57 protein-coding genes and 2 tRNA genes (1 of these 59 running past the window's edge) are annotated in these 54488 nt (G+C 67.7%); 25 read left to right on the top strand and 34 right to left on the bottom strand.

All coding sequences use genetic code 11. The features are described from left to right. From IV088_RS22845 to IV088_RS22800, 10 genes are all read left to right on the top strand, one after another. A protein-coding gene (locus tag IV088_RS22845; protein ID WP_291106539.1) for a tetratricopeptide repeat protein crosses the window boundary here: on the top strand, positions 1-401 show its 3' portion. The gene continues 364 nt to the left of window position 1, outside the view; 401 of the gene's 765 nt are visible here — the last part of the coding sequence; its start codon lies beyond the left edge, outside the window; it ends in the stop codon at positions 399-401. A gap of 9 nt (positions 402-410) precedes the next feature. Continuing rightward, positions 411-1079: a signal peptidase I gene (gene lepB, locus IV088_RS22840; protein WP_291106537.1), complete on the top strand. Its 669-nt coding sequence runs from the start codon at positions 411-413 to the stop codon at positions 1077-1079. A 49-nt stretch (positions 1080-1128) separates the two neighbouring features. Then, positions 1129-1758: a LysE family translocator gene (locus IV088_RS22835; protein ID WP_291106535.1), complete on the top strand. Its 630-nt coding sequence runs from the start codon at positions 1129-1131 to the stop codon at positions 1756-1758. Next, positions 1758-2225, top strand: coding sequence for an isoprenylcysteine carboxylmethyltransferase family protein (locus tag IV088_RS22830; RefSeq protein ID WP_291106533.1), 468 nt, complete (start codon positions 1758-1760; stop codon positions 2223-2225). Before IV088_RS22835 ends, IV088_RS22830 begins: the two co-directional genes overlap by 1 nt. A 20-nt stretch (positions 2226-2245) precedes the next feature. Beyond that, positions 2246-2947, top strand: a complete 702-nt coding sequence (locus IV088_RS22825; RefSeq protein ID WP_291106531.1) for a haloacid dehalogenase type II — start codon at positions 2246-2248, stop codon at positions 2945-2947. A 401-nt stretch (positions 2948-3348) separates the two neighbouring features. Further along, positions 3349-4017 (top strand): metalloregulator ArsR/SmtB family transcription factor, encoded by a 669-nt coding sequence (locus IV088_RS22820; RefSeq protein ID WP_291106529.1) that lies wholly within the window; start codon positions 3349-3351, stop codon positions 4015-4017. A gap of 19 nt (positions 4018-4036) precedes the next feature. Then, the gene (locus IV088_RS22815) at positions 4037-4387 is read left to right on the top strand and encodes a DsrE/DsrF/TusD sulfur relay family protein (RefSeq protein WP_291106527.1); all 351 of its coding nucleotides are present in this window, start codon (positions 4037-4039) and stop codon (positions 4385-4387) included. Between the two features lie 18 nt (positions 4388-4405). Beyond that, positions 4406-5587, top strand: coding sequence for an MFS transporter (locus tag IV088_RS22810; RefSeq protein WP_291106525.1), 1182 nt, complete (start codon positions 4406-4408; stop codon positions 5585-5587). Beyond that, positions 5584-6456: a sterol desaturase family protein gene (locus tag IV088_RS22805; RefSeq protein WP_291106523.1), complete on the top strand. Its 873-nt coding sequence runs from the start codon at positions 5584-5586 to the stop codon at positions 6454-6456. Before IV088_RS22810 ends, IV088_RS22805 begins: the two co-directional genes overlap by 4 nt. Positions 6457-6559: 103 nt before the next feature. Continuing rightward, entirely contained in the window at positions 6560-7024 is a 465-nt protein-coding gene (locus IV088_RS22800; RefSeq protein ID WP_291106521.1) for a rhodanese-like domain-containing protein, read from the top strand. A gap of 13 nt (positions 7025-7037) precedes the next feature. On the opposite strand, the gene IV088_RS22795 is transcribed toward IV088_RS22800, so the two are convergent. Then, positions 7038-7355, bottom strand: a complete 318-nt coding sequence (locus IV088_RS22795) for a hypothetical protein (RefSeq protein WP_291106519.1) — start codon at positions 7353-7355, stop codon at positions 7038-7040. 451 nt (positions 7356-7806) lie between these two features. On the opposite strand from IV088_RS22795, the gene IV088_RS22790 reads away from it, so the two are divergent. Then, positions 7807-8187 (top strand): hypothetical protein, encoded by a 381-nt coding sequence (locus IV088_RS22790; protein WP_291106517.1) that lies wholly within the window; start codon positions 7807-7809, stop codon positions 8185-8187. A gap of 25 nt (positions 8188-8212) precedes the next feature. Here the strand turns inward: IV088_RS22790 and IV088_RS22785 are convergent, their stop codons facing one another. From IV088_RS22785 to IV088_RS22760, 6 genes are all read right to left on the bottom strand, one after another. Further along, on the bottom strand, positions 8213-8605 hold the full coding sequence (locus IV088_RS22785) for a VOC family protein (RefSeq protein WP_291106515.1): 393 nt from the start codon (positions 8603-8605) through the stop codon (positions 8213-8215). A gap of 73 nt (positions 8606-8678) precedes the next feature. After that, the gene (locus tag IV088_RS22780) at positions 8679-9326 is read right to left on the bottom strand and encodes a DUF4272 domain-containing protein (protein WP_291106513.1); all 648 of its coding nucleotides are present in this window, start codon (positions 9324-9326) and stop codon (positions 8679-8681) included. Between the two features lie 51 nt (positions 9327-9377). Then, positions 9378-10535: an FAD-dependent oxidoreductase gene (locus IV088_RS22775; protein WP_291106512.1), complete on the bottom strand. Its 1158-nt coding sequence runs from the start codon at positions 10533-10535 to the stop codon at positions 9378-9380. A gap of 26 nt (positions 10536-10561) precedes the next feature. After that, a complete protein-coding gene (locus tag IV088_RS22770) occupies positions 10562-11317 on the bottom strand; it encodes a DUF3047 domain-containing protein (RefSeq protein WP_291106510.1) in 756 nt (251 codons plus the stop codon). Between the two features lie 3 nt (positions 11318-11320). Next, the gene (locus IV088_RS22765) at positions 11321-12145 is read right to left on the bottom strand and encodes a DUF547 domain-containing protein (protein WP_291106508.1); all 825 of its coding nucleotides are present in this window, start codon (positions 12143-12145) and stop codon (positions 11321-11323) included. A 38-nt stretch (positions 12146-12183) separates the two neighbouring features. Next, the gene (locus IV088_RS22760; protein ID WP_291106507.1) at positions 12184-14352 is read right to left on the bottom strand and encodes an FAD-dependent oxidoreductase; all 2169 of its coding nucleotides are present in this window, start codon (positions 14350-14352) and stop codon (positions 12184-12186) included. 64 nt (positions 14353-14416) lie between these two features. Between IV088_RS22760 and IV088_RS22755 the strand changes: the two genes are divergently transcribed. Both IV088_RS22755 and IV088_RS22750 read left to right on the top strand, forming a co-directional pair. After that, positions 14417-15196: a YiiX/YebB-like N1pC/P60 family cysteine hydrolase gene (locus tag IV088_RS22755; protein WP_291106505.1), complete on the top strand. Its 780-nt coding sequence runs from the start codon at positions 14417-14419 to the stop codon at positions 15194-15196. 44 nt (positions 15197-15240) lie between these two features. After that, on the top strand, positions 15241-17937 hold the full coding sequence (locus tag IV088_RS22750) for an HAD-IC family P-type ATPase (RefSeq protein WP_291106503.1): 2697 nt from the start codon (positions 15241-15243) through the stop codon (positions 17935-17937). An 18-nt stretch (positions 17938-17955) separates the two neighbouring features. Here IV088_RS22750 and cadR read toward each other — a convergent pair whose 3' ends face one another. Then, on the bottom strand, positions 17956-18381 hold the full coding sequence (gene cadR, locus IV088_RS22745) for a Cd(II)/Pb(II)-responsive transcriptional regulator (RefSeq protein ID WP_291106501.1): 426 nt from the start codon (positions 18379-18381) through the stop codon (positions 17956-17958). An 84-nt stretch (positions 18382-18465) separates the two neighbouring features. Between cadR and IV088_RS22740 the strand changes: the two genes are divergently transcribed. Then, complete coding sequence (locus IV088_RS22740; protein WP_291106499.1) at positions 18466-19122, top strand: cation transporter; 657 nt, start codon at positions 18466-18468, stop codon at positions 19120-19122. Positions 19123-19145: 23 nt separating this feature from the next. On the opposite strand, the gene IV088_RS22735 is transcribed toward IV088_RS22740, so the two are convergent. From IV088_RS22735 to ftsY, 16 genes are all read right to left on the bottom strand, one after another. Further along, positions 19146-19598, bottom strand: a complete 453-nt coding sequence (locus IV088_RS22735; protein ID WP_291106496.1) for a TerB family tellurite resistance protein — start codon at positions 19596-19598, stop codon at positions 19146-19148. 34 nt (positions 19599-19632) lie between these two features. Further along, positions 19633-21474 carry an ATP-binding protein gene (locus IV088_RS22730; protein ID WP_291106494.1) on the bottom strand — a complete coding sequence of 614 codons (1842 nt, stop codon included), beginning with the start codon at positions 21472-21474 and terminating at the stop codon, positions 19633-19635. A 12-nt stretch (positions 21475-21486) separates the two neighbouring features. Beyond that, positions 21487-22197, bottom strand: coding sequence for a PspA/IM30 family protein (locus tag IV088_RS22725; protein WP_291106492.1), 711 nt, complete (start codon positions 22195-22197; stop codon positions 21487-21489). A gap of 41 nt (positions 22198-22238) precedes the next feature. Further along, a complete protein-coding gene (locus IV088_RS22720) occupies positions 22239-23096 on the bottom strand; it encodes a hypothetical protein (RefSeq protein ID WP_291106490.1) in 858 nt (285 codons plus the stop codon). A 40-nt stretch (positions 23097-23136) separates the two neighbouring features. Continuing rightward, positions 23137-24708: an extracellular solute-binding protein gene (locus IV088_RS22715; RefSeq protein ID WP_291106488.1), complete on the bottom strand. Its 1572-nt coding sequence runs from the start codon at positions 24706-24708 to the stop codon at positions 23137-23139. A gap of 31 nt (positions 24709-24739) precedes the next feature. Continuing rightward, the gene (locus IV088_RS22710; RefSeq protein WP_291106486.1) at positions 24740-25225 is read right to left on the bottom strand and encodes a hypothetical protein; all 486 of its coding nucleotides are present in this window, start codon (positions 25223-25225) and stop codon (positions 24740-24742) included. Between the two features lie 4 nt (positions 25226-25229). Beyond that, a complete protein-coding gene (locus tag IV088_RS22705) occupies positions 25230-25898 on the bottom strand; it encodes a methyl-accepting chemotaxis protein (protein ID WP_291106484.1) in 669 nt (222 codons plus the stop codon). 171 nt (positions 25899-26069) lie between these two features. Beyond that, entirely contained in the window at positions 26070-26675 is a 606-nt protein-coding gene (locus IV088_RS22700; protein WP_291106482.1) for a CDP-alcohol phosphatidyltransferase family protein, read from the bottom strand. Then, positions 26665-27315 (bottom strand): ATP-binding cassette domain-containing protein, encoded by a 651-nt coding sequence (locus IV088_RS22695; protein WP_291106480.1) that lies wholly within the window; start codon positions 27313-27315, stop codon positions 26665-26667. Before IV088_RS22695 ends, IV088_RS22700 begins: the two co-directional genes overlap by 11 nt. Further along, complete coding sequence (locus tag IV088_RS22690) at positions 27312-28940, bottom strand: ABC transporter permease (RefSeq protein ID WP_291106479.1); 1629 nt, start codon at positions 28938-28940, stop codon at positions 27312-27314. Before IV088_RS22690 ends, IV088_RS22695 begins: the two co-directional genes overlap by 4 nt. 13 nt (positions 28941-28953) lie before the next feature. Beyond that, positions 28954-30183 carry an ABC transporter substrate-binding protein gene (locus tag IV088_RS22685; protein WP_291106477.1) on the bottom strand — a complete coding sequence of 410 codons (1230 nt, stop codon included), beginning with the start codon at positions 30181-30183 and terminating at the stop codon, positions 28954-28956. 35 nt (positions 30184-30218) lie between these two features. Beyond that, on the bottom strand, positions 30219-30716 hold the full coding sequence (locus IV088_RS22680) for a DoxX family protein (protein WP_291106475.1): 498 nt from the start codon (positions 30714-30716) through the stop codon (positions 30219-30221). Continuing rightward, positions 30713-31582 (bottom strand): DNA-binding domain-containing protein, encoded by an 870-nt coding sequence (locus IV088_RS22675; protein ID WP_291106473.1) that lies wholly within the window; start codon positions 31580-31582, stop codon positions 30713-30715. Before IV088_RS22675 ends, IV088_RS22680 begins: the two co-directional genes overlap by 4 nt. After that, complete coding sequence (locus IV088_RS22670) at positions 31579-32466, bottom strand: DUF692 domain-containing protein (RefSeq protein WP_291106471.1); 888 nt, start codon at positions 32464-32466, stop codon at positions 31579-31581. Before IV088_RS22670 ends, IV088_RS22675 begins: the two co-directional genes overlap by 4 nt. A gap of 37 nt (positions 32467-32503) precedes the next feature. Continuing rightward, entirely contained in the window at positions 32504-32785 is a 282-nt protein-coding gene (locus IV088_RS22665) for a DUF2282 domain-containing protein (protein ID WP_291106469.1), read from the bottom strand. A gap of 390 nt (positions 32786-33175) precedes the next feature. Beyond that, the gene (gene ftsY, locus IV088_RS22660) at positions 33176-34198 is read right to left on the bottom strand and encodes a signal recognition particle-docking protein FtsY (RefSeq protein WP_291106467.1); all 1023 of its coding nucleotides are present in this window, start codon (positions 34196-34198) and stop codon (positions 33176-33178) included. 98 nt (positions 34199-34296) lie between these two features. On the opposite strand from ftsY, the gene IV088_RS22655 reads away from it, so the two are divergent. The 5 genes from IV088_RS22655 (at position 34297) to IV088_RS22635 (ending at position 38647) form a co-directional block, all read left to right on the top strand. Continuing rightward, a complete protein-coding gene (locus IV088_RS22655; protein WP_291106566.1) occupies positions 34297-35664 on the top strand; it encodes a pitrilysin family protein in 1368 nt (455 codons plus the stop codon). A gap of 8 nt (positions 35665-35672) precedes the next feature. Then, positions 35673-37019: a pitrilysin family protein gene (locus IV088_RS22650; protein WP_291106465.1), complete on the top strand. Its 1347-nt coding sequence runs from the start codon at positions 35673-35675 to the stop codon at positions 37017-37019. 155 nt (positions 37020-37174) lie between these two features. Then, the gene (rsmD, locus tag IV088_RS22645; protein ID WP_291106463.1) at positions 37175-37777 is read left to right on the top strand and encodes a 16S rRNA (guanine(966)-N(2))-methyltransferase RsmD; all 603 of its coding nucleotides are present in this window, start codon (positions 37175-37177) and stop codon (positions 37775-37777) included. Between the two features lie 23 nt (positions 37778-37800). Further along, positions 37801-38319: a pantetheine-phosphate adenylyltransferase gene (coaD, locus tag IV088_RS22640; RefSeq protein WP_291106461.1), complete on the top strand. Its 519-nt coding sequence runs from the start codon at positions 37801-37803 to the stop codon at positions 38317-38319. A 10-nt stretch (positions 38320-38329) separates the two neighbouring features. Beyond that, positions 38330-38647, top strand: a complete 318-nt coding sequence (locus IV088_RS22635; RefSeq protein WP_291106459.1) for a YfhL family 4Fe-4S dicluster ferredoxin — start codon at positions 38330-38332, stop codon at positions 38645-38647. Here IV088_RS22635 and pth read toward each other — a convergent pair. From pth to IV088_RS22600, 7 genes are all read right to left on the bottom strand, one after another. Next, positions 38578-39267 carry an aminoacyl-tRNA hydrolase gene (gene pth / locus IV088_RS22630; RefSeq protein ID WP_291106457.1) on the bottom strand — a complete coding sequence of 230 codons (690 nt, stop codon included), beginning with the start codon at positions 39265-39267 and terminating at the stop codon, positions 38578-38580. The genes IV088_RS22635 and pth overlap by 70 nt on opposite strands. A 78-nt stretch (positions 39268-39345) precedes the next feature. Further along, entirely contained in the window at positions 39346-39972 is a 627-nt protein-coding gene (locus tag IV088_RS22625; protein ID WP_291106455.1) for a 50S ribosomal protein L25/general stress protein Ctc, read from the bottom strand. A gap of 103 nt (positions 39973-40075) precedes the next feature. Then, the gene (locus IV088_RS22620) at positions 40076-41050 is read right to left on the bottom strand and encodes a ribose-phosphate pyrophosphokinase (protein ID WP_077332296.1); all 975 of its coding nucleotides are present in this window, start codon (positions 41048-41050) and stop codon (positions 40076-40078) included. Between the two features lie 78 nt (positions 41051-41128). Continuing rightward, positions 41129-41205 (bottom strand) — tRNA-Gln (locus IV088_RS22615). A 93-nt stretch (positions 41206-41298) separates the two neighbouring features. Next, positions 41299-42177: a 4-(cytidine 5'-diphospho)-2-C-methyl-D-erythritol kinase gene (ispE, locus tag IV088_RS22610; RefSeq protein WP_291106564.1), complete on the bottom strand. Its 879-nt coding sequence runs from the start codon at positions 42175-42177 to the stop codon at positions 41299-41301. A gap of 17 nt (positions 42178-42194) precedes the next feature. Beyond that, positions 42195-42707 carry a lipoprotein insertase outer membrane protein LolB gene (locus IV088_RS22605; RefSeq protein WP_291106452.1) on the bottom strand — a complete coding sequence of 171 codons (513 nt, stop codon included), beginning with the start codon at positions 42705-42707 and terminating at the stop codon, positions 42195-42197. Next, positions 42704-44500, bottom strand: coding sequence for a tetratricopeptide repeat protein (locus IV088_RS22600; RefSeq protein WP_291106450.1), 1797 nt, complete (start codon positions 44498-44500; stop codon positions 42704-42706). Before IV088_RS22600 ends, IV088_RS22605 begins: the two co-directional genes overlap by 4 nt. A 91-nt stretch (positions 44501-44591) precedes the next feature. Here IV088_RS22600 and mutM point away from each other — a divergent pair, with 91 nt between their 5' ends. Genes mutM through mutY form a run of 3 tightly spaced genes read left to right on the top strand, consistent with a single transcriptional unit; the run spans position 44592 to position 48468 of the window. Next, complete coding sequence (mutM, locus tag IV088_RS22595; RefSeq protein ID WP_291106448.1) at positions 44592-45407, top strand: bifunctional DNA-formamidopyrimidine glycosylase/DNA-(apurinic or apyrimidinic site) lyase; 816 nt, start codon at positions 44592-44594, stop codon at positions 45405-45407. A gap of 50 nt (positions 45408-45457) precedes the next feature. Next, on the top strand, positions 45458-47401 hold the full coding sequence (locus IV088_RS22590) for a dynamin family protein (protein WP_291106446.1): 1944 nt from the start codon (positions 45458-45460) through the stop codon (positions 47399-47401). Further along, complete coding sequence (mutY, locus tag IV088_RS22585) at positions 47398-48468, top strand: A/G-specific adenine glycosylase (protein WP_291106444.1); 1071 nt, start codon at positions 47398-47400, stop codon at positions 48466-48468. The genes IV088_RS22590 and mutY overlap by 4 nt, the downstream gene beginning before the upstream one ends. Positions 48469-48471: 3 nt before the next feature. Here mutY and rapZ read toward each other — a convergent pair whose 3' ends face one another. Genes rapZ through IV088_RS22570 form a run of 3 tightly spaced genes read right to left on the bottom strand, consistent with a single transcriptional unit; the run spans position 48472 to position 51987 of the window. After that, entirely contained in the window at positions 48472-49413 is a 942-nt protein-coding gene (gene rapZ / locus IV088_RS22580; RefSeq protein WP_291106442.1) for an RNase adapter RapZ, read from the bottom strand. Then, complete coding sequence (gene recN / locus IV088_RS22575; protein ID WP_291106441.1) at positions 49410-51053, bottom strand: DNA repair protein RecN; 1644 nt, start codon at positions 51051-51053, stop codon at positions 49410-49412. The genes rapZ and recN overlap by 4 nt, the downstream gene beginning before the upstream one ends. A gap of 49 nt (positions 51054-51102) precedes the next feature. Further along, complete coding sequence (locus IV088_RS22570; protein WP_236966323.1) at positions 51103-51987, bottom strand: NAD kinase; 885 nt, start codon at positions 51985-51987, stop codon at positions 51103-51105. Positions 51988-52114: 127 nt separating this feature from the next. On the opposite strand from IV088_RS22570, the gene hrcA reads away from it, so the two are divergent. From hrcA to radC, 3 genes are all read left to right on the top strand, one after another. Continuing rightward, the gene (hrcA, locus tag IV088_RS22565) at positions 52115-53137 is read left to right on the top strand and encodes a heat-inducible transcriptional repressor HrcA (protein WP_291106439.1); all 1023 of its coding nucleotides are present in this window, start codon (positions 52115-52117) and stop codon (positions 53135-53137) included. A gap of 35 nt (positions 53138-53172) precedes the next feature. Then, positions 53173-53249: transfer RNA gene (locus tag IV088_RS22560), tRNA-Ile, on the top strand. A gap of 535 nt (positions 53250-53784) precedes the next feature. Next, positions 53785-54321: a DNA repair protein RadC gene (gene radC / locus IV088_RS22555; protein WP_291106437.1), complete on the top strand. Its 537-nt coding sequence runs from the start codon at positions 53785-53787 to the stop codon at positions 54319-54321. Positions 54322-54488: the final 167 nt, after the last annotated feature.

Here is a 54488-nt window from a genome sequence, read left to right as displayed (position 1 = left end):
CGGACCCCGAGTTGCGTTTCGGCGCCGCGCGGGCCATGGTGGAGTGTCAGCGTTACAACGATGCCGTTCAGCATTTGGAACAACTTCAGCGTGATCGCCCGGAATACCGCACCGAGGCGGTCTGTCTGTTGCTGGCCCGCTCATACGCGGGCGCGGGTCAAGCCAACGCGGCGCGTGAGCAGTTTGAGGCTGCGGTGGAACGCTTTGGCAGCTTCGACTGCAAAGCCGAATACGCCATCTGGGCCCTGGCGATGGGTGATCAGGCCACGGCGTCTCGGCTGCGGGTTGAGCTGGACCGCACGATGGCTCGCTGGACGGCCGCGAATAGGGAGCTCAACGGGCCTGTGCTGCGCCGATTGAACGCGGCCCAGGAGCTGGCGAAACGAAGTGCAAACCTTTGAGGTGCCGCCATGAAGAAATGGCTGACAAGCAACCGCGGTTTTCTGGTGCTGATGCTGTGTTTCGGCGTCTTCCGAACCGCCATCGCCGACTGGAACCCCGTGCCTTCGGGCTCGATGCGGCCGACCATTCTCGAGGGTGATGTGGTGCTGGTGAACCGCCTGGCCTACGACCTCAAGATTCCGCTGACCGGCATGGCCGTGGCGCGGCTGGGGGAGCCTCAGCGTGGCGACATCGTGACCTTCGATTCGCCGCAGGACGGCACCCGCCTGATCAAGCGGCTGGTGGCGTTGCCCGGCGATGTGGTGGCGTTGCACGACGGCGTGCTGTCCATCAACGGCTCGGAAGCGGCCTACGCCGATGTTCGCGAGGTGCAGGACTTCCTGGCGCCTGGCATGAACGTGCCGGCGACGCGCGCGACCGAGCGCACGGCGGACAGCGAGCGCACCGTGCAGTATCTGGACGGCATGGCCAACCACCGCAGCTTCGGGCCGGTGGCGGTGCCGGCGGACCACTATTTCATGATGGGCGACAACCGGGACAACAGTGGCGACTCGCGCTTCTTCGGCCCGGTGCCGCGTGCGCTGCTGATCGCCCGCGCTGAGCGCATCCTGGTGTCGGCCGACATCACGACGAACTGGCTGCCCCGCTGGGAACGTTTCGCGTCCCGATTGCAATGACATCCCCGCTCGCAGGCGATTTGCCTGTTGGGTTTCACCGGAGTTTTTCATGACCCTCTCCACCTGGCTCCTCTACGTCGCCGCCGTCTTTGTGCTCACCGTCACGCCCGGCCCGGCCGTGCTCATGTGCGTGTCCACCTCGGTGAACCTCGGGCCGCGCAAGGCGCTGGTCACGTCGCTGGGCAGCACCTCGGCGGTGGTCGGGCTCATGGCCTTGTCGGCGCTCGGTCTGGGGGCGCTGCTCGCGGCGTCCGAGCTGCTGTTCAGTGCGCTGAAATGGGCGGGTGCCGCCTACCTGGCTTACCTCGGCGTGCGTGCGCTGCTCGCGCCGGCGTCGGACATCCGCGTCTCGGGCGGTGCCGCTGCGGCGCGCACGCCCAGGCTGTTCGCGCAGGGCTTCCTGGTGGGCCTGAGCAACCCCAAGGCGCTGCTGTTTTTCGGCGCGCTGTTCCCGCAGTTTCTCGACCCGGCCGCACCGCAGCTGCCGCAGTTCCTGGTGCTGGGCGCGACCTTCGTGTTCTTCGAACTGGGCTGGCTCACGGTCTATGCGCTGACCGCTTCGCGCGCCCAGCGCTGGCTGCAGCAGCCGCACCGCGCGCGCCAGTTCAACCGGCTGACCGGCGTGGTGTTCCTGCTCGCGGCGGGCCTGCTGGCCACCAGCAAGCGGCAACCGGCCTGATGAACACCCGCTGGCTGGAACTCAAGGTGCCACCGCCGGTGGTGGGTCTGGTGGTCGGTGTGGCCATGTGGTTCCTGGCGCCGCTGGGGCCAGGGCTCGCTGTGCCGGACCCGGCGCGCCTCTGGCTGGCCCTGGCCGTCGCGGCTGTCGGTGCCGGCTTTGACCTGACGGGCCTGATCGCCTTCGTGCGCCGCCACACCACCGTGAACCCGCTCAGGCCGACCAACACATCGGCGCTGGTCACCAGCGGGGTCTACCGCATCACGCGCAACCCCATGTACCTGGGCATGGCCTGCTTGCTGACGGCCTGGGCGGTCTGGCTCGGCGCGCTGTGGCCCTGGCTGGGACCGGTGGCCTTTGTGCTCTACATCACCCGCTTCCAGATCCAGCCCGAGGAGCGCGTGCTCACCACGCTGTTCGGCGAGGCCTACACGGCCTACACCCGGCGCGTGCGCCGCTGGCTCTGAGAGCCGAAAGGCGACCGATCATGAACCCCATGCCCCGCGTGCTCGCCTTCGACATCTTCGGCACCGTGGTCGACTGGCACGGCAGCATCGTGCGCGAGGTGCAGGCGCTGGCCCCGGCGGTCGACGCCAACGCCTTCGCACTCGCCTGGCGCGCGGGCTACCAGCCGGCCATGCAACGCGTGCGCTCGGGCGAGCTGGGCTGGACGCGCATCGACGAGCTGCACCGCCTGATCCTCGACGACCTGCTGCCGCGCTTCGGCCTTGCCCACCTGGACGAAACCCGGCGCCAGCACCTGAACCGCGTCTGGCACCGGCTGGCCGCCTGGCCCGACGCGGTGGCCGGGCTCACGCGGCTGAAGGCGCGTTTCACGCTCTGCACGCTCTCCAACGGCAACATCGGCCTGCTGACGAACATGGCCAAATCCGCCGGCCTGCCTTGGGACTGCATCCTCTCGGCCGAGGTGTTTCGCGCCTACAAGCCCGACCCGCGCACCTATCTCGGCGTGGCACAGACCTTCGACCTGGCACCGGCCGAGGTGATGATGGTCGCGGCCCACCAGGACGACCTCGCCGCGGCGCGTGGCTGCGGCCTGCAGACCGCGTACATCCAGCGCCCGCTGGAGTTCGGCGCGGCGAACCCGAAAGACGTGTCGCCCGACCCGGCCAACACGCTGCACGCCCGCGACCTGCTGCACCTCGCCGACCTGCTGGGCTGCCCCTGAGCCTGCTCCTGGCGGGCTGACGGGGAGGGTGGGTCTGAACACGGGTCAAGGCGCCGCTGGCGGGCCCGCGCACCATGTGGATGTCCATCCACTGGAGACCGCCATGACCCTCAACCAAAACCCCGCCCCGCCGCACCGGCGGCCCGGTTCCTGTTCGCGTGGGCCACGCGCGGCACGGCGTGCGCGCTGCCTTGCCCGGCGTGGCCGGTGCGGTGCTGTCGGACGTCGTGCTCATGGGTGTTCGCCGCCATCGACGCCGACGTGATGCTGGCTTACGCGCTGGTCGGCGCAAAGACCATGCACCTGCTGCGCCGGAGCGGCTGACGCCGTTCGTCGCCCAGCCCGGGGTTGGGGGATCACCTGCTTGCATCATCATTCTAAAATTCGTTAGAATGAATCGCATGAAGCACCGTGAACTCAAAGACCTCTTGTACGAACAGGTCGCCCGCATCGGCAAGGCACTGTCCAGCCCCAAGCGCCTGGAGCTGCTGGAGATGCTCGCGCAGGGCGAAAAGTCGGTGGACGCGCTCGCGGCCGAGCTGTCGATCGACATCAAGCTCGCCAGTGCCCACCTGAAGGCGCTGCGCGACGCGCGCCTGGTGACCAGCCGGCGCGAAGGCAAGTTCATTCATTACCGCCTCACCGGCGCCGATGTGGCGGGCCTGGGTGTGAAGCTGCGCGAGGTGGCCGAAGAACACCTGCTGGAACTGCGGCTGGCGCTCGACCAGATGGTGGCCAACCCCAACCAGCTCGCGCCGGTGGACCGCCGGGCGCTGATGGAACAGGCCCGCCGCGGTGAGGTGCTGGTGATCGACGTGCGCCCGTCCGACGAATACGCCGTCGCGCACCTGCCGTTCGCCCGCTCCATGCCGCTGGCCGAGGTGGAGAAGCACCTGGCCTCGCTGCCGCGCGACAAGGACATCGTCGCCTACTGCCGCGGGCCGTTCTGCCTGCTGTCCGACGAAGCCGTGGCCTTGCTGCAGGCACGCGGCTACCGCGCCCGCAAGGTGTCCGACGGCGTGAGCGAGTGGCAGGCCGCCGGTCTGCCGCTGGAGCGGCAGGCCGATTGATCCCCGACCCGGAGATCCCATGACATCGGTGCTCTTCATCCTCAACGACGCGCCCTACGGCAGCGAGCGCGCCTACAACGGCCTGCGACTGGCCGGCGCCATGACCGCCAAGGCGGAAGCGCAGGTGCGCGTGTTCCTCATGGCCGACGCCGTGGGCTGCGCCAAGGCGGGCCAGAAGGTGCCCGAGGGTTACTACAACGTGCAGCTGATGCTGGGCAAGGTGTTGCGCAAGGGCGAAGTGGCCCTGTGCGGCACCTGCATGGACGCGCGCGGCCTGGGCGAAGCGGAGCTGGTGGAGGGCGCGCAGCGCTCGACCCTCGCGCAGCTCGCCGACTGGACCGCCGAGGCCGACCAGGTGCTGGTCTTCTGAATCCCACGAAAGCCCACCATGTTTCCAGGCCGTCGCAACGTGCTCCTGCTGGCCGGCAGCCAGGCCCTGATGCTCTCGGCCATCGTGCTGTCGATGAGCCTGGCCGCCATCCTGGGCGCCCTGCTGGCGCCCGACAAAAGCCTGGCCACGCTGCCGGTGGCGGCGATGGTGGTCGGCACGGCCATCGCGTCGTTGCCCGCGGCCATGTTCATGCGCCGCTGGGGCCGCCGCACGGGCTTCCTGATCGGCGCCAGCCTGGGGGTGGCGGGCAGTGCGCTGGCCGGCTACGCCCTCTGGCAGCAGTCGTTTGCGCTGTTCGTTCTGGGGCACCTGCTGCTGGGCAGCTATCAGGGCTTCGCCAACTACTACCGCTTCGCCGCGACCGAGGCGGTGGACGCGGCGCACACCAGCCGCGCGATTTCCTGGGTGGTGGCCGGCGGGGTGGTGGCGGCGTTTGTGGGGCCGCAACTGGGGCAGTGGGGGCGCGACTGGTTCATCTCCGGGCCCTTCGTGGGCTCGTACCTGGCGCAGGCCGCGCTCAGTGTGGCGGCGCTGGGTCTGCTGTCGCAGGTCCGGCTCAAGCCGGCGGCGTCTGTGGCGGCGGGCACGGCCCGGTCCGTGAGGGAACTGTTGTCGCAGCCCTTGCTGCTCACATCGATCCTGGGCGCGGCGGTGGGCTATTCCGTGATGATCATGGTGATGACGGCCACGCCGCTGGCCATGCTGGGCTGCGGCCTGCCAGGGCAGAGCGTGACGCCGGTGATTCAGTGGCACGTGGTGGGCATGTTCGCGCCGTCGTTCTTCACCGGCAGCCTGGTCAAACGCTTCGGTGCCCCGCGCATCATGCAGACCGGTTTCATGCTGCTGCTGGCGCATGTGGCCGTGGCGCTCTCGGGGCTGGAGTTTCTGCACTTTGCCTCGGCGCTGATCCTGCTCGGCGTGGGCTGGAACTTCGTCTTCGTGGGCGGAACCGCCTTGCTGACGCAGACCTACCGCCCGGCCGAACAGCTGAAGGTGCAGGCCATCAACGAGTTCCTGGTGTTCGGGCTGGTGGCGGCGTCCAGCCTGTCCGCCGGCTGGTTGTACGACCGCTACGGCTGGTCCGCGCTGAATCTGGCCGTGGTGCCGTTTTTGCTGCTCGCCTTGCTCGCGTCCATCGGCACCGAGCTGAAATCCCTCCGCCTGCGGGAGGCCCTGTGAGCTTTGAACAGTTCGTGTTGGCCCATGAACCGCAGATCCGTGTGGGGTTCTTCGCCGGGGTGTTCGCGCTCGTCGCCCTGTGGGAGCTGGCCGCGCCACGGCGGGTCCTGACGTTGTCGCGCCGGCAACGCTGGACCGCCAACCTCGGCATCGTGCTGCTCAACACGGTGATCGTGCGGGTGGCCTTCCCCACGGCGGCCGTGGGCATGGCGGCGCTGGGTGTTGAACGGGGCTGGGGGCTGCTGAACAACTTCGATGTGCCGTTCTGGCTCGCCGTACCGCTGGCCGTCGTGGCGATGGATTTCGTCATCTGGCTGCAGCACGTGATGGTGCATGCCGTGCCCGCGCTGTGGCGGCTGCACCGGGTGCACCACGCCGATCTCGACTACGACCTGACCACCGGCACGCGCTTTCATCCGCTGGAGATCGTGCTGTCCATGGGCATCAAGTTCGCCACCATCGCGCTGCTGGGGGCGCCGGTGCTGGCGGTGGTGGTGTTCGAGGTGCTGCTCAGCGCCTGTGCCATGTTCAACCACGGCAACATCCGGCTGCCCGACGGCGTGGACCGGGTGCTGCGCTGGTTCCTCGTCACGCCCGACATGCACCGGGTGCACCACTCGGTGGAAGACGACGAGAGCAATTCCAACTTCGGTTTCAACCTCCCCTGGTGGGACCACCTGTTCGGCACCTACCGCGCCCAGCCGCGCGCCGGCCAGCTGGGCATGACCATCGGCATCCACGAGCACACCGACCCGCACGAGGTGGCGCGCCTGCCGGGCATGTTGCTGCTGCCCTTCAAAGGCGCGATCACCGGCTACGCGATCAACCGCCGCCCCCCCACCGAGCCGGGCGCCGAGGTGAAAGACTGACGACCCTCCGGCGGGGCAGGTGAAACAACCTGTCCAGAGCCGCCTCCCCTCCGGCACAATATCAGTAAATGCTGATTCACTACCATTTCAACCAGGAGACCCCATGACACTGAAACCGCTGGCGCTCGCCGCGCTCGCCGCCGCCACCCTGCTGCTGGCCCCTGCCGCCCACGCCGACCAACAGGCCGACGCGGTGGACTTCATGGAGGCGTACCTGGAGTTCGTCGACTACGGCGGCGGCGTGATCTTTGCCGAGCAGATCCCGGCCGACGAGTGGAAAAAGATGGTGGTGATCGACGCACGCGACGCCGCCCAGTTCGCCAAGGGCCACATCCCCGGCGCCATCAACATGGACTGGCGCCAGGTGCTGGCCAAGCGCAACACCATCCCCAAAGACAAACCCGTGCTGATCTACTGCAACACCGGCTCGCTCTCGGCCCAGGCCGGGTTCGCCCTGCGTGTGGCGGGCTGGGACAAGCTGCGCATCCTGCAGGGTGGCATGGAGGAGTGGAAGGCCAAGGGCGGGTTCGACGCGGCGGCGAAAGCCACGGCGACGGTGAAGCACTGAGCCTGGTGGCGGGTCAAGCGCCCGGCAACGCCGCCTTGATCTGGCGGATCGCCGACGCGTCACCCAGGAACACCTGCAGCACGTCTTTCTCGTCCTGCGTCAGGTCCGGGCTGTCCAGCAGCTTCGCCTTCTTCACGATCAGCTCCAGCGCCTCGGCCAGGTGCCCGATCTGCCGGCCGTAGCTGCCCACCTTTTCCAGCGCGGCCTGCTCCACGGCCGGGTTGGACGAGCTGCCCAGGTTCACATTGAACAGGTGGAACTGCCAGTTTGGCAGGATGGGCTGGGTCAGGCTGGTCGGCGCGAGCTGCAAGGGCATGGTGACGGTTTGCATGGTGGGCTCTGGGTGGTTGGCGGGATGCCGGGCGCGCATGCAGAAACGGTGCCACCTTGGCAGCGGCCGGGAAGCACAGCGCATGCCCGACGACACCGATCAGACGAACCTGCATGTCGCCCAGCACAAGCATGCAGAAGTGCACCGCGCTGGTGGTCAGCGCGCACATGGCAAAGAACACCAGGCCGAGCAGTGCCCGCGGCCAACGCCGGGGCGTGGGGGGGCCGGTAGGTCAGAGACGCAGGTCGAGGGATGGCCGGGTGTCATGGTGGCGTTTGGCGGCCGCATCCTGGGTGGCAGGTGGGCGTGACTGGACCCTGTGCAAGGGTCGCCTGCCAAGCGCCCTGCGGCGCCAGGGGCCTGAACGGCGCCCTGGGTTGACGAGGATCAATGACGCGGTGCCTGCCGCTCCTACAGTAGAGTGGGTCATGCCGACCCAGGAGACATCACCATGCGCACTTCCCGTACATCTCTGAAAGCCCTTGCCGCCTTGGCCCTCGTGGCCTGGATGTCGGTCGCCGGGGCCCAGCCCAAGACCACCGACGGCGTCATCACCGACGAAAAAGGCATGAGCCTCTACTGGTGGGACAACGACCTCACCATTCCGGGCAAAAGCGCGTGCACGGGGGTGTGCACCTTGAGCTGGCCGCCCATGCTGGTCAAGGACGGTGCCCAGGCGATGGGAGACTACTCGCTGATCGTTCGCGATGACGGCAAACAGCAGTGGGCCTACAAAGGCCGGCCGTTGTACCTGTGGGCCAACGACCAGAAGCCCGGGGATCGCTCGGGCGACGGGTTCCGCGGCGGGGTCTGGCACCTGGCCAAACCCTGAGGCCACGGCGCAGGGGCCGGTCGGCTCAGCCGCCGATCGGCGTGCACAGCTCCACGAGGATGCCGTCCGGGCAACGCAGGTAGGACACGACCTGCCCCCAGGGCTTCTGAGATGGCGCCGCCATCTCGCGCGCGCCGGCCGCCAAGGCCCTGGCGTGCGCCGCGGCCACATCGTCCGTGACCAGCGCGATCTCGAAACCCAGCGGCTGCGGGGAGCTGTCGGCGTGCACATGCCCGCCTTCGAAGTTCATGTCGCCCAGCTCGTGCGCGGCGAACGACAGCGTGGTCTCGCCCGTGTCGAGCTCGCCGTAGGTGCCGCTCTCGTGCAGGAACTTGCGTTGCAACCCAAAGGCCTGTTCGAAGAAGGCCAGGGAGGCGGCGACGTCGGGGACGTAGGTGATGGTGTAGCCGAGTTTCATGGTTTTGGGGCGTTTTCGAATGGGTTGTCGGCGTTGAACATGTGTGGCAAGACCTTGCTTTCCGCAGCTCGACCTAGGTGTCTGTTCCAACGTTGTCCCAGTTGTCTTCGCCGTCGTATCGAATCATCCAATTCACCGCGCGATGCCATTCTTGAACCACTCCACCATCAATTCCCTTTGGCGCGTCCGAGCCTGTTACTTGGGCATTGCGTACTGCCCAATGCAGTCGGTACAGGATGTCAGCCCTGTCAAGAACCTCACTCTTGTCGCGTAGGTGGATCGCGGCGCGAAGGCGGTCGGGTTTTTCGGCTCCCACAGGAAACAGATGGAGGATCGGCTTGACACTGGATTCTTCATTCGGGATTTCATTGCAAGCGAGCAAGCCCGCGCACCAGGCGAGAAAGTAAAACGTTTCCAGCTGCCAAGAAAAATGTATGCCGTCGCGTCTGCTGGGGTGGTCATTCAACAGGAAGTCGCGCTCGACGTTTGATAGCCATGGCTGCAAATTGTGCGTTGCGAAGTAGTTACTGGTTTTAGATTTCGAGCCTAGAAATGCTTTGTCTACCACCGCCCACAGTGCCAACAGGCGGCGCAAGACTTCTTCTGGTGAACGCAGGTCCACTTCGTGATCTGCTTCGATCATCGGAAGGTGGTCGTTGACGGGGACTGCTATCGCTCGGAGCTTCGCCTCTGACATTGCTTTGCGGTCGTGCGGACTCATGTAACCCCTCTCCTTAAATTAAACGACAACACGTCGGATGCCCGTAGCGGTTCACCCTACCGTCACCGTGTACTTCGCCACGAACGTCCGATCCATCCGGTCTTTCCACGCCCAGGCCCAGGCGCCTTCGGCGTGCAGCGGGCCCCAGCTGGCGATGGCGTGGCCCGCGCCGCAGGACAGGAGGCTGAGCGTGTTCTTGGGTGGGTGGTGGGGCTTGAGCGCGCTGCCTTCGTGGGCGGCCAGCAGGTTGGCCGCGAGGGTCGGGCCGGCGCGCAGCGCGTGGACGCCGCTCCTGGGGTGCGGCGCGTCGGCCCGGGTGGCCACGTCGCCGGCCGCGAACACGTTGGGGTGGCTGGTGCTCTGCTGGCGGTCGTTGACGAGCACGTGCCCGGCCTCGCACAGGGCCAGCCCGCTGCCTGGCAGCCAAGCAGGGGCGTGGGTGCCGATGGCGAGCAGGGGCAGGTCGCAGGCCAGCTCGGAACCGCCGCCCAGCCGCACCACGCCATGGTCCATGCCCACGCAGGTGTCGCGCAGCACGGTGATGCCCAGCGCTTTCAGGCGGCGCAGCACGCGCCGCTGAACCCCCCGGGGGTGATCTGCCGCAGGCTCGGTGCCGCCGGTGATGAGCGTGAAACGCGCCCCCGCGGCGCCGTGCAGGCGCAGGCACTGTTCGGCCGCGAACAGCAGTTCGAGACCGGCCGCCCCGGCGCCGACCACCGCGATGGAGAGCGGCCGGTTCACCGCCCGCTCCATCACCTGGGGCCAGAGCGTCGCGAAGACCTCGACGGGGTGCACCATCAGCGCGTGTGTCGAGGCGCCCGGCATGTCGGCCTCCAGCCGGGTGCGGTCGAAGACGGCGCCGGTGTCGACCGACAGCAGGTGGTAGGGCAGCTCGGACGGCACCGCCTGGCCCTTGCTGGTGGGGCTGACCACCACGGTCTGCCGGGCCGCGTCGAGCGCGGTGCAGCGACCTTGCACCCACCGGGCCCCGGCGGCCTTCACCAGCGGCTCCAGGGGAATCTGGCAGTCCTCGGCGCTGTAGCGGCCCGCGACCAGGCCCGGCACCATGCCGCTGAGGGTGTGGTGGGGGTAGGGGGTGAGGACGGTGACGTCGAGGTCGGCGGGGCGGTTCTGCGCCAGGCGGGTCAGCACCTGCAGATGGGCATGGCCGGTGCCGAGCAGGAGGAGCTTCTTGATTCCGTGGTGCATGGGCACCGATGTTACGGGTTGTGACTTCAGGGGCCGGCGGGGCCCCAACCCAGGTCGGCGACCCAGCCGCTGCTGCGGCTGGCGGTGTTGTCGCTGTCGGCGCCGATCAGCACGGTGCCGACCTTCGGAACACCCGTGAGCGGGGTCTGCGCGCCCTGCGGCAGTTCGTCGGCAAACAGGGTGATGAAGTCTCGCGCCACGTCGCGGTCTTCAGCGACCCATTGGCTCGCCGGCGTTTCGCTGCCGCGCAGGCTGAGGTAGCGCACACGGCGCGAGTAGGGGTTGTCGCCCTGCCGGCCGGCGGCGTGGCCGCTGTCCCAGACGTAGCAGAGCGTGGCCGCGGGCAGGGGCTCGCCGCTGACGCTGCGCGCCATCCGCAGCACGGTGCGCTCGACGAAAGGCACGCGCTCCAGCGGGTGGTCGAACATCACGCACACCTTGAGCGCGGCGTCGTCGCCGGCCTTGGTGGTCAGGTCGGGCGGTGTCTGGCCGCCCGTGAGCGGCTGGTCCAGCCGCCAGCGCCACCGCAGGCGGGCGGGTGGTGCGCCTTTCAGGTCGTGCACCAGGCTGCCGTAGGACGACGCGGTGACCACCTGGAGGGCGGGCTGGCCGTCCACCCGCCCGGCGCTGAACCGCGTGGCTGGCAGGTCGGCCTGTCTCTTCGGGAAACCGACGAAACGCCAGGCCGGGTTGAGCGCGCCGTCGGCCTGCAGCAGCGGCGGCAGCGTCTGCGCGCCCACGGCCAGCGGGATCAGCGCGCTCAGTGCCAGCAGGCGGCGCATGGTTCAGCGACCTGTGTCGTTCAGCGACCAGTCGTAGTCGAGGTGGCTCACGCCCAGCGACTTCGCTTTCAGGGCGGCCCGCTCGGCGGGCTGGTCGCTCAGCTGCTCGGCGTAGGTCGCGAACACGTCTTGCACCTGGTTGAAGCCGCCGTGGCCCTTCTCGAAGTCTTCCCTGAACCACTTGAAGATGCTGCTGACCTCGACCTGGTTGCCCTTGACGCTGTTGCGCGTGCGGTCGCCCATGAAGCGGCGCATGCCGTCGTCGAGCTGGGCCTCCAGCTTCGCGGCGGTGAAGGCCTCGTCGCGCAGCGCCGGGCAGCCGATGCTGGCGCAGTTGACCGCCGCGTGCACGCGCGGCTCGTTGTAGCGCGGGCGCAGCTGCTCGTGTTCGATCCAGTCGAGGTGGCGCGCTTCGCCGAGCAGCGTGAAAAATTTCTTCTTCCAGGCCGACTGGATCAGGTTGCCCAGGTCCTTGATGGATTGGAGGTCCGGGTACTTCGTCAGGATCAGCTCGACGGTGAAGGCGTTGTAGGCGTTGATCAGGAAGGCCATCTGCTGCGGCCGGCTCCAGCCGTCGAACGTGGCCCTGGGCACGGCGCTCAGGCTGTCGAGCACGGCCTTCAGCGCGGCACGGTCGGCGGCCAAGCCTTTGTAATTGGCGCGCGACTGTTTGCCGTCGGGCAGCCAGCGCACGTGTTTTTTCAGCAGGGCGTCCCAGGCGGCGTAGGTGTGGTCGAAGGCGCCTGGGGCCTGGTTCTGTGCGCGGGCCGCCAGCGGCGCGACAGCGACGGCCGCGAACAGGGTGAAGAGTTGGCGGCGGGTGGTCATGGTGTGTGGACCCGGTGCGCGAGGTCGAGGTTCCATCCTCAGCCGCGTTTCCAGTCGTGGAACTTCTTCAACCAGGCCAGCAGCCGCTCGGGCTGGTGCGCGCGTTTCCATTCGCCGGCCGCGTACTTGTTGGCCTCGGCCAGCGTGGGGTAGGTGTGGATGGTGCCCAGGATCTTGTTCAGGCCCAGGCCGTGTTTCATGGCCATCACGTACTCGGCCAGCAGGTCGCCCGCGTGCGTGCCGACGAGGGTCACGCCCAGGATCGTGTCCTTGCCCGGCACCGTGAGCACCTTCACGAAGCCACGGGCTTCGCTGTCGGCGATGGCCCGGTCGAGGTCGTCAATGCCGTACTTCGTCACCTCGTAGGCGATGTTCTTTTCCTTCGCTTCCTGCTCGTTCAGGCCCACGCGCGCCACCTCGGGGTCGATGAAGGTCGCCCAGGGGATCACGCTGTAATCGGCCTTGAATTTCTTGAAGTCACCGAACAGCGCGTTCACCGCCGCGTACCAGGCCTGGTGCGCGGCCACGTGGGTGAACTGGTAGGGCCCGGCCACGTCGCCCGCAGCGTAGATGTTGGGGTAGAGGGTCTGCAGGTACTGATTGGTCTCGACGGTCTTGTTGGTCGGGATGCCCAGGTCTTCCAGCCCGTAGCCGGTCAGGCGCGCCACGCGCCCGACGGCGCAGAGCAGCTGGTCGAACGCCATGCGCTTTTCTGCGCCCGCGTGTTCCACCACCAGGGTCTTCTCGCCGTCCACCACCTCGCAGCGCAGCGCCTTGTGGCCGGTCAGCACGGCCACGCCATCGGCTTCCAGCGAGGCCCGGGCGAGCGCGGAGACTTCTTCGTCCTCGCGGATCATGAGGCGCGGCGCCATCTCCACCTGCGTCACCTGCGAACCCAGCCGCGCAAAGCTCTGCGCCAGCTCGCAGCCGATGGGGCCACCGCCGAGCACCACGAGCCGCTTCGGCACCTCGTCGAGCTTTGCAAAAGCGTCCCACAGCGTGTCGCTGGTGACGCAGCCCACCGCGTCCAGGCCGGGCAGCGGCGGCACGAAAGGCCGCGCGCCGGTCGCGATCACGATGCTGCGCGCGGTGAGCGTCTGCGTGCCGCCGCCGTTCAGCGCCACCTCCACCGTCCAGGGGTTCACCAGCTTCGCGTGGCCCTGCAGCACCTCCACGCCCAGCCCGGTGTAGCGCTCCACGCTGTCGTGCGGCTCGATGGCTTTGATCACATCGTGGATGCGCTGCATCACCGCCTTGAAGCTGAATGTGGGCGTGGCGTCGTTCAGGCCGTAGTTCGTGCCGTGGCGCATCTGGTGCGCCAGCCTGGCGCTCTTGATCAGCGCCTTGCTCGGCACGCAGCCGTAGTTCAGGCAGTCGCCGCCCATCTTGTGGGCTTCGATCAGCGTCACCCTGGCCTTCACCGCGGCGGCGATGTAGGCCGAGACCAGGCCGCCCGCGCCCGCGCCGATCACGATCAGGTTGCGGTCGAACTTGGCCGGGCGAACGCTGGCCCACTTCGCATACACCTTGCGCTTCTGCACCGCCTCGACGATCTTGCGCGCGATCAGCGGGAACAGGCCCAGCAGCACGAAGCTGCCCAGCAGGCCGGGGCTCAGGATGCCCTGGAGCGAGTCGAGCTGGCCGAGCTGCGTGCCCGCGTTCACGTAGACCGCGGTGCCCGCCAGCATGCCGAGCTGGCTCACCCAGTAAAAGGTCCAGGCCTTCATCTTCGTCAGGCCCATCAGCAGGTTGATCACGAAGAAGGGCACCACCGGGATCAGGCGCAGCGTGAACAGGTAGAACGCGCCGTCTTTCTCGATGCCCTTGTCCATGTCGGCCAGGCGCTGGCCGAAGCGGCTTTGCACCGGTTCGCGCAGCAGGAAACGTGCGGTCAGAAAGGCCATCGTCGCGCCGATGCTGGAGGCGAACGACACGATCAACAATCCCCAGCCCAGGCCGAAGATGGCGCCGCCGGCCAGCGTGACGATGGTGGCGCCGGGCAGCGAGAGCGCGGTGACCGCGACGTAGACCAGGAAGAAGCCCAGCGCCAGCTGCAGCGGCTGCGTCTCGCGCAAGGTGGCGAAGGAGGCCTGGCTCTCTTTCAGGAACGCCAGGCTGAAGTAGCGATTCAGGCCGAAGGCGAAGAACGCCACAATGCCCAGCAGGACCACCAAAAGCAGCAAGATCTTCCGGATGCTCACGACCATTCCTTTTCTGCGTTGTTGTTGAGTCGCCGAAGCTGCGACATTCTTACACCGGGGCGACATCACCATGTTCAGACAAACCGTCGGGCGCGCGCTGGCGCGCTACCTGTCGCAGCCTGGCCACGCGGCGTCCATCGGATTCCCGACCGACCCGCACCTGCTGGCCGCGGCACTGCGCCCGGCCGATGTGATCCTGGTCGAGGGCACCTCGCGCGTGAGCACCGCGATCAAGTACCTCACCCAATCCACTTGGTCGCACGCGGCGCTCTACGTCGGGCCGATCGGTTCGCAGACCGTGGAGGGCGAGCGTTGCAGCGTGGTCGAAGCCGACATGCGCGACGGCGTGCGCGCGGTGCCACTCTCGGCCTTCATCGGGCGCCACTGCCGCATCTGCCGGCCCGCCAGCCTCACCGGGAGCGAAATCCTGGCCGTGTGCGCTTACGCGGTGCGGCGCATCGGTCACTGCTACGACCTGAAGAACATCGTCGATCTGGCGCGGTACCTGCTGCCCATCCCTCCCGTGCCCAGCGGCTGGCGCCGCCGCATGCTCGCGCTGGGCAGCGGCGACCCGACGCGCGCCATCTGCTCGACACTGATCGCCCAGGCCTTCGACGCGGTGAACTACCCCATCCTGCCCATCGTGGAAGACGCGGTGCTCAACGACCCGGACTGCGAAGACTGCGTGCGCCAGATCCTGCATGTGCGGCATCACAGCCTGTATGCGCCGCGGGACTTCGATGTGTCGCCCTATTTCCAGGTGGTCAAACCCACGCTGGAGGCCGGCTTCGACCACCACCGCCTGCTCTGGGCGCAGCGCCCCGCGGTCGCACATTCGCGCTCCGTTTGATCCAGGCGGTGGCCCGCGTCACGGCGCTCGGGTATGGTCGTTCCATGAACAGCGATCCGATCCCCTCCGACACCTGGCACGCCCTGGAGACGGCCGTCGCGCTGCGGCAGCTCTCGACCGCCGAGACCGGCCTGTCCGGCGCCGAGGCCCGCGAGCGCCTGTCCCGGCACGGCCCCAATCGCCTCGCTGCCGCACCGCGCCCCGGCTGGCTGCGCCGCTTCGCCAGGCAGTTCCACAACCTGCTGATCTACACCCTGCTGGTGGCCGCGGCCACCACCGTCTGGCTGGGCGACCACCTCGACGCGGCGGTGATCTTCGGCGTGGTGCTCATCAACGCGGTGATCGGCTTCATCCAGGAGGGCAAGGCCGAGCGTGCGCTCGAAGCCGTGCACGCCATGCTGGCCAGCCGCGCCATGGTGCTGCGCGACGGCGAGCGACACGAAATCGATGCCGCCGATCTGGTGCCCGGCGACGTGGTGCTGATCGAGTCCGGCACCCGCGTGCCGGCCGACCTGCGGCTGCTCACGACCAAGAACCTGCGCATCGACGAAGCCGCGCTCACCGGCGAGTCGGTCCCGGTGGACAAGGACCCCGCTCCGGTGGCCGCCGTCGCCCCGCTGGCCGAGCGGTGCGACATGGCCTACGCCGGCACGGTGGTGGCGGTGGGGCAGGGCACGGGCCTGGTGGTCGCCACCGCCGGGCACACCGAGATCGGTCGCATCGGGCGCCTGGTGTCCGGGGTGCAGTCCCTGGCCACGCCGCTCACGCGCCGGCTCGACCAGTTCGCGCGCCAGATCACCTTGTTCATCCTGCTGGTGAGCGTGGCCACCTTCCTGTGGGGCAGCCGCGTGGGTGGCCTGCCGGCGCTGGACATCTTTCTCGCCGTGGTCGGCCTGGCCGTGGCCGCCATCCCCGAAGGCCTGCCCGCCATCGTCACCATCACGCTGGCCATCGGCACCGCCGCCATGGCCCGCCAGCGCGCCATCGTGCGGCGCCTGCCGGCGGTGGAAACGCTGGGCTCGGTCGGCGTGATCTGCACCGACAAGACCGGCACGCTCACCAAGAATGAAATGACCGCCGTGCGTCTGCTGCTGCCCGGCCAGCGCGTGGACGTGAGTGGCGCCGGCTACGCGCCCGAGGGCGGTTTCCATGTGGACGGCCAGGCCATCGACGCTGAACGGGACGGCGGCGTGATGCGCCTCGCGCGCTGCGCCCTGCTGTGCAACGACGCGCAGCTGCACCACAGCGAAGCCGGCGGCTGGGCGCTGGCCGGTGACCCCACCGAGGGTGCGCTGCTCGCGCTCGCACGCAAGGCGGGGCTGGACCCCGCGCAGGAGGCTGCGCGCACGCCGCGCATCGACAGCATCCCGTTCGAGTCCGAGCACCGCTACATGGCCACGCTGCACCACGACCACGCGGGCCGCGCTTTCGCGCTGCTCAAGGGGGCGCCCGAGCGCGTGCTCGCGCTGTGTGTGCACGGTGCGGCAGAGCAGCCGCTGGAGCAGGCCGCGTGGCAGGCGCGCATGGACGAGGCCGCCGGGGAAGGGCAGCGGATGCTCGCGCTCGCCGAATGCGAGCTGCCCGCCGGCACGCGCGAGCTGGCCACCAGCGACATCACGCCGCGTTTCACCCTGCTCGGCCTGGTGGGTCTGATGGACCCGCCGCGCCCCGAGGCCGTGACCGCGGTGGCCGAATGCCAGGCGGCCGGTGTGAGGGTGGTCATGATCACCGGCGACCACGCCACCACCGCTGCCGCCATCGGCGCCAGCCTGGGCCTGCGCGACGGTCATCCGATCAGCGGCGCCGAAATCGACACGCTGGACGACGCGGCCCTGAGCGCGCGCCTGGCGCAGACCGACGTGATCGCCCGCGCCAGCCCCGAGCACAAGCTGCGCCTGGTGGCCAACCTGCAGGCCGGCGGGCAGCTCGTGGCCATGACCGGCGATGGCGTGAACGACGCCCCCGCGCTCAAGACCGCCGACATCGGCGTGGCCATGGGCCAGCGCGGCACCGACGCCGCGCGCGAAGCGGCCGACCTGGTGCTCACCGACGACAACTTCGCGACCATCGCGGGCGCGGTGCGCGAAGGCCGCACGGTGTTCGACAACATCAAGAAATCGCTGCTGTTCATCCTGCCCACCAACGGCGGCGAGGCGGGCCTGATCCTGATCGCCGTGTTCGCCGGCCTGGCCATGCCCGTCACGGCCGCGCAGATCCTCTGGGTCAACATGGTCACCAGCATCACGCTCGACATGGCGCTCGCCTTTGAGCCCGCGGAGGACGGCGTGATGCAGCGGCCGCCGCGGCCGGCGAGCGAGCCGCTGATCACGCGCCTGCTCTTCATGCGCGTGGTCTACGTGAGCCTGCTCATGATGGGCGCGGCCTTCTGGGTCTACCACTGGGAACTCGGCCGCGGCAGCGGGCTCGACGTGGCGCGCACCGCCGTGGTCAACATGCTGGTGATGAGCGAGGTGTTCTACCTCTTCAACGTGCGCCACTTCACCGCCAGCGCCTGGCGCTGGGAGACGCTGACCGGCAACCGCATCGCCGTCTGGGCCTGCGGGATCACGCTGGTGCTGCAGGCCCTGTTCACCTACGCGCCGCCGATGCAGGCGTTGTTTGGCACCGCGGCGCTGGACGCCGCGTCGTGGGCGTTGATCGTTGCGCTGGCGGCTGGCAAGTTCGTGCTGGTGGAGATCGAGAAGGCGGTGCTGCGGCGCTTCGGGGTCCGGCGGATGTGACGGCCTCCCCGGGGGCACTCAGCCCGGGTGGCAGGCGCAGGCCTCGCCGTGTGCCGCCGCCACCAGCTCGTGCAGGATGCCGCACTCGCCGCCTTCGTGTTCGCCCTTGCAGCGCGAGCGCAGCTGCACCAGCTGCCGCTCCAGCGCGCGCATGCTTTTCAGCCGCGCCCGCACACGGCTGAGCTGTTCGTCCACCAGCTGGTCCACGTCGAGGCAGTGCTGCGCCGGGTCGTCCACGAAGGCCAGCAGGCGCTTGATGTCCGACAGGGGCATGTCGAGCGCGCGGCAGTGGCGGATGAACGACAGCCGCTCCAGGTGCGGTCCTGCGTAGTCTCGGTAACCGTTGTCGGAGCGCGAGGGCGCGGGCAGCAGGCGCTCTTTTTCATAGAAGCGGATCGTCTCCACGTCCACGCCCGTGGCCTGGCTCAGTTCCTTGATGCGCATGGTGGATGCCTGTGTTCGGAAAAAAGGGTGTTGACACTGTAGCGGCTCCAGGGTTTCCAATCAATCCATTCGAAAGGAACGCCCATGTCTGCCCACTGCTGCGAACACGACACGCCGAAACCTGCGGCCCTCACCAACCTGCCGCGCTACCGCCGCATCCTCTGGATCGCGATGCTGGTCAACGCCGCCATGCTGGTGGTGGAGCTGGCCGCCGGCTACCGATCGGGCTCGGTCTCGCTGCTGGCCGATGCGATCGATTTCGGTGGCGACGCGCTGAACTACGGCGTGTCGCTCGCGGTGCTGTCGGCGGCGCTGGCCTGGCGCGCGCGCGCCGCCATGCTCAAGGCGTTCAGCATGGTGGCGTTTGGCCTGTTTGTGCTGGGCAGGGCGCTCTGGAGCCTGTGGAGTGGCCAGGTGCCCGAGGCCATGACCATGGGCCTGGTGGGCGCGCTTGCGCTGACCGCCAACCTGGCCGTGGCCTGGATGCTCTACGCCTTTCGCGAGGGCGACGCCAACATGCGCAGCGTGTGGCTCTGCACCCGCAACGACGCCATCGGCAACATCGCCGTGATGCTCGCGGCGCTGGGCGTGTTCGGCACCGGCACCGCCTGGCCCGACCTGCTGGTGGCCATGCTCATGGCGGCCCTGGCGGTGCGCGGTGGCTGGCAGGTCTGGCGCCAGGCGCGCGGTGAGCTGGGGGCCGACGACGGTCACGGCCATCAACCGGGTCATTCACACTGACCCGGCGGAACCGCGGTGGGGGATCAGCCGCCCGCGGTGAGTTCGCGCACCACCTTGGCGACCGACTCGGCGTCGGGCAGGTGCGAGAGGGCGCCGATGAGTTCGTCGCGCACCTGGCCCAGCAGCGCCTCAAAGCGCGTGGCGTCCACGTTGAGGGCGGTGGCGAACGACTGCACCAGCGCGCGCTCTTCGGCGCTCAGGTGGCCGTCGGCGTATCCGGTCATCAGGCACATCAGCACCACGGTGTCGGCCACCTCGGCAGGGCAGCCGGCCATCGCCTGGGCGTCAAAGGCGTGGTTGCCCGACAGCATGGCCGCCGTGGTCGGCATGTCGGCCAGGCGCGAGCTCTCGTAGAACTGGCCGATCAGCGCCGCTTCGGCGGGGTGGATGCCGTCCACCAGCGCCACGGACAACATGGCCTGGGTCAGCTGGATCACCTGGGTGGCGCTCAGGTTCTGGTCTTGGATCGGGTTCATGGAAGGTCTCCTTGTCGGTGTGGGGGTCAGCGGATCAACGGGTCAGGGCGCGCCGTTTGGCGGCGATCAGGTTGCTCTGGATGTCGGCGATGGCCATGTCGCGGTAGCGCTTGGGCAGCATCGAGCGGCGCGAGGTCTCGGACACCGCGAGCAGCTCCATGAACTCGATCATGTCGCGCTCCTGCGGCGGCATGAAGTCGGCCGCGGCCTGGTTCAGCGCCTCGGCGTTCAGCGGCGTGGTCTGGTTGCGCGCCAGCTCCACGGCCAGCAGCGCCAGCGCCTCGAGGTCGGCGTTGGAGTAGCCGGTCAACGTGTCGCACAGGGTCAACAGCTCTTCCATGCTCGCCACACAGGGCTCTTCGTAGCGCGAGAGCACGGCCTGCAGCACCTGCACGCGCTCGGCCGCCGTGTCGCAGTAGAAGAACGGGATCTTGCGGTCGAGCCGGCCGGGGCGCTTGATGTCGGAATCCAGCTTGTCGGGCCGGTTGGTCATCATCACGAACAGCACCTGGCCCCGGTTCTCGGTCTCGGCCATGAACTCTTTCAGCCGCGCGATCACGCGCGAGCTGGTGCCGCCGTCGCTGTCTTCGCCGCCGCCGTTGCCAAAGCTGCGGTCGCCTTCGTCGATGATCACGGCGATGGGGCCCATGGCCTTGACGGTTGCGAGCACGCGCTCCAGGTTGGCCTCGGTGGAGCCGACCCACTTGGAGCGGAAGTTCTTCAGCGCCACGGCCGAGAGGCCGGCCTCTTTCAGGAAGGCCTTGATGACAAAGGTCTTGCCCGAGCCCATGGGGCCGACCGCGAGCAGGCCCATCGGGGTCAGCGTGGTTTCACCGGCCTTGAGGTTCTGGGCGATGGCCATCAGCTCGTGCTTGATGTGCTCGTGCCCGCCCACCGACGAGAGACCGTGTTTGGGCTCGATGAACTCGATCAGGCCCGCGCACTCTTTTTCGATCATCTCGCGCTTGCGCGCGTGGATGACCTTGAGCACCTCCTGATCCGCATCGCCTTCGGGCAGGGTCTTGCCGGGTTCGATCAGGCGCGTGATTTCGGCGGGCGTCATGCCGGCGGTGATGGTGGCCAGCGTGTCGGCGCGGGCGGCGGCGTCGGGCGTGCCTTCGAGCAGCTGGCCGATCAGCGCGCGGCGCTCGGCCTCGCTCAGGCCATGGCCTTTCGAGCCCGCCAGGATGTTGGCGAGCTGCACGGTGCGCAGGCCGCTGGTGCGTTCCGAGAACAGCTCGACCTGGTGTTCGGTGAGCTTGGGCGCGAAAAAGCCAATGACCTTTTTGCGCAGCGGCAGGTCGGGCATGGGGATCTCGATCGCCGCGACCTTGGGGTTGGACAGCAGGCCCGGATTGATCGCGTTGAGCGACTCGGTGATCAGCACCACGATGTTGTCGCCCTGGGTCAGCGTCTGGTCCAGCGACCAGCGGTGGAACACCAGGTAGGTTTGGCGGTCGGTCTGCGCCATGAAGCTCGGGTCGCCGGCGGGCAGCAGCGCGTCGGCGTAGGGCACGATGACGGCGGTGGAGGGCTGTGCGCGCATGCGCTGCTCCAGCGCGTGCAGCGAGGCCAGCAGGTCGGGCTCGGTGCCTTCTTCATGCTGGCGCAACAGCGCGCGCTGCTTGTCTTCGCTGGTCCCCGACAGCACCCGGATGCCGCGCTCCAGGCTTACCTCGCAAACGTGCTGCTTGGTGTCCTTGAACAGTTCCTCGACCAGGAAGGCACCGAGGTTGTGCAGCCGGTCGCCGACCAGGTAGTTGTCGAAGACGTTGCGGTAGAGCACGAAGGTGGACGCTTCGCCCGCCAGGTACTTCTGCCGCAGGACCTCGGCCCAGCGCGGCAGCTCGTGGCGGGGGGATGCGGGTGCGTTCATGCGCGGGGCCGCTCAGAGCGTCTTGGTCGGGGCGGCCTGCGCGGCGGCGCGCGCCTGCTTCATGGCTTCGAGCTGGGCCTTGGCCGTGACGCTGCCGCTGCTCTGGCGCAGTTTGTTGAGGCGCACGTCGAGGTCGGAGTTCTGCAGCTCGGCGCCCAGGCTGGCCTGCGCCACCTGGCCCTTGATGTGGTCACGCACGGCGCCCAGCGCCTGCACCTCGGCGTCGACCGACAGGCCGTCGAGCTGGCCCTGGATCTTGATGCGCGCCTGCGCGCTGTGCATCTGCGCCAGCATGCGCTCTTTCTCGGCCTTGAGCTTGTCGATCTCGGACTTCACCTGGATCAGCGAGTCCTTGGCGTTGTCGGCGTCGGCGGTGGCCTGGGTCGCGTCGGCGCGCAGTTCGGTGAGGGCCGCGTCCAGCGTGTTCTTCTTCTGGATCAGCACCACGGCGAGGTCGTCCTGGTTGGTGGCCATCGCCGCTTCCAGGTCGTTGGTCACGGCAGCGAGTTCACGCTCGTGCGCTTCCAGGCGCGAGGTGATGTCCTGGCGGCGCGCGATGATGGCGCCGGTGGCCGCCTTGAGCTGGGTGTACTTCTGGATCATCGAAGCGATCGCGTTCTGGTAGGCGATCTCGGGGTGCTCTTTCTCGATGTCCGAGACCCAGAGGGAGATGAAGCCGGTCCAGAGGTTGGCGAGGCGGGCGAAGATTGCGTTGTTGGCCATGGGAAGCTCCTGGTTGAAAGCGGGGATGTTGAGGGGGTGGTTCAGGTGTTCTGGCGTTGCGCGGCCTGGCGGGCGGCCGCGTTCGGTGCGCTGGTGCGTGAAGACTTGTGGCCGAAGGTGGCGAGATCGGCGTCGTCGAACTCGGCGGCCACCTCTTCGGCGATGCGCAGGCGCGAGAGCGAGTCTTCGAGCTTGCTGCCCATGTCGGTGGCGTAGGGCGAGGTGATCACCAGCTGGTACACCTCTTCCATCTTGTCGGGCATGGCGACCAGCGTGGCTTCGAGCGCGCTGCGCCGCACCGCGAGGCGGCGCGAGCGGTTCAGCACCTCGGTGTATTCGGCGAGCGTGGCGCGCAGCTGCCGCGCCTCTTCGTCGCCCAGCGCGGGGTTGCGCAACTGGGCCTCGACGTTGGCGATGCGGCGGTTCACCTGGTCTTCGCTGGTGTGGTCCTTGCGGCGGCGCAGCGAGGCGTTGACCGCGCAGAGACCGAGGTAGTCCACGGTGAGCGTGTCGAGTTTTTCCACGTCCTGCCGCGTCAAGGTGGTCTGCCGGTCGCCCGCCGTCTGGTAGAGCGCCTGCACGCGCTCCCACATGTGCTGGTAGGTGCTTAGGGCGTCGGTTTCGCCGCGGTCGCGCAGCTCGGCGATGAGCAGCTGGCGCCGTTGGCTGAGGCTCTGGTGGTGGGCCTCGCGATCCACCCAGGCCTTGAAGGAGGGCAGGCTCGGCACCATCAGCGCCGCGAGGATTTCGGTGCCCACCGCCAGCGTACCGACCAGCGCCAGGCCCGCGAGGCCCATGGGGATGGATGCAAAGATCGCCACCACGCCGGCCGCGAGCAGGGCGGTGCGGTTGGCCGGGTGGCGCAGGAAGGCGCCCAGGTAGGACGGCTTGTCGCTCAAGGTCGTGTGGCCGGTGTCGTTCGCTGATTCACGGGCGTTCTCACTTGGCGAAGCGCGACCAGATGCGGTTGATCTCCTGCTCGTCCTGTTCGGACAACACCGGGATCGGCGACGAGCGGCTCAGCGCGGTGGTGCTGGGCACCACGGCCGGGTTGCTCTTCACGCTCGCGCTCATGAACTCGCCGGCCTTGAGGTTGGCGTTGGCATAACCCACGGTATTGGACACCTTGGCGATCACCTGGGGCCGCATCAGGTAGTCGATGAACTGGTGCGCGGCGCGCTTGTTCTTCGCGTTGGCCGGCACGGCCATGGCGTCGATGGCGAGCAGGCCACCGTCGGCCGGCACGCGGTACTCCACCGCGCCGCGCGACTTGCCCTGCGCCTGCACCGCGTCGCCCGAGAAGCCGATGGCAACGCAGAGCTTGCCGTTGGCCAGCGAGTCGATGAACTGGTCGGTGGGGATGACCTTGACCGTGCCCACGAGGCGCTCCATCACCTTCTCGGCGGCCGCGATGGACGCGCGACCGGCCCACTTGGGCTGCCCGCCGGCCATGGCCGCGAGCGGGAGCACATCGGAGGCCGAATCCACCACGCCAATGCCGCAGGACTGGAAGCGCTTGGCGATGGCCGGGTCGAACACGGTGGCCAGCGCGTCCATGGTGTGGCCGGGGAAGGCCTTGCTGGTGAGCTTGGGGTTCCAGGCGATGCCGACCGTGTACCACATGTAGGGCAGGCTGTAGGCGCCGTCCTTGTCCCAGGCGCGCAGGGTCGCGTCCACGCGCGGGTCGATGTTGCTGATGTTTTTCAGGCTGGCTTTGTCCAGCTTGCCGAGCAGGCCCTTGGCCGCCATGCCGGGCACGGCGTTGGCGGTCGGGAACACCACGTCGTAGGGCGTGCCCGCCGCGCCCAGGCGGGCCTGCAGGTCGTCGTTGTCCGCGAAGATGTCGTAGACCACGCGGATGTTGAATTCTTTCTCGAAGTCCTGCAGCACGCTGGGCTCGATGTAGTCGGGCCAGTTGAGCACGCGCACCGTTTCCTTGGCGCCAGCGCCCGCACCGTTCACCGCGCGGCGCAGGTTCATCAGCACGGTCGAGGTGATCAGGCCGTCCACGCTCACGCCCTGCGATTCCTGGAAGGCCTCGGTGGCGACCTGCGTCTGAGGGCCGAAGGTGCCGTCCAGCGGGCCGGCGTTGAAGCCCAGCTTGCCCAGCAGGATCTGCGCCTCGCGCAGGCCCACCGCGTCCACGATCTTCTCTTTGCCCTTGTAGTTGCCGCTGGACCAGTTCTGGCTGGTCCAGATGTGGCGGCGGATGGCGTTGAGTAACGCGTCGTTGACCTCGCTGGCGGGCGCCGTGCCGGTGCGCGCGGCGAAGGCGCGCATGGCGTCCAGCGTGGCCGGGGTCAGCGTGCCCGAGGGCGTTTCACGCAGCAGGCCGAGGCGGGCCAGCAGGCGCTGGGCCGATTCCACCTTGGCGTTGCGTGCCCCGGCGGGAACGGCGGGTGCCGCCTTGGGTTCGGCGGTGCCGAAGACGAAGCCCTGGGCCTGGGCGGCGCTCGACAGCCAGAGACCACCCAGCAGGGCGGCGGCGAGAGCGATGGGACGGAGGTTCATGGGAATCCTTTGAATCAGACGGCGCGAGGGCTCACTGGCCGGGCGCGAAACAGATGGTGTTGCGGGACTGGGCCAGCTGGAACAGTTTGGCGGCGGCGTCCTGGTCGGGGGTGATGCCGCCCTGGCCCTTGAGCGTCATCTCACCCAGGTGGCAGGCCGCACCGGCGTCGCCGCCCTTCACCGCCTGCTCCAGGTGCCCACGGGCCTGCGCGAAGTCGCCGCTTTCCATGAGCTGGCGACCTTGCGCGGCGTGTTCGGCTGGGGACAGGCCGCCGCCGCTGTTGCCCACGGCGGCGGGCGCTTCGCTGGGGGCCGGTGGCGTGTTCGGCGGCGTCGAGACCACGCTGCTGGCGGGCGGTTCCGTGGTGGACGGGCTGGTGATGGTCGCGGTGGACGCTGGCGCGGGCGCTGCGGGGCCGAAGCCGTCCTTGAGCGCGAAGTTCCACACGGCCGAGGCCATGGCGCCGATCACGGCGAGGCCGATCAGGCCTTTGGAAAGGGGAGTCAGGCTGGCCATGGGGTCATTCCTTGGGGGCGGCGACGGGCGCACCGAACTGCGCCGAGAGGTTTTGCAACTGCTGGCCGAGTTGCGACAGGCTGGCGAGCTGTCCGGTGATGTGTTCCCGGGCGGCCTGGAGCTGGGCTTCCTGGTTCGCGATGTCCTGGGCGGCCCGGGCCACCTCGCGGTTCATCAGGGCGTCAAGCTCAGACATCTGCTGGCGGATGTCGCCCACGACTTTTTCGCGTTTGGCGGTGGCGGCCTCGATGCGCGCCAGCGTGTCGCGTTCCAGCGCCTGCAGGTTGAGCTGCAGCAGCTCGGCGTGCAGGGACAGCGCCTGGGCCTTGGCCTGCGCGTCGGCCAGCGGGTCGTCGATGGTCCAGGACTCGTCGGCCGCGTCCATGGCCTGGATGGCCATCAGCCGGGTGCCGGGGTCCATCGCACTCAGGCCCTCGATCAACCGCAGCAGGCGCTCGGCGGGGTATAGCGAGGCGGGCACACCCGCCTTGGCGTAGATCTCGTCGAGTTTCAGGGGGGTGCCGACGACCGGCATCGCGGCTTCGGGCGGTGCCGTGGAGGCGGGTTCCGCCGGCGTGGCCGGGCTGGGCGCAGGAGGAGGCTCCACGCTGTCGTGGGACGTGTCCATGCGGACCAGCCCCGCCTTCTCCAGAAAGCCCATCACGCCCTTCATGTCTTGTTCTCCAGCAGGGTGTTCATACGCAGTGCCTCCGCACAAGGGTCCCTGTCCGCCGCGCCACGGGGTGGCCAGTGTGGACCTCGCGGGGAGTTTACGGCAACGCTGCGCGGCGCTGCGGCCTGGATTCGGTGCGCCCACCCCGGGCCCGGGATGGGTCGGATGGGCTCAGCGGAACCGCTGCCAGCCCCAGCCGATGCGCAACACGATGGTGATGCCGCACAGCACCGCAAACCCGCAGGCGATCTGGGGGAACCGCGCCGGCCACAGGCACATGGCGGCGAAGGCGGTGATGGTCTCCGTCGCTTCGGTCAGCCCGCCGAGGAAATAGAAGCTCTTGTCCGGGAACGCCACCGACTGCAGCTGCCGCTTCTCGGCCACGGCGGCGAAGGCGAGGAAACTGCTGCCGGTGCCCATGAAGGCGGCCAGCAGCACGGCGGCGGGCAGGGCGTTCGCGGCCGGGTTGGCGATGGCGAAGGCCAGCGGGATGGCGGCGTAGAACAGGAAATCGAGCGTGATGTCGAGAAAACCGCCGCGGTCCGTGGGCTGGGTGGCGCGGGCCACGGCGCCGTCCAGCCCGTCCATCAGGCGCGAGAGCAGCAGCAGCGCCAGGCCCGGCAGGTACCACTGGAAGGCGATGGCGGTCGCCGCGGCCATGCCGATGGCGAAACCGGCGACGCTGATCGCGTCGGCCCCGATACCCAGGCGCACGAGGCCGCGCGCGGCCCGCGTCATGAGCGGGCGCAGCGCCTGCTGCACGGCCTTATCCAGCATGGGCCAGCTCCACGACCAGGGCCGGGTCGGCGATGTCGGCCGCATCGTGCGTCACCAGCACGGCGGGGATGTGGCGTGCGCGGATGTGCTCGAAAACAAAAGCGCGAAACTGGTCGCGCAGCGCGGCGTCGAGCTTGGAAAACGGCTCGTCGAGCAGCAACGCCTTCGGCGCCGCTAGCAGGGCGCGCATGAGCGCGACGCGCGCGCGCTGACCGCCTGAGAGCGTGGCCGGGTCGCGCTCGCCGTAGCCTTGCAGGTCTGCTTCTTCCAGTGCCTGTTGCACCTGGGCCAAGCGCTGCGCGCGCGGGCCGGGCGGCACAGCGAACAGCAGGTTCTCGGCCACGGTCATGTGCGCGAAGAGCAGGGCGTCCTGGAACAGCAGGCCGATACCGCGTTGCGCGGTGGCCTGATGGGTGATGTCTTCTCCGTTGAGTCGGATCGTGCCCGTGAAGCGCAGCGCCTGCGCGCCTTCGGCCACGCTGCCCAGCGTGCCGGCGATGGCCGCGAGCACCGAGCTTTTGCCGCTGCCGCTGGCGCCCATGAGCGTGAGGATCTGGCCCGGTCGCACCTCGAAGCGCAGGTCCTGCACCAGCGTGCCTTGCGCGCTGCCCAGGGTGGCGATGTGGATCGAGAGTGTCATGGGGTGGTGACTTTAAAGCGGCGCGGTCGGCCAACCCAGGCGGCGAACGCGAAAGCGAGTACCGGCAGCAGGAACTGCAGGCCCGCATACGCGCTGGTGAGCGAGCGCTGCGCACCGGCCGCGAGCGTGACGGCTTCGGTGGTGACGCTGGAGAAGCGGCCGGCACCCACGTAGAGTGTCGGCAGGTACTGCGCCACGCTGACCGCGAAGCCCACGGCGGCGCTGGCGGCCAGTGCTCGGCGCAGCAGCAGCCACTTCACTCGAAACAGGAAGCGCCAGCGCCCGTGGCCCAGGCTGGCGGCCAGCGCCGCGTAACGCGGGTCAAAGCCGAGGTAGGCGGGCGAGAGCGAAAGCAGCACATAGGGAAGCACCATCGCGGTGTGCGCCAGCAGCAGGCCGCTCCACCGGCCTTCGAGCCGCAACCACAGCGCCAGGCTGTACAGGCCCACCACCCACAACACGGCGGGCAGCACCAGCGGCAGGTAGAGCAGGGGGCGCAGGGCAACGTCCCAGTGGCGCGGGGCGAGTTCGAGCCAGGCCACGCACCAGGCCAGCGCCAGCGCCGCGGACGCGAGCGCGAGGACCAGCGTGGTGCTGAGGGTGCTGCGGCTGGCCCAGACGCTGTGCCAGGCCTGGCCCGTCAAGGCCTCGGGCCAGATCGTGGGGAAGGGCCAGACGCCAGCGATGCTGCCGACGGCGAGGGCCAGCAGGTTGGCGGCGTAGAGGGCAGCGAGCAGCCACAGTGCCGCGGGTGTGCCGAGGACCACGGCGGTGACTGCGCCGCGTTCGCCGTTGCCCTGGCGTGCGCGGTGCGCGGCGACCGCCTGCAGCGCGCGCCATCCCAAGGCCGACACCAGCACCGCCAGCGCGAGCACGCCCCCCGCCGCCGCGCCCTGCGCGTTGGTGGCGAGATCGGCGTCCTGCAGCCACTGCCAGGCCAGCACCGCCAGCGTGGGCGGCGAGGCGGGGCCGATGACCAGCGCCATGTCCACGACCGTGAGGCCGTAGGCCAGCACCGCGAGCAGCGGCCAGAACAGGCGCGACGCCAGCTGCGGCCAGACCACGCGCCAGTGCGCGCGTTGCGGGCCGTAGCCCAGTGTCTGCGCCAGCGCGTGTTCGGCGCGCCAGCGCTGGCGCAGGTCGTCGCGCTGCAGCTGGGTGGCGGCGGTCCAGAGCAGGAAGGGGATTTCTTTGGCCGTCAGCGCGGCGATCAGGCCCAGGCCCCAGGGGTCCTGCGTGGTCGGCCAGGGAGGGGGAAATTCAAAGCCGGTGAGCCAGGGCGAGGCGGCGCGCAGCAGCCAGCCACTGGGCGCGATCAGAAACGCCAGCCCGATGGCGAAGGCCGCGTGCGGCGTGGCCAGCATCACCGGCAGGCCGCGCAGCAGGCGATCCAGCGACTGGCGCACAAAACCCTGTGCGAGCAGCGCAGCGGCACCCCACCAGGCGAGCGCGGTCGAGGCCAGGCCGGTCCACAGGCTGTGGGCCAGTGCGCGCAACCATTGTGGGTCTTGCCAGAGCGCGCGCCAGGCGCTGGCGTCGAACACAGCACCGAGTGCCAGCGCCGCTGTGGCGAGCAGCGGCAGGGCCGCCATCAGCAGCAGGGCGGCAACAGCCAGACGGCGCATGGATGCTGGCGTGTCAGGACCCACCGTATCGGCGTGTCCATTCCTTCTCCAGCGGCTCCACCCAGGAGGCGTGCGGTTCCGGCAGCGCAGGCGCGGTCTGCTTCACCTGGCCGGGCAGCGGAGCGGCGGCGAACGCCGCGCGCTCGGCCGCGGGCAGCCTGGCGAGGTCCAGCACCGTGGGGTCGCCCCAGTGCGCGATGTCGGCCTTGCGCGCCTGGGCCTTGGGCGAGAGCAGAAAGTTGGCGACCAGCATGGCGCCGGCTCGGGCCTGGGCGTTGTAGGGGATGGCGACGAAGTGCGTGTTGCCCACGGTGCCTTTGGCGAACTGCCAGCTGGTGGTGGTGGCGGGCAGGCGTTTGGCCACGATCTCGTTGGCCGCGTCGTTGGGGTTGAAGGTGATGGCGATCAGCAACTCGCCGTCGCTCACCATCTGGCGGATGGCGCCGGCGTTGGCCGGGAACTGCTTGCCGCCGCGCCACAGCTGCGGGTGCAGCGCATCGAGGTAGGTCCAGAGCGGCGCGGTGACGGTGGCAAATGCCTCGGGTGTGAACGGGCGGGCCAGCGCGGCTGCGTCGCGTGTGTGCTCCAGCAGCGCCTGCTTGATGAAGGTGGTGCCGTGGAAGGCGGGCGGGCGCGGGTAGCTGATGCGGCCGGGCTGTTGGCGGGCCAGGGCCAGCAGTTCGGCGGTGTTTTGCGGCGGCTGAGGCAGGCGTTGGCTGTCGGCAAAGAAGGTGAGCTGGGCCATGCCCCAAGGCGACTCCAGCCCGTCGGTGGGCACGGAAAAATCGTTCAGCGTGGTGGGCTTGCCGGTGGTGTCCACGTACTTGAAGTTTGGCAGGCTCTGCGTGAAAGGCGCGCCCAGCAGGCCGTCGCGCTTCATGGCGGCGAAGTTCTCGCCGTTGATCCAGACCAGGTCCACCGTGCCTTCGCCCGCCTTTCGGCCAGCCGCTTTCTCGGCGCGCACGCGCTTGACCACATCGGCCGCGTCGCTGACCTTCACATGCTCCAGCTTCACACCGTGCGCGGCCTGGATTTCGCCCGCGGCCCACTGGATGTAGGCGTTGATCTGCTCGCTGCCGGCCCAGGCGTTGAAATACACGGTCTGGCCGCGCGCGGCTTTTTCGATGTCGGCCCACACGGGCGCGGCGGTCTGCGCCCAGGCGGGTGGCAGGGCGCTGCCGGTGGCGGCACCGGCGGCCAGCAGAAGGTGGCGGCGGGTGAGGGCGTGTTTGGGCGTGGGCATCGTCAAAGGGGGTCTCCAGCAAGGGGTTCGTGAGCTTAATTCATGGACAGAGGGCGGGCGTTGCGCGGGGTCAGCCAGCGCTCCAGCCGCGGCTGAAGCCAGGCGCCATCCACCGACCACCTGCCCACGCCGTAAAGCGCCAGCGCGGCGAGCAATACGCCCCAGGTGATGTGCTGCTGCAGGGCGGCGGGCGCGATCTCGCTGAGGCTGAGCACGGCCACCCCATTGACCACGCTCAGGCCCAGCGCCGCGAAGCGCCCCGCCAGACCGAACAGCAACAGCACCGGCAACACCAGTTCCCCCGCCGTGCCCATGACCGCCGCCACCTCGGGTGACAGCAGCGGCACCTGGTACTCCTCGGTGAACAGCAGCAGGGTGGTGTCCCAGTCGCGGACCTTGGTCAGGCCCGAGAGGAAAAACACCTGGGCCAGGTGGGCGCGGGCGAGCAGCGCGGCCAGCGGGCGGGCGCTGTCGAGGGCGGCGGTGAAGCTCCCCCACAAGGTGAGGCCGCGTTGCAGCAGCGTGGTGTTCATGGCATGTCCTTTGTGGGAGAGGGGGTCGGGGGCATTTGGTGCACGCCGATGACGAGACCATCGGTCACGGCGGCGGTGAGCCAGGCGGAGAAATCAAAGACATCAGAGACCGCGTCCGGGTCTGCGTGGGCGCAGGCCGTGTCGAGAGATTGAGGGAGATCGAAGCCGCTCAGCAGGGTCTGCACCAGGGCCGCCGCGGCCGGTGCGATGCCGGCGATGCGCGGGCGCAGGCCCTGGCGCCACACCAGCGCGTGTTCGCCCTGTCCGTTGCGCAGGCGCTGGGCGGCCTCGGCCAATGGGGGTGTTTCAAACAGGTGCGCGGTGATCAGGCTGGCCACGGGGTAGGGGCTGGCGATCACGGTGGTGCCGGGCGCGAGCGTGAGCGCCAGGCCCTGCGGGTCTTCCTGCCCCAGGCGCGCGAAGCTGGGCAGATCGGGTTCGGCGTTGGCCGCGCCCGCGGCGCGGTGCAGCGCCCATTCGGCGCGCGCCACGTCGCTCAGGTAGGGCGCGTCAGCGAGCTGTTCATTGGTCTGCAGAAAGCCGGGCAGGGCATCGCCCCATTGCGCCAGATCGCCGCACCGGGGCGGATGGTGGTGCCACAGGTCGCGTGCCAGCAGCGCGAAGTTGTCGCCGCCGATCAGCGCCGCGATCACCGGGTAGGCCGCGAGCAGCGAGCGCTCGGCCAGCGCGTGGCCGTTGGCCTGGTAAGCGGCGAGGCCGCGCGCGGTTTGCGCGCTGCGTGCATCGAGCAGGTTGCGCAGTTGCGTCGCAGCGGTACCGGCGTCCACCGTGCCGGGCCGCACAAACAGCGCCTGCAACAGGGCTTGCTGCTGTTGTGCCAGCGATGACGGGGGCATCGGATTCATGCGACCAGCTCCTCGGGTGCCAGGGCTTGCTGGGCCACCGAACGCGCGCGCGAGGCTTCATCGAGCAACACCCCCAGATCGGGCAGGTCAGTGTCCCACTCGATCAGCGTCGGCAACGCGCCGAAGCGCTGCACCGCGTGGCGGTAGAGCGCCCAGACGGCATCCACCACGCGGCTGCCGTGGTCGTCGATCACGATGTCGCCGCAGTGCACGTGGCCCGCAAGGTGCATCTCCCCCACATAGGTGGGGGCGATGGCGTCGAGCCAGTGCCGGCAGCGATCCAGAGGGTCACCCGTCTCGCCGCGCAACTGCGCGTTGAGCGCGTTCACATAGAGGTTGTTCACGTCCACCAGCAGCTGGCAGCCGGTGCGCTGCGAGAGCATGTTCAGAAAAGTTGGCTCGTCCATCTCGGCGTCAGCCCACTGAACATAGGCAGAGAGGTTTTCCACCGCGATGGGGCGGCGCAGTCGGTCCTGCGCGCGGCCCACGTTGCCACACATCGCGTCGAGCGCGGCGTGGCTCATGGGCACGGGCAGCAGGTCGGCCGCGTGGGCGCTGGGGCCGCGCGCGAAGCTGGCGTGGTCGCTCACGCGCACGGGGTCGATGGCTTGCACCAGCCGGGCCAACTGGTCGAGGTGCCAGGGGTCAATGCCGACGGCCGAGCCCAGCGACAGGCCCACGCCGTGCAGGCTGACGGGGTAGCGTTCGCGGCCCTCGCGCAGCACCGCGAGCGCGGCGCCACCGGGCGTGAAGAAGTTCTCGGAATGGACTTCGATGAAGTCGAGTGCGGGCTGCTGCTCCAGCAGCGCCGCGTGATGCGGGTGCCGCCAGCCGATGCCCACGTCCGGCGCTGCAGCGGGAAGCCGGTGTGCCGGGGTGGTCATGGTGGCGGTCTTGTCCGAGCGAACAAAGCGGCGCAGATCAGGATGTCTTCATGCCCATCTTGGCTTCGTCCATGCTCATGCCGTTCATGGTCTTGCAGGTGCCGGCCGCGACGTACTTCCATTCGCCTTTTTCGTTGTCCACCTTGGCCTGGCCGGCACACGAATGCGAGCCCGAGAGGTTGGCGCAGTCGTTCTGGCCGGCCTTGGCGATGCCGAAGCATTTTTCCTTGGCGGCGTTCTGCGCCATCACGGGCGAAGACAGCAGGGCGAGGGACATCAGCGAGGTGGCGGCGGCGGTGATCATGGTGCGTTGGTTCATTTCAGTGGCTCCTGTTGAGGTGGGTTGAAACCACCGGTCTGCGACGGCAGTGCCTGGCGGTTGAAGGTGGGTCTGGCCAGGGGCGCGCTTCTTACAGCGGCATTCAAAAAATGATGACCGGTGTCGCTGCCGTTCGGCGGTGCGGGCTCGGGCCGCTGCCGGAACGTGCCCACGGCCGGGTGACCCGGTTCCCGCTGTGGGTGATCGGCCGCTCGCACGCCACCCCGTCCTGTCGCCTGGAGCCAGGTTCGTGTTGGTCTGCGTGTGAATGACAGGCTTCGAGCGCCATGCGGAGGCGGTGGCCCGGGGCCTGAGCCGACGACCCGAAGGCGCCATGTTGCCCCGCGCGGGTGTGGCGTGCACGAGAGGGCCGCCCGGGCCCGGCCGGTGTCAGCTCAGCAAGGCCTGCGCAAATTCCTTCGCGTCGAAGGTCTCGAGGTCTTCGAGCTTTTCACCGACGCCGATGAAATAGATCGGCACCGGCTTCTCGCGCGCGATGGCGCAGACCACGCCACCCTTGGCCGTGCCGTCGAGCTTGGTGATGATCAGGCCGGTCAGGCCCAGCGCCTCGTCAAACGCCTTCACCTGTGTCAGCGCGTTCTGCCCGGTGTTGCCGTCGATCACCAGCAGCACCTCGTGCGGCGCGGTGCCATCGGCCTTCTGCACCACGCGTTTGATCTTCTTGAGTTCTTCCATCAGGTGCAGCTGGGTCGGCAGGCGGCCGGCCGTGTCCACCAGCACCACGTCCTTGCCGCGCGCCTTGCCGGCGCTCACGGCGTCAAAACTCACGGCGGCTGGGTCGCCGCCTTCCTGCGTGATGATTTCCACCGTGTTGCGGTCGGCCCAGACGGCGAGCTGCTCCCGGGCGGCGGCCCGGAAGGTGTCGGCCGCGGCCAGCAGCACCGTGGCGCCTTCGTTGGCGAGGTGGCGCGTGAGCTTGCCGATGGAGGTGGTCTTGCCCGCGCCGTTGACGCCCGCGACCATGATCACCGTGGGCTTGTGTTCGCCGATCACCAGCGGCTTCTGCAGCGGCGCGAGCAGGTCGGCAATGGCCTCGGCCAGCAGGCCTTTCACGGCGGCCGGGTCGGTGGTCTTGCTCTCTTTCACGCGGCGCTTCAGATCGGCCAGCAGGTGTTCGGTCGCCTTGACGCCGGTGTCGGCCATCAGCAGCGCGGTTTCCAGCTCTTCATAGAGCGCGTCGTCGATCTGCGTGCCGGTGAAGACGGTGGCGATGCTGGAGCCGGTCTTGCGCAGGCCGGCTTTGAGCTTGTCTAGCCAGCCCTTGCGAGGTGCCGCGACCGGCTCGGGCGCCGCAGGCGCCGCCACCGGGGCGGCGACAGGTGCCGCGGGCGCAGATGCGGGTGCGGCGGTGGGGGCGGGCGCGGGGGATTTTTTTCGGAAGAACGAGAACATGTTTCAATCTTTGGAGTCCACCACATTCTATGAAACGCCTCTTGCCCACCCTCTCGACCTGGTTCCGTGCTGTTTGGATCGTTGGCATTGCTGCCTGGATGGGGTGGGGCCCGGCGGTGGCGGCGCCCGCCGCGGAGCAGGCGCAATCCTTCACGCTGTCCAACGGCATGACCCTGATCGTCAAGCCCGACCGGCGGGCACCGACGGTGGTGCACATGCTGTGGGTGCGCGTGGGGTCCATGGACGAGGTGGACGGCACCACGGGCGTGGCCCATGCGCTGGAACACATGATGTTCAAGGGCACGCCCAGCCTGAAGCCCGGGGAGTTTTCGCGCCGCGTGGCCGCGCTGGGCGGGCGCGAGAACGCCTTCACCAGCCGCGACAACACGGCCTACCACCAGCAGGTGCCGGCACAGCACCTGGAGGCGGTGATGCGCCTGGAGGCCGACCGTTTTGCCCACAACCGCTGGGAAGACGACGAGTTCAAGCGCGAGATCGAAGTCATCAAGGAAGAGCGGCGCCAGCGCACCGAGGAGTCGCCGCGCGGCCGCATGTTCGAGGCCTTCAACGCCATGTCCTACCTCGCCAGCCCTTACCGGCGGCCGGTGATCGGCTGGATGAGCGATCTCGACGCAATGACGCCGCAGGATGTGCGCGACTTCCACCAGCGCTGGTACGTGCCCGGCAACGCGGCGGTGGTGATCGTGGGTGACGTCGACGTGGCGCAGGTGCGTGCCCAGGCCGAGACGATTTACGGGGGCATCGCCGCCCGCCCGGTGCCTTCGCGCAAGCCGCGCCTGGAGCCCGAGCAGGTGGGCCCCCGCCGCATGGAGTACCGCGCGGCGACCGAGCAGGCCCTGGTCGCGCTGGCGTACCCGGTGCCCGGCCTGCGGGACCCGCTGGCGCAGGACCCGGCGAGCCAGGATGCGTTGGCGCTGGCGGTGCTGTCCGCCGTGCTCGACGGCTACGGCGGCGCTCGGATGGACCGGGCCCTGGTGCAGGGTGAAAAGGGACCGCGCGTGGCCGACAGCGCCAGTGCGTCGTACGGCCTGCTGGGGCGCGGCCCGGCGCAGTTCTCTCTCACCGCCGTGCCCGCGGCGGGCGTGAGCGCCGACACGGCGATCCAGGCCCTGCAGGCGGAGGTGGCGCGCGTGGCCCGCGACGGCATCAGCGACACCGAGCTGCGGCGGGTCAAGACCCAGTGGGCGGCCGGCGAGATCTACAAGCTCGACTCGGTCGTCAACCAGGCGCAGGAGCTCGGCACCTACTGGGTCAACGGCATGGACATCCAGAGCGGTGAACGCCTGATGGCGCAGCTGCGTGCGGTCACGGCCGAGCAGGTGCGCTCTGTGGCCCAGCGCCACTTTTCGGACGACCGCCTGAGCACGGCGGTGCTCGTGCCCGATCCCACGCGCCGCACGCCCGCGGCACCCGTCGGCCCGCGCCCGGTGTTGGGACGGCATTGAAAGTGACCATGTTGCACACCTCTCTTGCGGCCAGCGTTCGCTGGTTTCTTGTGGTCCTCGGGGGGCTCGCCGTGGCGTTGCCCGCCCAGGCGGCCATCCCCATCCAGCACTGGACGCACGCCAGCGGTGCTCGTGTCTACCTCGTGGCCAGCCCCGCGATCCCCATGCTCGACGTGCAGATCGACATGGACGGCGGGTCCCTGCGCGACCCGCCGTCCCGGGCAGGACTGGCCAGTGCCACGGCGTCGCTGATGTCCGCCGGTGTGGCGGCGCACCAGGGCCAGCCCGCGCTCGACGAGAACCAGCTGAGCGAGGCCTGGGTGGACCTGGGCGCCCAGATGGGGGCGCAGGCCGGTGGAGACCGGCTCAGCGTGTCGCTGCGCAGCCTGACCGAGCCCGACCTGCTGGAGGGCGCGGTGGCGCTTGCGGCCCGGCAACTGGCCGCGCCGGCCTGGCCCGACGCCATCTGGCAGCGCGAACGCCAGCGCTGGCTGGCTTCGATGAAGGAGGCCGAAACGCGCCCGGGCACGCACGCGGGTCGCGCTTTTTCGCAGGCGGTGTACCGGGATCACCCCTACGGTCGCGAAGTCACCGCCACCACCGTGGGCACGATCACCGTGGATCACATGCGCGCCTTCTACCGGCGCCATGCCGCCGCCTGCCGGGCGCAGGTCAGCCTGGTCGGGGCCATCGACCGCGCGACCGCCGAGCGCATCGTGGACCGGTTCATGGCGGCGCTCGCGACCAACGGCTGCGAACCGCTGTCCAGGGTGACGCCAGTGGTGCCGCTGGCGCAAGCCGTGGAGCGGCGGCTGCCCTTCGACGCCGCACAGGCCCAGGTGCTGGTGGGACAACCCGGCCACCGCCGCAATGATCCCGACTTCTTCCCGCTGTTTGTGGGCAACTACATCCTGGGTGGTGGCGGTTTCGTCTCGCGCCTGACGACCGAGGTGCGCGAGAAACGGGGCTTGAGCTACAGCGCCTACAGCTACTTTTCACCGGGCCTGCACGGGGGCACCTTTCAGGTCGGGTTGACCACGCGACCCGACCAGGCCGAGCAGGCGCTGGGGGTGGCCCGTGAGGTGGTGAAGCGTTTCGTCGACGAAGGACCGACCGACGCCGAACTGCAGGCCGCCAAGGACTACCTCGTCAACGGTTTTGCGTTGCGCATCGACAGCAACCGCAAGCTGCTGGACAACGTGGCCAACATCGCCTGGAACGGTCTGCCGCTGGACTACCTGGATACCTGGACCGCGCGCGTCCAGTCGGTGACCGTGGCCGACATCCGCCGGGCATTCGCCCGCGTGCTGCAGCCAGACCGGATGGTGACGGTGGTCGTGGGCGGAGCGCGATAGCCCCCTGCCGCACTGCGCGCGACCCCTTCAAGGGGCGGCGGCCTGGCAAGCAGCCGGTGCCGCCGCATCCTGGGCCGGCGCATTTCGCTCCGGATGATGACCATACCCGCCGCGCATCGAGTGTCCGCACCACACCGGCTTGTTAAGCTCAGGGCATGAAAAAACCCGCTCCCCGCCCCACGGTCAACGCCCCCCACGAGGTCCGCATCATTGGTGGCCTCTGGAAGCGGAGCAAGCTGCCGGTGGCCGACCGGCCCGGTTTGCGGCCCACACCGGCGCGGGTGCGTGAGACGCTGTTCAACTGGCTGGGGCAGGACTTGCGCGGTTTCCGGTGTCTCGACGCCTTTGCGGGCACCGGCGCGCTCGGTCTGGAGGCCGCTTCGCGCGGGGCGACCGAGGTGGTGCTGGTGGAGCAGGACCCGGTGCTGGCGCGTGGGCTCAACGCGGTCCGGGAACGGCTCAAGGCCGACACGGTGCGCGTGGAGCGGGGCGACGGCGTCGCGGCCTTGCTGCAACGCCGTGGACAAGGGCTGGACCTGGTGTTTCTCGATCCGCCGTTCGGCGAGGGCAATGCCGAGCTGTACCTCTCGGCGCTGCGTGCGGCGCGTCAGTGTGTCCGTGATGAAGGCTTCATCTACCTTGAAGCGCCGCGCGCATGGAGCGGCGACGAACTGGCCCAACTGGGCTTGCAGGTGCACCGGGAAGGCCAGGCGGGTGCGGTGGCCTTTCACCTGCTGCGGTTGTTGCCCGCGCAGTGAGAGCGCTCGCGCATAATTCCGCCATGAACGCCGACGCTTCCCGCACCGCGCGCTCACCGCGTGTGGCGGTGTACAGCGGCACTTTCGATCCCTGGACCCTGGGCCACGACGATGTGGCTCGCCGCGCCGCGCAACTGTTTGACGAAGTGATCGTCGCGGTGGCCATGGCGCACCACAAGAAGACCCGTTTCAGCCTGCAGGAGCGCATGGACCTGGTGGCCGACGCGGGCGCCGCGATGCCCGGCCGGGTGCGGGTCTTGCCCTTTGACGGCCTGATCATGGACTTCTGCCGCCAGCAGGGCGCCCATGCGGTGGTGCGTGGCATCCGCAACATGACCGATTTCGACTATGAGGCACAGATGGCCGCGATGAACCGCAAGCTGTACCCGGCGGTGGAGACCGTCTTCCTGCTGCCACAGGCCGAACTGCAATGCATCTCAAGCACGCTGGTGCGCGAGATTGCGATGCTCGGTGGTGACGTGTCGCAGATGGTCAGCCCCGCCGTGGCGCAACGCCTCCAACCGCAGCCCCTGCAGGCATGAAGGTGACCCCATGGCCCTGATGATCACCGACGAGTGCATCAATTGCGATGTCTGCGAACCCGAGTGCCCGAACCAGGCGATCTACATGGGCGCAGACATTTACGAGATCGACCCGGACAAATGCACCGAGTGTGTCGGGCATTTCGATGAGCCACAGTGCATGCAGGTGTGTCCCGTCGATTGCATCCCCATCCATCCGGACCACGTCGAGACCCGCGAGACGCTCTGGCAAAAGTACCAGCGACTGACGAAGGCCGGTCAGCCCTTGACGTCGTCGGACGAGGTGCCCGTTTCGATGCTTCCTTCTGCCACCCCGACGGGGGGCTGAGCGTTCGTGCCGTCGGCCTTGAGCGGCCTCGGCGGCTTCGGGCGTGGGGGCTTGCTGGTGTGGATCAGGGCCGTCGCCTTGTCCATCTCTCCTGCGATCAGCTGAGGCAGCGCCTTGAGGGTCCGGTCCAGCGTTTGTGCAATGGCGATGCGGTCGTCGGGCGAGGGTTTTTTCAGCACCCAGTTGGCCACTTCGTTTTTGTTGCCCGGATGGCCGATGCCCACCCGCAAGCGCCAGTAGTCGGCGCTGCCGAGCTGGGCATGGATGTCGCGCAGGCCGTTGTGGCCGGCATGGCCTCCGCCCTTCTTGAGCTTGGCCTCACCAGGCGGCAGATCGAGCTCGTCATGAACCACCAACACCTCTTCCGGCGCGATCTTGAAGAAGCGGGCAACCGAAGCCACCGATTTGCCCGAGAGGTTCATGAAGGTCTGCGGCTCGACCAGCCAGACGCTCTGTCCACCGACACTGGCCCGCGCAACCAGACCAAAGTGGCCGCGCTCCATTTGCAAAGGCACTTTCAGCAAGCGGGCGGCTTCGTCCACCCACCAGAAGCCTGCGTTGTGGCGCGTGTGTTCGTATTCAGGGCCGGGGTTGCCGAGACCCGCGATGAGCTTGATCATGGGTGGATTATCTCAAGGGCTGAAATGAAAACGGCCCGCCGAAGCGAGCCGTTTTGAGCAGCGAGAAGAGCGTGGTGCTTACTTCTTGCCCTTGCCCTTCTTCTTGTCGTCGACGGCTGCAACCACGGGAGCGGCAACCACTTCGGCAATCGGAGCCACCATGGTGGCCAGGGTCAGGTTGCTGCGGCCGTGCAGAACCAGCTTGATGCCCTTGGGCAGCTCGAGGTCACCGGTGTGGATGGCAGCGCCCGTCGTGGCTTTGCTCAGGTCCACCGTGATGTGTTCGGGCAGCTGGGTGGCCAGGCACTCGATTTCGATCTCGGTCATGACGTGGCTGACCACGCACTTGTCGACCTTGACCGCGGGCGACTCTTCGGCACCCACGAAGTGCAGCGGCACCTTCTTGTGCAGGCGGGTCTTGTCGTCCACGCGCTGGAAGTCGATGTGAAGGACTTGCGGCTTGTAGGGGTGGTACTGCACGTCGCGCAGCAACACCTTCTGGACCTTGCCAGCGAGTTCCATGTCGAGGATGGAGGCGTGGAAGGACTCTTTCTTCAGCGCGTGCCACAGGGCGTTGTGATCGAGTTCGATCATCTCGGCCTTGGCTTCACCACCAAAAACGATACCGGGCGCGCGACCGGTGATGCGCAGACGGCGGCTCGCACCCGTACCCTGCTTGGCGCGCTCAAAAGCGACAAATTGCATGACTGACTCCTGTTGAGGGGTTCCGCGACCAGAACGCCTCGGGTTGAAAAAGGCCGCCTGCTTTCAATGCGCAGGGCGGCCCGCTTTTTGTTGCGTTCAGGCCTTAGAAAAGGTTGTCCTGATCGGCAAACAAACTCATGACCGACTCACCCGAGGCAATGCGCGCGATGGTTTCGGCCATCAGCGGTGCCACGGAGAGCTGGCGGATCTTGGCGCAGGCCTGGGCGGCTTGCGACAGGGGAATGGTGTTGGTCACGACCACTTCGTCGAGTGCGTTGCCTTTGGCAATGCGCTCGATGGCCGGGCCAGAGAAGATCGGGTGCGTGCAGTAGGCGTAAACACTCTTGGCGCCACGTTCTTTCAGCACTTCGGCGGCTTTCACGAGCGTGCCGGCGGTGTCGATCATGTCGTCCATGATCACGCAGTTGCGGCCTTCGATGTCGCCGATCACGTGCATCACTTCGGAGACGTTGGCCTTGGGGCGGCGCTTGTCGATGATGGCCATGTCGCAGTTCAGCTGCTTGGCCAGTGCGCGCGCGCGTACCACGCCGCCCACGTCGGGAGAAACGACCAGCAAGTCGGTGTAGTTCTTGGCGCGCAGGTCGCCGAGCAGCACGGGAGAGGCGTAGATGTTGTCGACCGGAATGTCGAAGAACCCCTGGATCTGGTCGGCGTGCAAGTCCATGGTCAGGACGCGATCGACGCCAACCGCCTGCAGCATGTTGGCGACCACCTTGGCCGTGATCGGTACGCGGCTAGAGCGTGGGCGACGGTCCTGGCGGGCGTAGCCGAAGTAGGGGATCACGGCCGAAATGCGCGAGGCCGAAGCGCGTTTGAGCGCATCAACCATGATGATGAGCTCCATCAGGTTCTCATTGGTCGGCGCACAGGTGGACTGGATCACGAACACTTCACGGGTGCGCACGTTTTGCGTGATTTCAACCGTGACTTCACCATCGGAGAATCGGCCCACATTGGCGGAGCCGAGCTGCGTGCCCAGGTGCTGCGCAATTTCCGCGGCCAGCACGGGATTGGCATTGCCGGTGAAGATCATGAAATCCGGGGGCTGAACTTGCATGGTATTCCCAGCTGTATCAACGGCCAGGGCGCTGGCCGTGCAGCGGCATCGCCGCTGCGTGTGTTTCATGAAAAATGGTGGCAGGGGAGGAAGGACTCGAACCCTCGCATGCTGGAATCAAAATCCAGTGCCTTTACCAACTTGGCGACTCCCCTACTCAGGACCCCTGTGCAGCTTGCGCTGGACAGACGACCCAAAAAATGTCGCAGGTTGCGCATTCACTGACCGGGCTGGTGCGCGCTCCGATTCTAATCGGTGCACCAGTCAAGCAATGGATGTGCATCCATGTTGTTGCATTCGTGGACCACCCAGTCATCCGGCGCACCGGACAGATCCACTGACTGCAACATTTGCGCAAACACCGCGGTGCCCGATCCGGTCATTCTGCCTCGCAGGTCGCGAGCCGAAAGCCAATCCAAGCACTCCACCACATCGGGGCACAAGGCCTCAGCGACGGGTTGCAGATCGTTGTGACCGAACGCCAGGAGTTCCTGGAGATCGCAAGTCAACAATCCCTGTGTGTTGTTTGCAGCAAAGCCTTGGATTGTAGCAGTTTTTGTGGCCCGTTGCAGATTCGGCGCACTGAAAATGGCTTGGGTGGAGGCTCCGGTCGCCGGTTTGACCACGACGAAGCGGGCTGGTGGCAAAGAGATGGGGGTCAATTGTTCTCCCACGCCCTCGACCCAGGCGTTTCTGCCACCAATGAAAAAAGGCACATCGGCGCCCAGACGAAGGCCGATGGCGGCCAGCTCGGCGCGCTTCAAACCCAGGCCCCACAGGCGGTTGAGCGCGATCAGGCAGGTGGCCGCATTGGACGAGCCGCCGCCCATGCCCGCCTCGGCCGGAATGCGTTTGTCGAGCCGGATGTGCGCACCCATGTCGCAGCCAGTGGCTTGTTGCAAAGCCCTCGCGGCCCTCAGACACAGGTCTTCGGGGGGCAGTTTGCCGGGCTGCATGTCCTCGCGACTCAAGCCCCCTTCGGGGCGCAGATCGAAGTGCAGGGTGTCGCACCAGTCAATCAGCATGAACACCGACTGCAACAGGTGGTAGCCGTCGGGGCGCTGGCCCGTGACGTGGAGAAACAGATTGAGCTTCGCGGGCGCGGCAACGTTCAGCAATTGCCGCAAGGGTGCCTGGGGCAAGGTCATGGTTGGAGCACGATGCGCAACTCGGCTGTCGGGAGCGGCTGCGTTCGCCTGGCGACGATGCGCCCGGAGGCTTGGCGGGAGAGGTCTGCCTGCCAGCCGTTGATCTCAGCACCGTGTCCGCGCAGCCAGGCGAACAGGGCGGCCACAGGCAACGCTTGGCCGCCCAACTCGGTGGTCAGGGTGTCCAGCGTCGGGCGCCGGGTGATTGTGTCGCCTTGGAGCAGCTCCGCACCTTCGGGTGTCCAGCGAACGGTGGCCAGCGCGGTGCCCAGGGGTGAGTTGAGCTGCAGCTCACCCGTCTGGGGCGTTCCACGGAGATCAAAACCCGCCGAAAACGACTGGGGTGGATCGCTGTCAACGGTGAGGGCCAGGCGGCCGCTCCAGTACGGTGCTCCATCGATCAGCGTGGTCGGTGCGGGAGTGGCACACGCGGCGAGCAGCAAGGCGGCGCCACACGCACCCACAGCGCTTCCGCGCCGCAGGGCGCGCCATACGGTCGCCAGAATCATGGTTTGACGCGCAAGCGCTGCAGGGTGCTTTGCAAGGTTTCGTTGTCGCTGGCGAGCAGCAGGCCTTCCCGCCAGATCTTGAGTGCTTCGTCGCGTTGCCCCTGTGCCCACAGCACCTCACCCAGATGGGCGGCGATCTCGGCGTCCGGCCGCTTCGTGTAGGCGTCCCGCAAGATCGCTGTAGCGCGACCGGTGTTCCCCATGCGGAACTCGACCCATCCCAGGCTGTCCTGGATGTAGGGGTCATCGGGTGCCAACGCCACGGCCTTTTCGATCAACTGTTTCGCCTCGGGCAGTCGCAGGCTGCGGTCGGCCAGCGAATAGCCCAGTGCGTTGTAGGCGTGGTGGTGCTCGGGTTTGATCGCAATCACCTGGCGAAAGAGCCGCTCCATCGAATCGATCTGGTTGATCTTCTCGGCCATCATGGCTTGGTCGTAGATCAGGTCGCTGTCCTGGGGAAAGCGGGTCACGGCCTCGTCGTAGACCTCGTAGGCCTTTTGCCATTCTTTGAAGTCACGCAACAACTGAGCTTCGGCCACGAATTTCAGCCGTGCATCTTCGGGTCGGCGTTCGGTGTGGTTGCGCAACAGTGCCCGCGCCTTCGCCATTTGCCCCTGGTGCGCCAGCAGCGAGGCTCTGCGCATCTGGGCCGCCATGATGTCGTCGGCGTTTTCGATGCGATCCAGCCAGGCGTTGGCGGCGGCGAAATCCTTCTTCTTCTCAGCGATCTGGGCCATGAGCAAGTAGGCCTGGGTCAGGCCCCGCGCGGCGCGCTCGTCGCCCGCCTGTCGGGCCAGGCCCATGTAGGTCTGCAGCGACTGTGTGGCGGCCGGCAGGCGGTTGCCCTGCACCTGCAGCGTGGCCAGCAGCAGCCAGGGCTCCATGACCTCGGGCTGCAGGCGGGTCAGTCGGTCCAGTTGAACCAGGGCCTCGGCATTGCGCTGCAGGTCAAACAGGATGCGCGCATAGGCCATGGCCACAATGGGCGGACCACCTGCGGTGGGCGGGCTCGCTGTGAGCTGTCCGCTCACGACGGCCTCGGCAGCGCTCTGGCCGCGCTCCATCAGCTCCAGCGCGAGCAGTGCCGGAAAGGGAGAAGCGGGTTCGGCGGCATGTCCGCTGCGCGCAGAGGTCAGGGCTTGAGGCAACTGGTTGTCTGCGAGTTCCATGAACCCGATCGTTGTCCAGGCGGCCGCCGAATGGGCCGGTGATTTCAATGAGGGCGCCAGGGCTTCACGAACCACCTGCAATGCCAACGCCTTGTCTGGCACCCGGGAATAAATTTGCGGGATGCCGTTGATGGCATCGTTGCGACTCGCGGCGGGGGCCCTCTCGACCAGCTTGCGCAGCACCGGCCCGGTTTCGGACACCCGATTGAGCGCCAGCAGAATTTGAAGCTCAAAGCGATCAGCATCGGTCGATGCGGGAATCGCCTGGGACCAGGCCCGGGCGGCGGCCAGAGCGGCTTCGCCCGAGCGCGCCTCCAGCGCAATGTCCACGGCGCGCCGGTACAGCAGCGGGTCTTCTTGCCTTCTCGCCGCGTCCAGGATCAGCGAATACGCCGCGCCCGCTTCCCCGGCCGCCACGTTGAGCTCGCCCAGCAGCAATTGGTAAAACAAAGGTGCGTTGAGAGCGGAGTTGTTCACCGGGGCCTCGGACGACGTCTCGGGCTTGTCTTGGGCCAGCACCATCAGCGGCGAACCCAGCAAGCTGAGGCACAGCAGGCCACTCAAGGCCATCCAGTGGGCACGGCGCTGGTGGCCGCGCTGGCCGGGGTTTTGCAGGGTGTTCATCGGTTCATGATAATGGAACGGCGGTGTCCGACAGGGAGTGAGTCACTTGCTGCCGTCAGCGTTCCGATGGTCTCGAAAAAATAGTTGTTCCATGCCCGAATTGCCCGAAGTTGAAGTCACGCGCCGCAGCTTTGCCGACCGCATCGCTGGCGCGAAAGTGCTGGGCGTGGCAATGGGGAAGCCTTTGCGTTGGCCGCTGGGCTGTGAGCCATCGACCCTGGTCGGGCGCGAAGTGAAAACCGTCGGCCGACGGGGCAAGTACCTTGTGGTCGAGTTGGATCAGGGCCTGCTGCTGTTGCACCTGGGCATGTCGGGCAGCCTTCAGTTTGCCTCCAGCCTGCCCGAGCGTGGTGTACACGATCACTTTGAATGCCAAACCAGTCGCGGCCTGCTGCGCTTGCACGATCCTCGGCGTTTCGGGGCCGTGGTTTTCGCGGATTCGGTGGACGACCCCCGCGCCCGAAAGCTGCTGGACAGGCTGGGGGTGGAGCCGTTGGAACCCGGGTTTGATCCGCGGTCTTTCCACCAGGCGCTGCGACAGCGCCGCGCCAGCATCAAACAGGTGCTGCTGGCGGGGGACATCGTGGTGGGGGTGGGCAACATTTACGCCTCGGAGGCGCTGTTCTTCGCCGGCATCCGCCCCACACTGCGGGCCGATCGGCTCAGTGGTCCCCGGGCAGCCCTTCTGCACGGTGCGGTGATCACCGTGTTGCAGCGGGCGCTGGCCCTGGGTGGCAGCACACTGCGCGACTTTTCCAGTGCCGACGGGCAGAGTGGCTACTTTCAGCTCGATGCCATGGTGTATGGCCGCGAGGGGCTGCCTTGCCGCGTTTGCGCCACGCCGATCCGGCAACTCAAGCAGGGGCAGCGATCCAGCTTTTTCTGCCCGAGTTGCCAGAAGGCCTGAGGGCCTGAGGGCGCGATGCTATATTGGTTCCAAACATACCCCACCGGCACATGAGCTTCAATCAGGAATTTGACGAGCACGGCGCCTGGCGCAAGCAGTTTGCGCTGCGGCTCAAGCTGATGTCCGAATGGCTCAGCGACCACGATCTGCTGGAGGCGGGGGTTCGCGAGCGGCTGGACCAGCTGCACGCTCAGGTCAAGAACGACAAGATCATGGTGGCCTTCGTCGCCGAGTTCTCGCGGGGCAAGTCCGAGCTGATCAACGCGGTGTTTTTTGCCGGCTACGGACGTCGCATCATGCCCGCGAGCGCCGGTCGAACCACCATGTGTCCCACCGAGTTGGGGTACGACGCCGAGATCCCCCCGTGTTTGAGGCTGTTGCCCATTGAAACCAGGCTGCAATCCAAGTCGCTGCTGGATTGGCGCAACTCGACCGCCAAGTGGGAGCGGGTGGATCTGGATGTCAACGATCCCCAGCAGCTCGCGCGGGCCATCCAGAAGGTGGCCGAGGTGCGCCGCGTCAGCCGATCTGAGGCGGCCGCGCTCGGTTTCTGGAACGACGAGTTGCCTGACGACAACCCACCGGTGGGCGCGGACGGTCTGGTGGAGGTGCCCAAGTGGCGCCACGCGCTGATCAACATGGCCCATCCCCTGCTCAAGCAGGGCCTGGTGATTCTGGACACGCCAGGACTGAACGCCATCGGTGCCGAGCCGGAACTCACGGTGAGCCTGTTGCCGCAGGCGCACGCGGTGGTGTTCATTCTGGCGGCCGACACGGGTGTGACCAAGTCCGATCTGGCGATCTGGCGCCAGCACATCACCGGGCTGGCCGATGGCCAAGCCACCCGCCTGGTGGTGCTCAACAAGATCGACACCATGTGGGACGCGCTGAGCTCACCCGAACAGGTGCAGTTGCAGGTCGCTTCGCAGCGCACGGACTCCGCCGATGTGCTGGGCCTGTCGCCACGGCAGGTGATCGCGGTGTCGGCGCAAAAGGGCTTGCTGGCGAAGGTCAGCCGCGACGACAAACTGTTGCAGGCCAGCAACTTGATGGAGCTGGAGGCTGCGCTGGGCAGTGACATCCTGGGACAGCGCCGCCAGATTCTGGGTGCAGCGGTGGCCTCAGGCGTGCAGGCACTGCGCCAGGAAACCGGTCGCCTTGTGCACACCCGGGCGCGCGATCTGGTGGAGCAGGTTCAGGAGCTGGAAGGCCTTCGCGGCAAGAACACGGGTGTGATCAAGCAGATGCGTCTGCGCATCGAGCAGGAGCAGGCCGATTTCGACGCCAGCGGAGCCAAGATTCAGGCCGTGCGATCGGTGCATCTGCGGCTGCTCAAAGACCTGTTTGCCCTGCTTGGCACCACGCAGCTGAAGACGCATGTGAGCGCGCTGGGGCGTGCGCTCAAGCAGCCGGGCATCAAACTGGGGGTGCGGCGGGCCTATGGCAATACCTTCGAGCACCTGCGCTCCGACCTGTTGCGCGCCGATCAGTTGGCAACCGAGATTCAGTCCATGCTGGAGGGCAGTTTCAAGAACCTGAACGCCGAGTACGGATTTTCGCTCCAGCCGCCCACACCGCCGCAACTGACCCAGTACCTCAAGGACCTGGAGTTGATTGAAAAGAGTCACCTGCAGTACCTGAGCCTGGGCAATGCGCTGCGCCTGGCGCAGCCGGAGTTTGCCGAGCGCCTGGCGCGAGCGCTGATGAGCCGCCTGCGGGTGGTGTACGAGACGGCGGTCAACTCGGTGGAGCTCTGGAACAAATCGGCCGCCGCCCAACTGGACGCCCAGCTGCGCGAGCGCCGCCGCAATTTCAGCCGCCGCATCGAGGCGGTGTCGCGCATCCAGCAGGCCGCGAGCGGCCTGGATGACCGCATTCGCGAGCTTCAGTCGCAGCAGGCCCAGCTCAATCTGGTGGACGCCAAGCTGGCCGAACTCACCGGCCAGCTGCTGGCCGCACCCGAAGACGTCTCCGCCGAAGCCGTCACGGCATGACCCCGGGCGCTGAAGGGGCTGCCGGCTTTGCCCCGGCGCTGATCCGTTGGCAACGCCACAGCGGCCGGCACGGCCTGCCCTGGCAGGGTACGCGCGATCCTTACCGCGTCTGGCTGTCTGAAATCATGCTGCAGCAGACCCAGGTCAGCACCGTCCTGGGCTACTACGACCGTTTTCTGCAACGGTTCCCCGACGTCCATTCGCTCGCCGCAGCGCCCGACGACGACGTGATGGCGTTGTGGAGCGGACTGGGCTACTACAGCCGCGCGCGCAACCTGCACCGCTGCGCGCAGACCGTGGTGTCTGAACATGGCGGGGTGTTTCCGTCCAGCGCACGGGCGCTGGAGACCTTGCCCGGCATCGGTGCGTCCACCGCTGCAGCGATCGCGGCGTTTTGCCACGGTGAGCGGATTTCCATCGTGGACGGCAATGTGCGCCGCGTGCTGAGCCGCCTGCTGGCGTTTGATGGCGATCAGTCGCAGTCAGCCTCCCAGCGCGCTTTGTGGGACATGGCGCAGGCCTTGTTGCCCACCGAGCCCACCGCGGCCGACATGGTCGCCTACACGCAGGGACTGATGGATCTGGGGGCCAGCATCTGTTCTCGCACCCGTCCGGGTTGCGAGCGCTGCCCGGTGCAATCCCTGTGCCTCGCCCATTCGGCTGGCACGGTGGAGCGTTACCCGGTCAAGACACGCAAGCTGTTGCGCCGGCACGAAAGCTGGTGGCTGCTGATTTGGCGTTGCGCTTCGCCGGACGGGCAGAAGGTCTGGCTGGAGCGTCGGCCAGCGCGTGGCATCTGGGCCAGCTTGTATTGCACGCCCGTGTTTTCGAGCGAGGCACTCGCCAGCGAGTCACCGCGGCTTGCCGGTCTGGTCGTGCATGAGCTGCCGCCCATCGTGCACAGCCTCACCCACCGCGAGTTGCGTCTGCATCCTTTGCTGGTGGACGCGCCATCGGACCGGGCGATGACTGCCCACGCGGATGGGCAGTGGGTTTTGCTGGACCGGCTGGACCAGGTGGGCCTGCCGACGCCATTGCGCAGCTTGCTGCCACAATTGCCCGCCTGACGCTCAGGGGCCAGGCACGGCGGCGCGTGCCGGAGCCACCGGCCATCCGTCCACTTCCCGATGGCGCAAGCGCGTCGCCCAGGCGGAGGAAAACGCCTGGGCCAGTCGCTCCACCAGATAGACCGACCGGTGTTGCCCGCCTGTGCAGCCGATGGCCACCGTCACGTAGCTCCGGTGGTCCTCCAGCATCTGGGGCAACCAATGGCGCAGGAAGTCGCCGATCTGCAACTCCATCTGTGCCACCTCCGGGTACTCCGCCAGGTACGCGGCCACGGGTGCGTCACGTCCGGTGAGGGGGCGCAGCGCGGCTTCGTAGTGCGGGTTGGGCAGCATGCGGACATCGAACACGAAATCAGCATCCATGGGGATGCCGCGCTTGAACGCGAACGACTCGAACACCAGGGTCAGCGGCGCCTGTTGCGCACCGAGCAGTTCCTTGATGTGGCTGCGCAGGCGCGCGGGCCTGATCAGGCTGGTGTCCAGCACCAGGGCCTGCTCGCGCAACTCGGACAGCAGTTCGCGTTCGTACTCGATGGCGTCGGTCAGCGCACGGTGTTCATCGTCCGACTGTTTGAGCGAGAGCGGATGGCGTCGGCGCGTTTCGGAGAATCGGCGCACCAGGGTGTCGGTGGTGGCGTCGAGAAACACCGTGCTCAGGTGGATCTGCTGCCCGGGTTGTTTGAGGAGGTCGGCCAGGCGGGCGGGCAGTCCGGGCAGCGATGCGGCACTGCGCACGTCCATCGCAATGGCGACCTTGCTGGCACGGTGGCTTTGCTCCAGCGCGATGAAGGACGCGAGCAACTCGGGTGGCAGGTTGTCCACGCAATAGAAACCCAGGTCTTCCAGTGCGGTGAGCGCGACCGATTTCCCCGAGCCCGACATGCCGGTGATGAGCACCAGCTCGATCTCGACGGGGGGCTTGCCGGACTGGGTCGAGGTGTTCATGCGGCGAGCAGCTCGCGCGCGTGCGCCAGCGAAACTTCAGAGCGGTCGTTGCCGCCGAGCATGCGCGCGACTTCGCTCACGCGTTGTTCCTGGTCGATCACGCTGACCGTGCTGTGGGTGGTCCGACCACTCTGGCGCTTGCTCACCAACAGGTGGTGATCGCCACAGGCCGCGACCTGCGGCAGGTGGGTCACGGCGAGCACCTGGCGGTCCCGGCCAAGCTGGCGCAACAGCTGCCCCACGGTGTGTGCCACGGCACCACCGATGCCCGAGTCCACCTCGTCAAAAATCAGGGTAGGCGCCTGGCCCAGGCGGCTGGTGACCACCGAGATCGCCAGTGCGATGCGCGACAGCTCACCGCCCGAGGCAACCTTCCCCACCGGGCGCGGGCTGACGCCGGCGTGACCCGCCACGAGAAACTCCACCTGTTCCCAGCCACTCGCCTGCGGCTCGTCCAGGCGCTGCAGGGCGACCTCGAAGCGCCCCCCCTGCATGCCCAGCGTCTGCATCGCCTCGCTCACGGCTTTCGACAGTTTGGGGGCAGCCTGCTGGCGTTTTTTGCTCAGCACGCTGAGTTCCGCTTCGACGCCTTGCCAGGCCTTGCGTTCAGCGGCGTTCAGGCCGTCGAGGTCCAGCGCCTGGTCGATCTGCGCGAGTTCGGTTTTCCAGGCTGTGTGCAGCTCGGCCAGTTCTTCGGGTGGGCGCCGGTAGCGTCGGGCCAGAGACATCCACATCGACAGGCGCTGGTCCAGCGCTTCGAGGCTGGCAGGGTCCTGGTCGGCGTGGCGCGCGTACTGGTGCAAGCTGTGCACGGTGTCCTGCACCTGGGCCAGCGCAGCCTCCAGCGCTTCGACCGGCCCACCGAAGGCGGGCTCGATGTGGGCCTGTGCCTGCAACGCGCCCAGGGCACGGTGGATCAGGCTGGCGGCACTGCCGTCTTCGTCGTCCAGCGCAGTCACCGCCAGCCGTGCGGCGTCCTGAAGTCCCTGGGCATTGGCCAGGCGGCTGTGCTGTGCGTTGATGTCTTCCCATTCGCCGGCCAACGGCTGCAGTTTGTCCAGCTCGCCGATCTGCCAGGCCAGGCGCTCGCTTTCAAGCTGCAGGGTGTTCTGCCGCTCAGTGGCAGTGTCCAGGGCCTTGCGGTGCTGGCGCCAGCGGGTCCACAACGCCGAGGCGGGCGAGGTGTCGATGCCGGCGTAGGCGTCCAGCAGGCCGCGCACCGCGTCGTTGCGCGTGAGGCTTTGCCAGGCGTGCTGGCCATGGATATCGACCAGATCGTCGGCCAGTGTCTTGAGCTGCGCCATGGTGGCGGCACTGCCATTGATCCAGCCTCGGCTGCGGCCCTCGGTGTCCACGGTGCGGCGCAGCAGCAGGCTCTCGTCGCTGGAGAACCCCTGTTCTTCCAGCCAGGGCTTGATCGACACCGGCGTGTCGAATTCGGCGGCGATCTCGCAGCGGGTGGCGCCCTCGCGCACCACGCCGCTTTCGGCGCGGGCTCCCAGGGCGAGCTGCAGCGCGTCGATCAGGATGGACTTGCCCGCACCGGTTTCGCCGGTGAGCACGCAAAAGCCCTGATCAAGTTCAAGATCCAGCGACTGCACAATGACGAAGTCGCGCAAAACGATGCGTCTGAGGCTCATGGGAGGAATTGGAAACGGAGGAAACAGCGGTCGTATTCTGACCGCTATTTCACGCGCCTTCGTTCCAGTGCAGTTTCTTGCGCAGCGTGTCGAAGTAGCTCCAGCCCTGCGGGTGCAGCAGACGCAAGGTGTGCTCCGAACGCCGCACCACGATGCGGTCACCGTGCATCAGGCTGGTCAGCGACTGCATGTCGAAGTTGGCGCTGGCGTCCTTGCCTGAGACGATTTCCACCGCGACCTCACAATGCGCAGGCAGCACGATGGGACGGTTCGACAAGGTGTGCGGCGCGATCGGCGCCATTACCCAGCCGTCGATGGCCGGGTGCAGCAGCGGCCCGCCCGCGGAGAGCGCATAGGCCGTCGATCCGGTGGAGGTGGCGATGATCAGGCCATCGGCGCGCTGGTTGGCCACAAAATGGCCGTCGACTTCGACCCGCAGCTCGATCATGCTGGCGACGCCACCGCGGTTGACCACCACATCGTTGAGTGCAGTCGCCTCGAACACACAGCGACCGTCGCGCCAGACGCTGGCGGCCATCAGCGCACGCGTGTCTTCTTCGTATTCACCCCTGAGGATAGACCGCAGGTTGTCTCGGTAAGTGTCGAAAGGGATGTCGGTGATGAAGCCCAGGCGCCCCTGGTTGATGCCCACCAGGGGCACGCCGTAGCGGGCGAGTTGCCGCCCGATGCCCAGCATGGTGCCGTCGCCGCCGAGCACCAGCGCCAGATCGATGGACTGACCCATGGCTGGCACGTCCAGCGCGGGGTACTGCAGCAGGCCGGTGTTGAGCGCTGTCTCCCGCTCCAGCGACACCTCGCAGCCTTCGTCATGCAGGAAATGAGCCACTTCCTCCACCACGTCGCGCGAGCCCGGGGCCTGGTATTTGCCGACGATGGCCACGTGCGCAAAACGCAAGGTCTTTCCGTCGGGCATGGACCCGTGGCGTTGGGGGGAGGGCAGGCTCATGCACAAATTACAACATAGGGATTGGTGTGACCCGCCCACAAAAACCCTTGCACACGGACCGTCGCCACTTCGCCGGCGTCCGTAAAATGAAGGTATGTTGGATGACCGCGCCAAGTTGCTGCTCAAAGCCCTCGTCGAGCGATACATCGCCGACGGCCAGCCTGTGGGGTCGCGCACGCTGGCCAAGGCGGCCGGCATGGAGTTGTCGCCAGCGACCATCCGCAATGTGATGAGCGACCTGGAAGAACTGGGCCTGATCGCCAGCCCTCACACGTCGGCCGGTCGCATCCCGACCGCGCGCGGTTACCGCCTGTTCGTCGACACCATGCTCACGGTGCGTCGCGAAGGACTGGTCAGTGCGGACGAGATGGGGGCCACCGGCATCGAGGCCGGCGCTCAGCCACAGAGGGTCATCAGCCACGCGGCGCAGATGTTGTCCAGTCTGTCGCAGTTTGTCGGGGTGGTGATGGCACCCCGACGCACGTCGGTGTTTCGCCACATCGAGTTTTTAAGCCTGTCCGAGCGGCGCGTGCTCGTGATCCTGGTCTCGCCCGAGGGCGATGTGCAGAACCGCATCATCCACACACAGGTCAGTTTCAGTCAGTCGCAGTTGCTGGAGGCCGCCAATTTTCTCAACGCGCACTACGCGGGTCTGACCATGGAGGAAGTGCGCGCCCGCCTCAAGACGGAGGTGGATGCGCTGCGCGGTGAAATTGCCCAGCTCATGCAGGCGGCGGTCGACATCGGCACCGGGGCCGGGTCGGCGCAAGAGCACATCGTGGTGTCTGGCGAACGCAACCTGCTTTCGGTCAGCGAGTTCTCGAGCGACATGGGCCACTTGCGTCAGCTCTTCGACCTGTTTGAACAGAAGACCCAGCTGATTCGCCTGTTGGATGTGTCCACGCAAGCCGACGGCGTGCGCATCTACATCGGCGGCGAGAGCCAGGTGGTGCCGTTCCAGGAGCTGTCTGTGGTGACCGCGCCGTATGAGGTGGATGGCCAGGTTGTGGGCACGCTGGGCGTGATCGGCCCGCAACGCATGCCCTACGACCGCATGATCCAGATCGTGGATGTGACCGCCAAGCTGGTGGGCAATGCGCTGAGCCACAACAAATGAGCGGTTGGCCTGAGCCCTACAATGCGTGCCTTGCCGGGCCGTTAGCTCAGTTGGTTAGAGCAGAGGACTCATAATCCTTTGGTCGTTGGTTCAAGTCCAACACGGCCTACCAGTCATGCATGGTCTGGATTGAAAAGCCTGCTATCTTTTTTGATGGCGGGCTTTTTCATTTCTTCGCCTGTACCAGTTTGATACCAGTTCTCCAAAAATTGCTGGTGGTGTTGGCTTTTCGCATCGGATCAGATACGGCCTTGCCTTCGAGAGGCTCAACCGCCGACTTTGATCAGGTCTCCCTTTTCGAAATTGAGGCGTCTTCTTCACCTGTGCGCGTCCCGGCGTACCGCCGTCGGGCTCTGCGGGCTGCGCCCCGCGCCCCGTGCCGGGTCGCGGCCATTCGGCTTCGATCCCTGACGCCTTCGGCCGAGGGCATGCCCCCGGCCTGCGCGCTGCGCTTGCCATCCTCACGCCTGTAGGTGTGGTGGGGCTGGCTTGCTGTTCCCTTCATCCTTGCACACCGTTCTCGCCGTCAAGGTCTGCGCGCCCTGTGGGCGCTGGCGGCCGTTCGGCCGTCTTCGAACCTGTGACCGCTGCGCTGCGGCGTGCCGGTTCCGGTCTCGGGCAATCCCGCCCGATCACCGGAGTTGGTCATGCAGCACGATCTGTTCTCTTCCCTCGATTCCTTCCAGGCACTCTCGGTTGCCGCTTCCGCTTTGCTGGTGCGCGATGTCGCGGGCCAGTACCGTCCGGCCGAGGCCGACGAGGTGCTGCTGGCGGCGCAGCGGTTGCTGGCCGCCCAGGTGCGCGGCAACGACCTGATGGACTCACCCGCTGCGGTGAAGGACTTCCTGCGCGCCCGGCTGGGCCACCTGCCGCACGAGGTGTTTGCCGTGGTGCATCTGGATGCGCAGAACCGCGTGCTGGACTACGTCGAGATGTTCCGGGGCACGGTGAGCCAGACCTCGGTCTACCCGCGTGAGGTGGTGCGCGATGCGCTCCTTAGGAATAGCTGCGCCCTGGTCCTGGTGCACAACCATCCCAGCGGTGCTGCCCGTCCATCGCGTGCCGACGAGTATCTGACGCAGACGCTCAAGCAGGCAGCGGCGCTGGTCGATGTGCGGGTGCTCGACCACTTCATCGTGGCGGGCGACGCGGTGAATTCGATGGCCGAGCAAGGGCTTGTGTGAACCGTGGGGCCTTCGGCCCCAATTTCTTGTTGCTGATCAGCGCGCTGTGCGCGGTCACAGGGGAGGGCGGAGCATGGCCGGTGTTCACCGGCTGCAAATAAAGCAGCGGCCCTGTCCCGTGCCCGGGGATCGCGGTCTGGTTTCCTTCCCGCTGCGCGGGAACGAGC

The organism is Hydrogenophaga sp. (assembly GCF_018780075.1).
GTDB lineage: Bacteria > Pseudomonadota > Gammaproteobacteria > Burkholderiales > Burkholderiaceae_C > Hydrogenophaga.
This window is presented reverse-complemented; position numbering and strand designations above follow the sequence as displayed.

Coding starts and splice junctions, on each gene's coding strand:
- IV088_RS22755 (WP_291106505.1), top strand. CDS start 14,417: ATGTTCAGACAAACCGTCGGGCGCGCGCTGGCGCGCTACCTGTCGCAG.
- coaD (WP_291106461.1), top strand. CDS start 37,801: ATGAACGCCGACGCTTCCCGCACCGCGCGCTCACCGCGTGTGGCGGTG.
- IV088_RS22715 (WP_291106488.1), bottom strand. CDS start 24,708: ATGAACCTCCGTCCCATCGCTCTCGCCGCCGCCCTGCTGGGTGGTCTC.
- IV088_RS22760 (WP_291106507.1), bottom strand. CDS start 14,352: ATGGTCGTGAGCATCCGGAAGATCTTGCTGCTTTTGGTGGTCCTGCTG.
- IV088_RS22690 (WP_291106479.1), bottom strand. CDS start 28,940: ATGCGCCGTCTGGCTGTTGCCGCCCTGCTGCTGATGGCGGCCCTGCCG.
- IV088_RS22765 (WP_291106508.1), bottom strand. CDS start 12,145: ATGACCACCCGCCGCCAACTCTTCACCCTGTTCGCGGCCGTCGCTGTC.
- IV088_RS22680 (WP_291106475.1), bottom strand. CDS start 30,716: ATGAACACCACGCTGCTGCAACGCGGCCTCACCTTGTGGGGGAGCTTC.
- cadR (WP_291106501.1), bottom strand. CDS start 18,381: ATGCGCATCAAGGAACTGAGCCAGGCCACGGGCGTGGACGTGGAGACG.
- IV088_RS22825 (WP_291106531.1), top strand. CDS start 2,246: ATGAACCCCATGCCCCGCGTGCTCGCCTTCGACATCTTCGGCACCGTG.
- IV088_RS22665 (WP_291106469.1), bottom strand. CDS start 32,785: ATGAACCAACGCACCATGATCACCGCCGCCGCCACCTCGCTGATGTCC.
- recN (WP_291106441.1), bottom strand. CDS start 51,053: ATGAGCCTCAGACGCATCGTTTTGCGCGACTTCGTCATTGTGCAGTCG.
- IV088_RS22705 (WP_291106484.1), bottom strand. CDS start 25,898: ATGAAGGGCGTGATGGGCTTTCTGGAGAAGGCGGGGCTGGTCCGCATG.
- IV088_RS22800 (WP_291106521.1), top strand. CDS start 6,560: ATGACACTGAAACCGCTGGCGCTCGCCGCGCTCGCCGCCGCCACCCTG.
- IV088_RS22770 (WP_291106510.1), bottom strand. CDS start 11,317: ATGCGCCGCCTGCTGGCACTGAGCGCGCTGATCCCGCTGGCCGTGGGC.
- IV088_RS22620 (WP_077332296.1), bottom strand. CDS start 41,050: ATGCAAGTTCAGCCCCCGGATTTCATGATCTTCACCGGCAATGCCAAT.
- IV088_RS22570 (WP_236966323.1), bottom strand. CDS start 51,987: ATGCCCGACGGAAAGACCTTGCGTTTTGCGCACGTGGCCATCGTCGGC.
- IV088_RS22725 (WP_291106492.1), bottom strand. CDS start 22,197: ATGGCCAACAACGCAATCTTCGCCCGCCTCGCCAACCTCTGGACCGGC.
- IV088_RS22810 (WP_291106525.1), top strand. CDS start 4,406: ATGTTTCCAGGCCGTCGCAACGTGCTCCTGCTGGCCGGCAGCCAGGCC.
- IV088_RS22740 (WP_291106499.1), top strand. CDS start 18,466: ATGTCTGCCCACTGCTGCGAACACGACACGCCGAAACCTGCGGCCCTC.
- IV088_RS22700 (WP_291106482.1), bottom strand. CDS start 26,675: ATGCTGGATAAGGCCGTGCAGCAGGCGCTGCGCCCGCTCATGACGCGG.
- IV088_RS22790 (WP_291106517.1), top strand. CDS start 7,807: ATGCGCACTTCCCGTACATCTCTGAAAGCCCTTGCCGCCTTGGCCCTC.
- IV088_RS22675 (WP_291106473.1), bottom strand. CDS start 31,582: ATGAATCCGATGCCCCCGTCATCGCTGGCACAACAGCAGCAAGCCCTG.
- IV088_RS22775 (WP_291106512.1), bottom strand. CDS start 10,535: ATGCACCACGGAATCAAGAAGCTCCTCCTGCTCGGCACCGGCCATGCC.
- IV088_RS22735 (WP_291106496.1), bottom strand. CDS start 19,598: ATGAACCCGATCCAAGACCAGAACCTGAGCGCCACCCAGGTGATCCAG.
- IV088_RS22590 (WP_291106446.1), top strand. CDS start 45,458: ATGAGCTTCAATCAGGAATTTGACGAGCACGGCGCCTGGCGCAAGCAG.
- hrcA (WP_291106439.1), top strand. CDS start 52,115: ATGTTGGATGACCGCGCCAAGTTGCTGCTCAAAGCCCTCGTCGAGCGA.
- IV088_RS22600 (WP_291106450.1), bottom strand. CDS start 44,500: ATGAACACCCTGCAAAACCCCGGCCAGCGCGGCCACCAGCGCCGTGCC.
- IV088_RS22785 (WP_291106515.1), bottom strand. CDS start 8,605: ATGAAACTCGGCTACACCATCACCTACGTCCCCGACGTCGCCGCCTCC.
- IV088_RS22835 (WP_291106535.1), top strand. CDS start 1,129: ATGACCCTCTCCACCTGGCTCCTCTACGTCGCCGCCGTCTTTGTGCTC.
- mutM (WP_291106448.1), top strand. CDS start 44,592: ATGCCCGAATTGCCCGAAGTTGAAGTCACGCGCCGCAGCTTTGCCGAC.
- IV088_RS22650 (WP_291106465.1), top strand. CDS start 35,673: ATGTTGCACACCTCTCTTGCGGCCAGCGTTCGCTGGTTTCTTGTGGTC.
- IV088_RS22780 (WP_291106513.1), bottom strand. CDS start 9,326: ATGAGTCCGCACGACCGCAAAGCAATGTCAGAGGCGAAGCTCCGAGCG.
- IV088_RS22605 (WP_291106452.1), bottom strand. CDS start 42,707: ATGATTCTGGCGACCGTATGGCGCGCCCTGCGGCGCGGAAGCGCTGTG.
- IV088_RS22670 (WP_291106471.1), bottom strand. CDS start 32,466: ATGACCACCCCGGCACACCGGCTTCCCGCTGCAGCGCCGGACGTGGGC.
- IV088_RS22730 (WP_291106494.1), bottom strand. CDS start 21,474: ATGAACGCACCCGCATCCCCCCGCCACGAGCTGCCGCGCTGGGCCGAG.
- IV088_RS22655 (WP_291106566.1), top strand. CDS start 34,297: ATGGGGTGGGGCCCGGCGGTGGCGGCGCCCGCCGCGGAGCAGGCGCAA.
- IV088_RS22815 (WP_291106527.1), top strand. CDS start 4,037: ATGACATCGGTGCTCTTCATCCTCAACGACGCGCCCTACGGCAGCGAG.
- IV088_RS22820 (WP_291106529.1), top strand. CDS start 3,349: ATGAAGCACCGTGAACTCAAAGACCTCTTGTACGAACAGGTCGCCCGC.
- mutY (WP_291106444.1), top strand. CDS start 47,398: ATGACCCCGGGCGCTGAAGGGGCTGCCGGCTTTGCCCCGGCGCTGATC.
- rapZ (WP_291106442.1), bottom strand. CDS start 49,413: ATGAACACCTCGACCCAGTCCGGCAAGCCCCCCGTCGAGATCGAGCTG.
- IV088_RS22795 (WP_291106519.1), bottom strand. CDS start 7,355: ATGCAAACCGTCACCATGCCCTTGCAGCTCGCGCCGACCAGCCTGACC.
- ftsY (WP_291106467.1), bottom strand. CDS start 34,198: ATGTTCTCGTTCTTCCGAAAAAAATCCCCCGCGCCCGCCCCCACCGCC.
- pth (WP_291106457.1), bottom strand. CDS start 39,267: ATGATCAAGCTCATCGCGGGTCTCGGCAACCCCGGCCCTGAATACGAA.
- radC (WP_291106437.1), top strand. CDS start 53,785: ATGCAGCACGATCTGTTCTCTTCCCTCGATTCCTTCCAGGCACTCTCG.
- IV088_RS22750 (WP_291106503.1), top strand. CDS start 15,241: ATGAACAGCGATCCGATCCCCTCCGACACCTGGCACGCCCTGGAGACG.
- IV088_RS22635 (WP_291106459.1), top strand. CDS start 38,330: ATGGCCCTGATGATCACCGACGAGTGCATCAATTGCGATGTCTGCGAA.
- IV088_RS22695 (WP_291106480.1), bottom strand. CDS start 27,315: ATGACACTCTCGATCCACATCGCCACCCTGGGCAGCGCGCAAGGCACG.
- IV088_RS22625 (WP_291106455.1), bottom strand. CDS start 39,972: ATGCAATTTGTCGCTTTTGAGCGCGCCAAGCAGGGTACGGGTGCGAGC.
- lepB (WP_291106537.1), top strand. CDS start 411: ATGAAGAAATGGCTGACAAGCAACCGCGGTTTTCTGGTGCTGATGCTG.
- IV088_RS22685 (WP_291106477.1), bottom strand. CDS start 30,183: ATGCCCACGCCCAAACACGCCCTCACCCGCCGCCACCTTCTGCTGGCC.
- IV088_RS22710 (WP_291106486.1), bottom strand. CDS start 25,225: ATGGCCAGCCTGACTCCCCTTTCCAAAGGCCTGATCGGCCTCGCCGTG.
- IV088_RS22830 (WP_291106533.1), top strand. CDS start 1,758: ATGAACACCCGCTGGCTGGAACTCAAGGTGCCACCGCCGGTGGTGGGT.
- rsmD (WP_291106463.1), top strand. CDS start 37,175: ATGAAAAAACCCGCTCCCCGCCCCACGGTCAACGCCCCCCACGAGGTC.